The organism is Chitinolyticbacter albus (genome assembly GCF_024437655.1).
GTDB classification, from domain to species: domain Bacteria; phylum Pseudomonadota; class Gammaproteobacteria; order Burkholderiales; family Chitinibacteraceae; genus Chitinolyticbacter; species Chitinolyticbacter albus.
On the sequence record NZ_JANBVF010000043.1, the window covers coordinates 1 to 44,306 of the forward strand.

The 44,306-nt window shown below is 64.1% G+C and carries 42 protein-coding genes and 3 pseudogenes; 24 read left to right on the forward strand and 21 right to left on the reverse strand.

Features of this window, described 5'->3' with window-relative positions:
* A pseudogene (locus tag NLI84_RS17090) lies at positions 1 to 314 on the forward strand (methyl-accepting chemotaxis protein); the annotation flags it as partial.
* Positions 315 to 367: 53 nt separating this feature from the next.
* Here the strand turns inward: NLI84_RS17090 and ftsY are convergent.
* On the reverse strand, positions 368 to 1,420 hold the full coding sequence (ftsY, locus tag NLI84_RS17095) for a signal recognition particle-docking protein FtsY (protein ID WP_255991989.1): 1,053 nt from the start codon (positions 1,418 to 1,420) through the stop codon (positions 368 to 370).
* A 192-nt stretch (positions 1,421 to 1,612) separates the two neighbouring features.
* Here ftsY and rsmD point away from each other — a divergent pair, with 192 nt between their 5' ends.
* The 3 genes from rsmD to NLI84_RS17110 all read left to right on the forward strand — a co-directional run bounded on the left by rsmD (position 1,613) and on the right by NLI84_RS17110 (position 3,596).
* Positions 1,613 to 2,170, forward strand: coding sequence for a 16S rRNA (guanine(966)-N(2))-methyltransferase RsmD (gene rsmD / locus NLI84_RS17100; protein WP_255991990.1), 558 nt, complete (start codon positions 1,613 to 1,615; stop codon positions 2,168 to 2,170).
* Between the two features lie 99 nt (positions 2,171 to 2,269).
* Positions 2,270 to 2,521, forward strand: coding sequence for a YfhL family 4Fe-4S dicluster ferredoxin (locus NLI84_RS17105; RefSeq protein WP_255991991.1), 252 nt, complete (start codon positions 2,270 to 2,272; stop codon positions 2,519 to 2,521).
* A 34-nt stretch (positions 2,522 to 2,555) separates the two neighbouring features.
* Positions 2,556 to 3,596 carry a hypothetical protein gene (locus NLI84_RS17110; protein ID WP_255991992.1) on the forward strand — a complete coding sequence of 347 codons (1,041 nt, stop codon included), beginning with the start codon at positions 2,556 to 2,558 and terminating at the stop codon, positions 3,594 to 3,596.
* Here the strand turns inward: NLI84_RS17110 and NLI84_RS17115 are convergent, their stop codons facing one another.
* Positions 3,597 to 3,917, reverse strand: a complete 321-nt coding sequence (locus NLI84_RS17115; protein WP_255991993.1) for a hypothetical protein — start codon at positions 3,915 to 3,917, stop codon at positions 3,597 to 3,599.
* Between the two features lie 64 nt (positions 3,918 to 3,981).
* Positions 3,982 to 5,304: a deoxyguanosinetriphosphate triphosphohydrolase gene (locus tag NLI84_RS17120; protein ID WP_255991994.1), complete on the reverse strand. Its 1,323-nt coding sequence runs from the start codon at positions 5,302 to 5,304 to the stop codon at positions 3,982 to 3,984.
* Positions 5,305 to 5,546: 242 nt separating this feature from the next.
* On the opposite strand from NLI84_RS17120, the gene NLI84_RS17125 reads away from it, so the two are divergent.
* From NLI84_RS17125 to NLI84_RS17145, 5 genes are all read left to right on the forward strand, one after another.
* On the forward strand, positions 5,547 to 6,635 hold the full coding sequence (locus NLI84_RS17125) for an ABC transporter ATP-binding protein (RefSeq protein ID WP_255991995.1): 1,089 nt from the start codon (positions 5,547 to 5,549) through the stop codon (positions 6,633 to 6,635).
* A 10-nt stretch (positions 6,636 to 6,645) separates the two neighbouring features.
* Positions 6,646 to 7,566 (forward strand): ABC transporter permease, encoded by a 921-nt coding sequence (locus NLI84_RS17130; RefSeq protein WP_255991996.1) that lies wholly within the window; start codon positions 6,646 to 6,648, stop codon positions 7,564 to 7,566.
* Entirely contained in the window at positions 7,563 to 8,345 is a 783-nt protein-coding gene (locus tag NLI84_RS17135; protein ID WP_255991997.1) for an ABC transporter permease, read from the forward strand. Before NLI84_RS17130 ends, NLI84_RS17135 begins: the two co-directional genes overlap by 4 nt.
* A gap of 106 nt (positions 8,346 to 8,451) precedes the next feature.
* Complete coding sequence (locus NLI84_RS17140) at positions 8,452 to 9,510, forward strand: polyamine ABC transporter substrate-binding protein (protein ID WP_255991998.1); 1,059 nt, start codon at positions 8,452 to 8,454, stop codon at positions 9,508 to 9,510.
* A 189-nt stretch (positions 9,511 to 9,699) separates the two neighbouring features.
* A complete protein-coding gene (locus NLI84_RS17145) occupies positions 9,700 to 10,797 on the forward strand; it encodes a VanZ family protein (RefSeq protein ID WP_255991999.1) in 1,098 nt (365 codons plus the stop codon).
* 3 nt (positions 10,798 to 10,800) lie between these two features.
* Here the strand turns inward: NLI84_RS17145 and NLI84_RS17150 are convergent, their stop codons facing one another.
* Positions 10,801 to 11,400, reverse strand: a complete 600-nt coding sequence (locus tag NLI84_RS17150; protein ID WP_255992000.1) for a 6-pyruvoyl trahydropterin synthase family protein — start codon at positions 11,398 to 11,400, stop codon at positions 10,801 to 10,803.
* 662 nt (positions 11,401 to 12,062) lie between these two features.
* Between NLI84_RS17150 and NLI84_RS17155 the strand changes: the two genes are divergently transcribed.
* The 6 genes from NLI84_RS17155 (at position 12,063) to NLI84_RS17180 (ending at position 19,892) form a co-directional block, all read left to right on the forward strand.
* Positions 12,063 to 14,795 (forward strand): chitinase C-terminal domain-containing protein, encoded by a 2,733-nt coding sequence (locus NLI84_RS17155; protein WP_255992001.1) that lies wholly within the window; start codon positions 12,063 to 12,065, stop codon positions 14,793 to 14,795.
* Between the two features lie 93 nt (positions 14,796 to 14,888).
* Positions 14,889 to 15,254: a GtrA family protein gene (locus NLI84_RS17160; protein WP_255992002.1), complete on the forward strand. Its 366-nt coding sequence runs from the start codon at positions 14,889 to 14,891 to the stop codon at positions 15,252 to 15,254.
* A complete protein-coding gene (locus NLI84_RS17165) occupies positions 15,251 to 16,198 on the forward strand; it encodes a glycosyltransferase family 2 protein (protein WP_255992004.1) in 948 nt (315 codons plus the stop codon). Before NLI84_RS17160 ends, NLI84_RS17165 begins: the two co-directional genes overlap by 4 nt.
* A gap of 5 nt (positions 16,199 to 16,203) precedes the next feature.
* On the forward strand, positions 16,204 to 18,207 hold the full coding sequence (locus NLI84_RS17170) for a DUF2298 domain-containing protein (protein ID WP_255992005.1): 2,004 nt from the start codon (positions 16,204 to 16,206) through the stop codon (positions 18,205 to 18,207).
* A 90-nt stretch (positions 18,208 to 18,297) separates the two neighbouring features.
* Positions 18,298 to 18,798, forward strand: coding sequence for a carbohydrate-binding protein (locus NLI84_RS17175; protein ID WP_255992006.1), 501 nt, complete (start codon positions 18,298 to 18,300; stop codon positions 18,796 to 18,798).
* A 125-nt stretch (positions 18,799 to 18,923) separates the two neighbouring features.
* Entirely contained in the window at positions 18,924 to 19,892 is a 969-nt protein-coding gene (locus tag NLI84_RS17180) for a carbohydrate-binding protein (protein ID WP_255992007.1), read from the forward strand.
* Between the two features lie 32 nt (positions 19,893 to 19,924).
* Here NLI84_RS17180 and NLI84_RS17185 read toward each other — a convergent pair whose 3' ends face one another.
* The gene (locus NLI84_RS17185; protein WP_255992008.1) at positions 19,925 to 21,577 is read right to left on the reverse strand and encodes a methyl-accepting chemotaxis protein; all 1,653 of its coding nucleotides are present in this window, start codon (positions 21,575 to 21,577) and stop codon (positions 19,925 to 19,927) included.
* Between the two features lie 134 nt (positions 21,578 to 21,711).
* Positions 21,712 to 24,534, reverse strand: coding sequence for a valine--tRNA ligase (locus NLI84_RS17190; protein WP_255992010.1), 2,823 nt, complete (start codon positions 24,532 to 24,534; stop codon positions 21,712 to 21,714).
* A gap of 210 nt (positions 24,535 to 24,744) precedes the next feature.
* Here NLI84_RS17190 and NLI84_RS17195 point away from each other — a divergent pair, with 210 nt between their 5' ends.
* The 3 genes from NLI84_RS17195 to NLI84_RS17205 are packed head-to-tail and all read left to right on the forward strand — an operon-like array spanning position 24,745 to position 25,792.
* On the forward strand, positions 24,745 to 25,056 hold the full coding sequence (locus NLI84_RS17195) for an ElaB/YgaM/YqjD family protein (protein ID WP_255992011.1): 312 nt from the start codon (positions 24,745 to 24,747) through the stop codon (positions 25,054 to 25,056).
* A gap of 47 nt (positions 25,057 to 25,103) precedes the next feature.
* Entirely contained in the window at positions 25,104 to 25,472 is a 369-nt protein-coding gene (locus tag NLI84_RS17200) for a phage holin family protein (protein WP_255992012.1), read from the forward strand.
* Positions 25,469 to 25,792, forward strand: a complete 324-nt coding sequence (locus NLI84_RS17205; RefSeq protein WP_255992013.1) for a hypothetical protein — start codon at positions 25,469 to 25,471, stop codon at positions 25,790 to 25,792. The genes NLI84_RS17200 and NLI84_RS17205 overlap by 4 nt, the downstream gene beginning before the upstream one ends.
* Positions 25,793 to 25,878: 86 nt before the next feature.
* Here NLI84_RS17205 and NLI84_RS17210 read toward each other — a convergent pair whose 3' ends face one another.
* The 4 genes from NLI84_RS17210 to NLI84_RS17225 are packed head-to-tail and all read right to left on the reverse strand — an operon-like array spanning position 25,879 to position 29,841.
* On the reverse strand, positions 25,879 to 27,510 hold the full coding sequence (locus NLI84_RS17210; RefSeq protein ID WP_255992014.1) for a DUF4573 domain-containing protein: 1,632 nt from the start codon (positions 27,508 to 27,510) through the stop codon (positions 25,879 to 25,881).
* Positions 27,507 to 27,956, reverse strand: coding sequence for a DNA polymerase III subunit chi (locus NLI84_RS17215; protein WP_255992015.1), 450 nt, complete (start codon positions 27,954 to 27,956; stop codon positions 27,507 to 27,509). The genes NLI84_RS17210 and NLI84_RS17215 overlap by 4 nt, the downstream gene beginning before the upstream one ends.
* Entirely contained in the window at positions 27,953 to 28,348 is a 396-nt protein-coding gene (locus NLI84_RS17220) for a hypothetical protein (RefSeq protein WP_255992016.1), read from the reverse strand. Before NLI84_RS17220 ends, NLI84_RS17215 begins: the two co-directional genes overlap by 4 nt.
* Complete coding sequence (locus NLI84_RS17225; RefSeq protein ID WP_255992017.1) at positions 28,348 to 29,841, reverse strand: leucyl aminopeptidase; 1,494 nt, start codon at positions 29,839 to 29,841, stop codon at positions 28,348 to 28,350. Before NLI84_RS17225 ends, NLI84_RS17220 begins: the two co-directional genes overlap by 1 nt.
* 135 nt (positions 29,842 to 29,976) lie before the next feature.
* Here NLI84_RS17225 and lptF point away from each other — a divergent pair, with 135 nt between their 5' ends.
* From lptF to galE, 3 genes are read left to right on the forward strand one after another with little or no spacing between them, the layout of a single operon-like run.
* Complete coding sequence (gene lptF / locus NLI84_RS17230; protein ID WP_255992018.1) at positions 29,977 to 31,038, forward strand: LPS export ABC transporter permease LptF; 1,062 nt, start codon at positions 29,977 to 29,979, stop codon at positions 31,036 to 31,038.
* Positions 30,999 to 32,114 (forward strand): LPS export ABC transporter permease LptG, encoded by a 1,116-nt coding sequence (gene lptG, locus NLI84_RS17235; protein ID WP_255992019.1) that lies wholly within the window; start codon positions 30,999 to 31,001, stop codon positions 32,112 to 32,114. The genes lptF and lptG overlap by 40 nt, the downstream gene beginning before the upstream one ends.
* A 26-nt stretch (positions 32,115 to 32,140) precedes the next feature.
* Positions 32,141 to 33,154, forward strand: coding sequence for a UDP-glucose 4-epimerase GalE (gene galE, locus NLI84_RS17240; RefSeq protein WP_255992020.1), 1,014 nt, complete (start codon positions 32,141 to 32,143; stop codon positions 33,152 to 33,154).
* 49 nt (positions 33,155 to 33,203) lie between these two features.
* Here the strand turns inward: galE and NLI84_RS17245 are convergent, their stop codons facing one another.
* From NLI84_RS17245 to NLI84_RS17295, 11 genes are all read right to left on the reverse strand, one after another.
* On the reverse strand, positions 33,204 to 33,833 hold the full coding sequence (locus NLI84_RS17245; RefSeq protein ID WP_255992021.1) for a type II secretion system protein: 630 nt from the start codon (positions 33,831 to 33,833) through the stop codon (positions 33,204 to 33,206).
* Between the two features lie 412 nt (positions 33,834 to 34,245).
* A complete protein-coding gene (locus NLI84_RS17250) occupies positions 34,246 to 34,974 on the reverse strand; it encodes a prepilin-type N-terminal cleavage/methylation domain-containing protein (RefSeq protein WP_255992022.1) in 729 nt (242 codons plus the stop codon).
* On the reverse strand, positions 34,971 to 35,699 hold the full coding sequence (locus NLI84_RS17255; RefSeq protein WP_255992023.1) for a hypothetical protein: 729 nt from the start codon (positions 35,697 to 35,699) through the stop codon (positions 34,971 to 34,973). The genes NLI84_RS17250 and NLI84_RS17255 overlap by 4 nt, the downstream gene beginning before the upstream one ends.
* On the reverse strand, positions 35,696 to 35,971 hold the full coding sequence (locus tag NLI84_RS17260; protein WP_255992024.1) for a hypothetical protein: 276 nt from the start codon (positions 35,969 to 35,971) through the stop codon (positions 35,696 to 35,698). Before NLI84_RS17260 ends, NLI84_RS17255 begins: the two co-directional genes overlap by 4 nt.
* A complete protein-coding gene (locus NLI84_RS17265) occupies positions 35,968 to 36,549 on the reverse strand; it encodes a hypothetical protein (RefSeq protein ID WP_255992025.1) in 582 nt (193 codons plus the stop codon). The genes NLI84_RS17260 and NLI84_RS17265 overlap by 4 nt, the downstream gene beginning before the upstream one ends.
* The gene (locus tag NLI84_RS17270) at positions 36,546 to 37,988 is read right to left on the reverse strand and encodes a hypothetical protein (RefSeq protein WP_255992026.1); all 1,443 of its coding nucleotides are present in this window, start codon (positions 37,986 to 37,988) and stop codon (positions 36,546 to 36,548) included. The genes NLI84_RS17265 and NLI84_RS17270 overlap by 4 nt, the downstream gene beginning before the upstream one ends.
* Positions 37,985 to 39,181, reverse strand: a complete 1,197-nt coding sequence (locus NLI84_RS17275; RefSeq protein ID WP_255992027.1) for a type II secretion system F family protein — start codon at positions 39,179 to 39,181, stop codon at positions 37,985 to 37,987. The genes NLI84_RS17270 and NLI84_RS17275 overlap by 4 nt, the downstream gene beginning before the upstream one ends.
* Positions 39,181 to 40,881 carry a GspE/PulE family protein gene (locus tag NLI84_RS17280; RefSeq protein WP_255992028.1) on the reverse strand — a complete coding sequence of 567 codons (1,701 nt, stop codon included), beginning with the start codon at positions 40,879 to 40,881 and terminating at the stop codon, positions 39,181 to 39,183. Before NLI84_RS17280 ends, NLI84_RS17275 begins: the two co-directional genes overlap by 1 nt.
* The gene (locus NLI84_RS17285; RefSeq protein WP_255992029.1) at positions 40,878 to 41,936 is read right to left on the reverse strand and encodes a tetratricopeptide repeat protein; all 1,059 of its coding nucleotides are present in this window, start codon (positions 41,934 to 41,936) and stop codon (positions 40,878 to 40,880) included. Before NLI84_RS17285 ends, NLI84_RS17280 begins: the two co-directional genes overlap by 4 nt.
* Positions 41,933 to 42,553, reverse strand: coding sequence for a type II secretion system protein GspD (locus tag NLI84_RS17290; RefSeq protein WP_255992030.1), 621 nt, complete (start codon positions 42,551 to 42,553; stop codon positions 41,933 to 41,935). The genes NLI84_RS17285 and NLI84_RS17290 overlap by 4 nt, the downstream gene beginning before the upstream one ends.
* Positions 42,554 to 42,719: 166 nt before the next feature.
* Positions 42,720 to 43,028 (reverse strand): helix-turn-helix domain-containing protein, encoded by a 309-nt coding sequence (locus NLI84_RS17295; RefSeq protein WP_255992031.1) that lies wholly within the window; start codon positions 43,026 to 43,028, stop codon positions 42,720 to 42,722.
* A 112-nt stretch (positions 43,029 to 43,140) separates the two neighbouring features.
* Between NLI84_RS17295 and NLI84_RS17300 the strand changes: the two are divergent.
* From NLI84_RS17300 to NLI84_RS17310, 3 genes and pseudogenes are all read left to right on the forward strand, one after another.
* Positions 43,141 to 43,401: pseudogene (locus NLI84_RS17300) on the forward strand (transposase); the annotation flags it as partial.
* A gap of 110 nt (positions 43,402 to 43,511) precedes the next feature.
* Positions 43,512 to 43,958, forward strand: coding sequence for an HAD domain-containing protein (locus tag NLI84_RS17305; RefSeq protein WP_255992034.1), 447 nt, complete (start codon positions 43,512 to 43,514; stop codon positions 43,956 to 43,958).
* Positions 43,959 to 43,969: 11 nt separating this feature from the next.
* Positions 43,970 to 44,306 (forward strand): annotated as a pseudogene (locus tag NLI84_RS17310) (hypothetical protein); the annotation flags it as partial.

Sequence of the window (44,306 nt, forward strand, 5' to 3'; positions counted from 1 at the left end):
CCGATCTGGTGCAGGAGATCACGGCCGCCAGCCGCGAGCAGACCACCGGGCTCGAGCAGATCAACACCGCGGTGAGCCAGCTGGCGCAGACCACGCAGATGAACGCGTCGGCGTCGGAAGAGCTGAGCTCGACGGCCGAAGAGATGAGCGCCCAGGCGATCCAGCTGCAGGAAATGATCGGCTTCTTCCGTATTGCCGGCAGTGCGGTGGGGCGCGGCGCGCCGGCGAGTAAGGCCCGGGCGACAGGCCCGGTGCAGCGGCGGCGGCATGCCGACGATGAGCTGGTCGACGAAGGATCGTTTACCCGGTTCTGAACCGAGCACCCAACACAAAGCCGGCCTGATGGCCGGCTTGGTGCATCTGAGGCTTAGTCGAACAGCGCGTCGACGTAATCGGTGGCGGTGAACGGCCGCAAATCGTCGATGCCTTCACCCACGCCGATGAAACGGACGGGAACCGGCCGCTGCTTGGCGATGGCGGCGATCACACCACCCTTGGCCGTGCCATCGAGCTTGGTCAGCACGAGCCCGGTCAGCCCCAGCGCATCGTCAAAGGCCTTCACCTGGTTCAGTGCGTTCTGGCCGTTGTTGGCGTCCAGCACCAGCAACACTTCGTGCGGGCCGGTCTCGTCGGCCTTTTGCACCACGCGCTTCACCTTCTTGATCTCTTCCATCAGGTGCAGCTGGGTCGGCAGGCGCCCGGCCGTGTCGACGATGATCACGTCGATGCCGCGTGCCTTGGCGGCGTTCACCGCATCGAACGCGACGGCGGCGGCATCGCCCGATTCCTGCGCGATCACCTGCACGCCGTTGCGTTCGCCCCAGACCACCAGCTGTTCACGCGCCGCCGCGCGGAAAGTATCGCCGGCAGCCAGCAGCACCGATTTGCCTTGAGACTGGAAGTACTTGGCGAGCTTGCCGATGCTGGTGGTCTTGCCGGCACCGTTCACGCCGGCGACCATCAGGATGAAGGGCTTGTGGCCTTTGATGTCGAGCGGGGCTTCGAGCGGGCCGATCAGGCCGGTGAGCGATTCCTTGAGTGCGCCCTTGAGTTCGGTCGCATCCTTCAGGCCCTTGAGTGATACGCGGTCGCGCACGTCCTTCAGCAGATGGTGGGTGGCGTCGACCCCCATGTCGGCGGTGATCAATACCGTTTCGAGCTCCTCGTACAGCTCCTCGTCGATCTGGCCGCCGCCGAACAGGCTGGCGAGGTTCTTGCCTAGCGCGTTGCGGGTCTTGGCCAGGCCCGCCTTCAGGCGATCCGCCCACGACGCCCTGGGCTTGTCCTGCGGCTGGGCCGGCGCTGACGCGCTGACCTGGGCGGGTTCTGTTGCCGTGACCTGGGCTACGGGTAACGCGGCCTGCTCGGAAGCGGGCTCGACGGGCGGTGGGGTGGATTTGGATTTGAAGAAACTGAACATGTTGCGCTTGAAGCCCCGCCGGTGCCGAAGTTGGCCGGCCTGTGCGAGCAAATTGCTAGAATTCTAACTTTTGTTGCCCAGCACGCCCACCCAAGCCGCAATGTATTCACCCATCGAGCCCCATATCGCGGACATCGCGCTGCCCGCTGCCGATCACAACGCTGAGCAATCCGCTGAAAAGGGGGCTGCATCGTGAGCCAGAACGCGCGCAATCAGCTACGCATCGTCGGTGGTGAATATCGCCGCCGGGTTCTACGGTTTCCCGATAGCGAAGGGCTGCGCCCGACCCCGGATCGGGTGCGCGAGACGCTGTTCAACTGGCTGGGACAGGATCTCACCGGCAAGCGCTGCCTCGATCTGTTCGCGGGCAGTGGTGCGTTGGGCTTCGAGGCCGCCAGCCGCAATGCGCAGCGCGTGGTGATGGTCGAGAAGGCCAAGCCGGTACATGCGGCCCTCGTTGCCAACAAACAGGTGCTGGGCGCGAAGCAGATCGAGCTGGTGCACGCCGACGCGCTGGCCTGGCTCGCGCGCTCGCAAGACACATTCGACGTGGTGCTGCTCGATCCGCCGTTCGCTTCCGACCTGCTGGGCAAGGTACTGGCAGTATTGCCAGCGCATCTCGCCCAAGGGGCACTGGTGTATTGCGAGACCGCGGCATGGCCCGAACTCGCGGGCTGGGAACGGATACGTGAAGGAAAGGCGGGCCTTGTCCACTACGGCCTGCTGCGGCACCTGGTTGCACCCACCTGACCGGCGTTGTTTGCCCGGTCGGAACATGGGACAATCGCGATTCCGGCTAGTCCGCTGTTTTTGTTCGCCTTTTTATCTGCGCTACCAAGGAAGTAATCCATGTCTTTGATGATCACCGACGAATGCATCAATTGCGACGTCTGCGAACCCGAGTGCCCCAACCATGCGATCTCGCAGGGCCCGGAAATCTATGTGATCGATCCTAGCCTCTGTACCGAGTGTGTCGGCCACTTCGACGAACCGCAATGCCAGCAGGTCTGTCCGGTCGATTGCATCCCGCTTGATCCGGATCGCAAGGAGAGCAAGGAAGCGCTGATGCAGAAGTATTACGTCATTTCCGCCCAGGCCTGAGCAGAGCCCGCCCATGATGACCCGGCCGCCGCGTGTGCACGATCTTCGCTCCGAAATCGACCAGACGCTGACGGTGGCCGGCACCATGGCCAACGTGTCGCCAGGGCAGGCACTGCAACTGGCGGGCCAAGCGGAGATGCTGGCCGATTCCATCGAGTACCACGCCGGCCTTGCTCGCGCGCTCTATGCCCAGGCCGCTGCCCACAGCGCACTCAACGACATGCCCAAGGCGGCCGAGGTGGTGCGCCAGGCGCTGCACCTGGCCTACGAGCACGGCTTGTGGCCACTCTGGTTCGATACGCTCGATCTGGCCGCTGGCATCGCCTATGACCTCGAGGACTATGAGGCGGCGATCGATGCCTGGCTCAGCAGCATGGAGCGTGGCTACGAGCACGATGCCATGCTGGCGGTGCTGCGCGGCTACGTGGGGCTGTCCAAGGTGTTCTTCATGTATGGCGATGTGCCGACCAAGCGCGCCTTGCTGGAAAAGGCGCGGGCGCTGCTGCCCGCGGTCGGCGACGGCGAAGTCGCGTTCGGCCTCTATATCAACCTGGCGGCCGACGCCTGCCATCGCAGCGATTACGCGCAGGCGCTCGAAGAGCTGGCCGCAGCGGAGGCCATGTTGCCGGAGCTCGGCTATTGCCAGTACGAGCATGAGCTCTATTACTACCGGGGCCACGTGCTGCGGCGCCAGGGGCAGCTGGCGGCGGCGATGCGGCAACTGGAGCGCGGCCTTGCGCTCAATGCCAGCCGCAGCAATCTGTGGGGCACCACGGTCAACCTGATCGAACTGGGCGAAACCTGCCTCGACCTGGGGCAGTTGCACGCGGCCCAGTACTACCTCAACAGCGTGGGCGACGCGCCCAGTCTCTATCTGCGCATGCAGGTGCACGGCGCGCTGGCCCGGGTGAATGCCGCGCTGGGCCGCACCGATCGCGAATTTGGCCACTGGCAACAGCATTTCGCCCTCGCCGAGCAATTGGCCAGCTTCGGGGCGCAGCCGCAGGTGGACGAGGTGCGGCGCAAGGCGCTGGCGGAGCGGATGCGCAGCGTGGAAAAGCGGCTGCAGCCCTGATCACTCGCGATACGGTTCGACCGTGATGTCGGAGCCGCGTGGCGCCTCGGCCGCCTGCGCGACCGGGGCCGGCTGACCTTGCGGTGCGGAGGTCTCGGCAGCCGCGCCGCTCTTGGCGGCATCAACGGCCCAGCCGGCCACCGTGGTCGTGCCCGAGACCGTGGCTTTGCCCACATCCCAGGCCACGCCGGCGGCGGTGGTGGTGACATTGACGGCCGTCGCCGCAACGCTGACGGTGGCCGCGCCGACTGCCGCGACGGTGGAAACAGTGCCGCAACCCGTGATCAGGCTGCTGGCGGCGAGAAGAACGAACAATTTCAAAGGATGACTTCCAAAGAGTGGGTGCAGACGGTCAGACCACGCCGGGTGAGCGGGTTCAAGCCGTTCAGCGCCCCATGCCGCCCACCTGTTGGGCGAGGTAGGTGGCGTAGTTGTCGGTCATGCCGCCGATGAAGTCGAGCACGCGACGGTAACTCTCGTACAGCGGCCACTCGCGGCGCGGGGCATTGTATTCCATCAGGTCGAGCACGCGTTTCATGCGGAACGGCATCTCGTCGGCCACCTTGAGCTGGTAGGCCGCATTGCAGAAGGCGTCGAGCAGGATGTCGAGGCAGGTGAACGAGCCGACCTCGATCTCGATTTTGCGCCGTTCGTTGAAGATACGGTCACGTGCCAGCTGCTTGGCCTCATGGATGCCGTGGCGCATGCTCTCCGGGCAGTCGTTCAGCAGATCGCCCTGGTAGCTGCCGGCCATCAAACGCGGGTACTGGGTGAGGAAGGCCTGCGCCACGTCGCGCACGCAGCGGTCGATCGCCTTGCCGCGCAATAGCGAGATCTTGCGCCGCACCGACGGCGCAGCGGCGATTTCCAGCGCCAGCAGTTCATGCTCGCCGCCACACATCTTCATCAGCACCGGCTCGACCACTTCGAACGGCAGCATTCCGATCTCGATGCCATCCTCCAGATCGAGAATGGCGTAGCAGATATCGTCCGCCGCTTCCATCAGGTAGGAGAGCGGATGCCGCGCCCAGCGGCCGGTTTCCAATATCGGCAGGCCGAGCTCTTGCGCCACCTCGGCCAGCAGCTGCTGTTCGGACTGATAACAGCTGAATTTGCCCTTGGTGCCGGCGTGCTCGCTGGTCCACGGGTATTTCAGCGTGGTACCCAAGGTGGCGTAGGTCAGTCGCAGGCCGCCTTCGAAACGGTGGTTTTCCAGTTGGGTGATGATGCGAAAGCCCTGCGCGTTGCCCTCGTAGGTGATCAGGTCACGCCGCTCCTCGTTGCTGAGGTGCTGCATCAGGAAGGCATGCTCAGGCCGGCGAAACCAGTCGCGGATCGCGTACTCGCCGGCATGGCCAAACGGCGGGTTGCCGATGTCGTGTGCGAGGCACGCCGCCTGCACGATGGCGCCAACGTCATAGGGTGTGACGTGAGCTGGCAGCCGGTCGGCCAGTTTCTGCCCCACCAGCACGCCGAGGCTGCGGCCGACGCAGGCCACCTCGATGCTGTGCGTCAGCCGGGTGTGGACATGATCGTTCTCCGTCATCGGGTGCACCTGGGTCTTGCGGCCCATGCGCCGGAACGGCGAGCAGAACACGACCCGGTCGTGATCCTTGTGGTAGTTGCTGCGCCCGGCTTCGTCGCGGGTATCGGCTACGCGCGGCGCCCCCAGTCGGTCGGCGGCCAGAAGCCGTGTCCAGTCCATCATGATGTCGGTCTTCCGGTTTGGAATGGGTCCATGATACCGGATTGACCAGATCGCCAATTGACGCACCGGCCTGGTGCGTGCGCGCCGCTGCATCGTGTTCGCCAATCCCTTGGCGCGATTGAAGAAACGCCTGTTGCGGGGGGCGGGATTTGGCTAGAATAGCGCGCATTTTTCGGGGCGCAGCCCCGGCTCAACACGTAGCGCGACCAACCCGCGAAACCGGGGTGGCGCGGGGAGACACCATGGCGCTGCTGGAAATTCGCGACGTCGTTAAAACCTTCGGCGATTTCACCGCCGTCAATCATGTCAGCCTGTCGGTCGAGGCCGGCGAATTTTTCACGCTGCTCGGCCCCTCGGGCTGCGGCAAGACCACACTGCTGCGCATGCTGGCCGGTTTCGAGCAGCCCGATTCGGGCGAAATCCTGCTCGATGGCAAGAACATGGCCGGCGTGCCGCCGGAAAAGCGCCCGGTGCACACGGTGTTCCAGAGCTACGCGCTGTTCCCGCACATGACGGTGGCGCAGAACATCGCCTTCCCGCTGAAGATGGCCGGCGTCGCCGCCGCCGAAATCCCCAAGCGCGTCAACAAGGTGCTGGAGGACGTGCGGCTGCAGCAGTTCGCGCGCCGCTACCCGCACGAGCTCTCCGGCGGCCAGCGCCAGCGCGTGGCGATCGCCCGGGCGCTGGTGAACCGGCCGCGCCTCTTGCTGCTGGACGAGCCGCTGTCGGCGCTCGACGCCAAGCTGCGTGAACAGATGCAGATCGAGCTGATCAATCTGCAAAAGGAAGTGGGCATCACCTTCGTCTATGTGACGCACGATCAGGGCGAAGCGCTGGCGCTGTCGCACCGCATCGCGGTGATGAACTCCGGCCAGGTCGAGCAGCTCGATGCGCCCGAGACCATCTACAGCTATCCCAAGAGCCGCTTCGTCGCCGATTTCATCGGCCAGTGCAACCTGCTCGATGCGACCATCGTCGAGATCGGCAGCGAGCGCATGAAGGTCGAGATCGCCGGCGTCGGCGTCGCCGAGGCGTTGCCGGTGGCGGGCGCCCAGATCGGCGGCAAGGGCACGCTGACGCTGCGCCCGGAGAAAATCAAGCTGGGCGCGGCGCTGCCGGCTGACGATGCCAACGAAGTGCACTTCAAGGGCAAGGTGCACGATTGCCTGTACCTCGGGGATGTGACCATCTACATGGTCGAGCTCGATAACGGCATGCTGGTCGAGACCATGCTGCCCAACTCGGCCTCGGGCAAGGCCAAGTTCTTCGACGACGACGATCTGGTCGAGCTGGCCTGGCGCTACGACGCCGGCCATTTCGTGCTGGCATGAGGATGCGGTCATGAACAACCGTCTGGCCAAGTGGCTGATTTCCGGCCCGCCGCTGCTCTACCTGCTGCTGTTCTTTGCCATCCCGTCGGCGATCATGGCATTCGCTGCCTTTCGCTTCCCCGGCGACTATGGCGGCCTATTGCCGCTGGTCGAGGTGAATCCGGAAACCGGCGCGCGCGAGGTGCTGATCAACTTCGGCAACTACGCCGATTTCCTCACCTGGGAGAACTTCCAGCGCTTCTTCGAAGAGCCGATCTATATCGAGCTCTTCCTCAAGTCGTTCTGGTATGCCGGCATCACCACGGGGGTCTGTATCGTGCTGGCCTATCCGCTGGCATGGCTGATCGCGCGCAGCTCCAAGAAGACGCGCGATCTGCTGGTGCTGATGGTGATCCTGCCGTTCTGGTCCAACTTCCTGATCCGCGTCTACGCCTGGATGATCATCCTCGGGCCGCAGAGTTATTTCAGCCAGGTGCTCAACCGCGTGCTGGCGGTATTCGGCATCGAGCCGGTGTCGCTGCTGTTCTCGCAGTTCGCCGTCATCATCGGCCTTGTCTACGTGCACCTGCCGTTCATGGTGCTGCCGCTCTACGCCAACCTGGAAAAGCACGACATGGCCCTGTTGGATGCGGCGCAGGATCTGGGTGCCAACGCCTGGCAGCGCTTCTGGAAGGTGACCTGGCCGCTGTCCCTGCCCGGCGTATGGGCTGGCACCGCGCTGGTGTTCATTCCGGCGCTTGGCATGTTCGCCATCCCCGATCTCTTGGGCGGAACCAACAGCATGATGATCGGCAACCTGATCAAGCAGCAGTTCCTCGATAGCCGCGACTGGCCGTTTGGCTCGGTGCTGTCGATCATGCTGACCTTGTCGGTGTTGCTGATGGCCGCGATCGCGGCGTGGGCGGGCAGCCGGGGGAAGGCGAAGAAATGAAGAAAGTCTCGAACTGGGTCTGGGCGTGTGCGGCGTTGGTCTACGCCTTTCTCTACCTTCCGCTGATCATCGTGGTGCTGTTCTCGTTCAACGATTCCAACCTGAACGCGGAATGGGTGGGCTTCACTTTCAAGTGGTATGAAATGCTGCTCCAGGACGAGGTGATGATCGAGGCGGCGATGCATACGCTGATCATCGGCTTCATCACCTGCATCGTTGCCACCGTGCTCGGCACGCTGGCAGGCTTTGCCATGTACAAGTGGCGCTTGCGGCTGTTGCCGGCGCTGGTGCTCACGCCGATCGCGATTCCTGAGATCCTGATGGGCGTGGCGTTGCTGATCTTCTTCGTCATGCTGAACATGACGCTGGGCCTCGTGTCGATCACGCTGTCACATATCGCGTTCTGCATCGGCTTTGTCGCCATTGTGGTGCGCTCGCGCCTGCAAGGCATGGACGAATCGCTGGTCGAGGCGGCACGTGACCTGGGCGCAAGCCCGATCACCGCATTCCGTGCGATCACCTTGCCGCTGATCATGCCCGGCATCATCGCCGGCGCGCTGATGGCGTTCACGCTGTCGATCGACGACTTCGTGATCTCGTTCTTCACTGCGGGTGTCGGCTCCAACACGCTGCCGCTGGAAATCTATTCTCGGGTGAAGGTGCCGATGAAGCTCAATCCGGAGGTGAACGCGGTGTCGACGCTGTTGATGCTGCTCACGCTCTCGCTCATCCTGGTTGTTTCCAAGGTGGCGCCCAGCGCGTTGCGCGCCGGCGATTGAGTGGACGAAATTGCGTTGTATACAATCGTGGCATAATCGGGCGGATTGCGGAGCGATCCGCCTTTTCTTATGATTTTTCTTTGTTAATCCGAGGGATATCACCGACATGAAAAAGCTGCTTCTGGCGCTCTCGCTGCTGGCCGGCATGGCGCAAGCCGAAGATGTGTTACATGTATACAACTGGAACAACTACATCGCGCCAGAAACGGTGAAGCGCTTCGAGAAGGAGTGCAAATGCCGCGTGGTGCAGGATTACTACGGCGCGATGGAAGAAATGCTGGCCAAGCTAGCGGCCGGTGCCAAGGGTTACGACATCGTGGTGCCGACCGGTTTCGCGATTCCGCCGCTGGTGAAGCAGAACCTGACCCAGCCGCTCGATAAGGCCAAGGTGCCTAACCTGAAGAACGTGAACGCCGCGTTCCTGAACACCGAGTTCGACAAGGGCAACATCTACTCCGCGCCGTACTCGTTCACGACGACGCTTGTCGGCTACAACGACAAGAAGATCAAGGAGCTGGGGATCGATGCGACCAGCTGGGCCGTGATCTTCGACCCCAAGGTGCTGGCCAAGATCAAGGGCAAGGTCACCGTGCTCGACGACAGCCGCGAGCTGTTCGCCGCCGCGCTGATGTACAACGGCTACTCGGCCAACTCGACCAATCCGGCCGAATGGAAGAAGGCCGCCGAGACCATCAAGGCCGCCAAGCCCTACTGGGCCGCGTTCAATACGCAGAGCTACATCAAGGAACTCACCGTCGGCAATATCTGGGTGGCGCATGGCTACTCCAACGACATGTTCCAGGCCAACCAGGATACCAAGGCCGCCAAGCGCCCGTTCGGCATCGGCTACGGTCTGCAGAAGCAAGGCAATACGCTGTCGCTCGACAGCATGGTGGTACTGAAGAACGCACCGCGCCCGGATCTGGCGCATCGCTTCATCAACTTCATGCTCGATGGCAAGAACTCATCCGAGCTCACCAACATGATCGGTTCGGGTAATCCGAACGCGGCGGCTGCCCAGTTCGTGCAGCCGGAGATCAAGAAGATCAGCGCAGTGTTCCCGGATGCCAATTCGATGAAGGGCCTGCAGCAGCTGAAGGACCTGCAGGGCAAGCAACTGCGTGATCTGAACCGCCTCTGGACCGAGGTGAAGACCGCCAAGTAAAGCCTGTGCAGCGCGGTATGCACGCCGCGACTGCGTTGAAAAAGCCGGGCGCGTGCCCGGCTTTTTCACGTACACTCGGGCTCGCGCCGGGCTTACGGCGTGGACCCGGCAAGGTTGGGACAGCCGCGCGACCCGACCCCAGAACCGCACCCGTTCGCGCGCCTTTGGGCTTGTACGATCCCGTACCGTATGCGCAGCTTTCCACCAGTCAGCTATCTGGCCCGCGAGGCCCCACAGACGCGCATCGCCCGCTATTTCCTCGCCTGCTACCTGCTGGTGGTGCTGGTGCTAAGCTTCTACCCGTTCACCGGTTGGCATTACAACGGCGAGCCGGTGCTGGCCTTCTACAGCTACCCGCTGCCGTACTACATCACCTTCTTCGATAACTTTGCCAATGTGCTGGCCTACGTGCCGGTGGGATTGGGCATCGCACTCTTGTTGCGCCGGCGTCTGCTGTCGCTGCTGCTCGGCGTGCTGGGCGGTATCGCGCTGTCGGCGCTGGTCGAATTCGTCCAGCAGTTCCTGCCCGATCGGGTGGCGTCGAACATGGATATCCTGGCCAACGGCACGGGCGCGCTCATTGGCGTCGTGCTGGCGCAATTCGTCGCGAGCCGGCGCTGGCAGCGACGCTGGCTGGTGTTCCGTCACAGCTACCTGGTCGTTGGCCGGCGCGGCGAATGGGGTCTCGTTTGGCTGGGGCTGTGGTTCATCTCGCAATGCGATCCATCGGTGCCGCTGTTTGGCGTAGTGGTCGAACCGGTCGCGCTGCCGCAGCCCTTTATCTCGCCGATCGCCAACGCGCGGCTGTTCCTCGATCTGCTCGAGGGCTGCGGTGTGCTGCTGCACGTGTTCGGGCTGGGGATGTTCGTCTCGGTGCTGGTGCGCCACCAGCGCCATGTGCCGCGGGTGATGGTGGTGACCCTGGTCGCTGGCATTGTGCTCAAGCTGGTATTTGCCGGCATGTTGCTCAAGCCGGACCAGTTCTTTGCCTGGATCAACCTCAATGTGGTGATCGGCGCCGGCCTCGCCTGGTTGTTGCTGGCGCTATGCGCGCACCTGCGGCGGCGGCTACGGGCACTGTTTGGCGCGTGGGCGCTGATCGCAGTCCTGATCGTCGCCTGGTTGTGGCCGCTGGCGCCGCAGTTGTCGGCGTCGCTGGAAATGTTTCGCTGGCGCTACGGCCACTTGCAGCATTTCAGCGGCATGGCGGCGATGGTGGGGGACATCTGGCCGTATGGCGCCATCGCGCTGATGCTGGCGCTGGTGGTGCGCCACGCCGAGGACTGAGGCTCAGGCGTCGATCTGGCGCTCGACGGCCGGATTGATGAAGCGCTGGCCGGCGATCAGCTTGTCCATCATCGCCGGGTCCGCCCACTCTGCCTTCACCTGCTCCGAGAATACGATGTCGGCAAGCGCAATCGGTCCCATGCGCGGGTTATAGGCGTCGTCGCGAAAGGCCTGGGCGTAGCCGGTATCGGTTTCGTGGGCAATGACCGAATGCAGTCGCACGTCGTTGCTCTCACCGTTCTGCATATCGGTCTGCGAAAGCAGTGCGTCGATCACCACGAAGAACAGCCGCGCGAACTGCTCGGCCGAGGGCGACACCGGCAACGCGATCCAGCGCGCCGAGTATTGCTGGCACAGCCGGATGTACTCGGCATCGTCCTTGTCCCAATAGCAGATCGCATGGTCGAACGCATCGATCGCATCCTTGATCGTTCCCTTCATCAGGCCGAAGTCGTAAACCATCTGCCCATGATCGAGCGCATGGGCTTCCAGCAGCACCTCGACCCTGTAGCTGTGGCCGTGGATGGAGCGGCGGCAGCGATCGCTGGAACAGTTGCGCACGATGTGCGCGTTTTCGAACTTGTAGAGCTTGCGGATCAGCATGGCAATTCCCGAGTGGATCGCTCGGGTTTTAACAGAACCCCGGCGACGCTTCAAGCTGGCAATGACGGCAATTCGGCAGCCTGTTAATACCAGTTGCACGCAAACGTGCGGTCACCGGCAGTATCAAGTTCAAACATAATAAATTACTTACATGATATTTATATGAAAGAATTTTGAAATTAAATTGAACGGTGACGTTGGTGAAGGCTTCCTCGGATAGACGCTGTGACTATCCGATTGTCGTAGATAAGTGGCAGAAAATTAGCAGATGACTACACACGAATGCACTAAAAAGCTACATCAGGCTCGACTAATGATGTGTGGCAATATTAGTTTTAATATTAAATAATTTTAAAAAACAGTTAGTTATATATTGTTTGCTGCACTGCAAAAATGACCCTTAAGGTGTTTCCTGTAGTGCATGAGTGGTCTTTGTGGTGCGCGGAAGGTAAGACCACTAGGCGCGCTTACTGGAGGGTGTTGACAAGGGGGGGCGGCTACCCGGTAATCGGAGGCATCGCCCCGGGATTTGCCAGACCGAACTTGGGGTGCGAGGGTGATTCAGCCGTTTTCTTACTAAAAGATGACGCCTTCGGGTGCTGACCAGGCTTATTTTGGCGGTGCCGATAATGCCAATTTCAACAGGATGGAGACCCCTGACTATGTCGACTACTCGACTGTCGCTCGCGCTGCTCCCTGCCGCCCTGATCGCTTCGTATGCGTACGCAGCGTTCCCGGCCTGGCAGGAGGGCAGCACGTATGCCGCTGGCACCCAGGTCAGCTACAACGGCCACGACTATCAATCGCTGGTAACCCATACCGCCTACGTCGGCGCGAACTGGAACCCCGCCGCCACCCCGACGCTGTGGAAGGATCTGGGCGTTTCGACCGGCACCGCCACTCCGACGCCGACCCCGGTCGCGGCGACCCCGACTCCGGTTGTGGCTACCCCCACCCCGGTCATTGCCACCCCCACCCCGGTCGCGGCTACGCCGACGCCGGTCGTGGGCCAATACCCCGAGTGGAGCGCCAGCGCCGTCTACACCGGCGGTCAGCGCGTGATCTACCAAGGCTCGGTATACCAGGCCCAGTGGTGGACGCAGGGCGACAACCCGACTCAATCCGGTGATTGGGGCGTGTGGCGCAAGGTCACCACCGGCGGCCCGACCCCGGTGACGAATACCCCGACGCCGGTGACCAATACGCCGACTCCGGTAACGAATACTCCGACGCCGGTGACCAACACCCCGACACCGGTAACGCCGACCCCGACTCGCGTCACGAATACCCCGACGCCAGTGACACCGACTCCGGTTACACCGAGCCCGACCCCGGTCACCCCGACCGTGACGCCGACGCCGGTTACCCCAACGCCGACCCCGATCCCGGGCCAGGACTGCCGTCCGGATGGCCTCGTCTCCGAAGTCTCGGGCGTGCCGTACTGCACCGTGTACGACGGCGAAGGTCGCGAGAAGCTCGCCAACGGTCTGAAGCGCCGCATCATCGGCTACTTCACCTCGTGGCGTACCGGTACCAACGGCCTGTCGCGTTATATCGCTTCGGATATCCCGTGGGCCGACATTTCGCATATCAACTACGCGTTTGCGCACGTCGATGGCAGCAACAAGGTGTCGATCGGCAATCCGACCGCCGCCGGCAATGCCGCCACCAACATGGAATGGCCGGGCGTCGCGGGTGCCGAAATGGATCCGACCCTGCCGTACAAGGGCCACTTCAACCTGCTGAACAAGTACAAGAAGCAGTACCCGAACCTGCGCACCCTGATCTCGGTCGGCGGCTGGGCGGAAACCGGTGGCTACTTCGCGGACAACGGTGATCGCGTGGCATCGGGTGGCTTCTACACCATGACCACCAACGCCGATGGTTCGGTCAACACCGCCGGCATCAACACCTTCGCCGATTCGGCCGTTGACTTCATCCGCAAGTACAACTTCGACGGCGTGGATATCGACTACGAATATCCGACCACCATGGACAAGGCCGGCAACCCGCTCGACTGGTCGGTTTCCAGCCCGCGTCTGAAGGGTCTGCAAGCCAGCTACCGCGAACTGATGCGCGTGCTGCGTCTGAAGCTCGACAACGCGTCGAAGGCCGATGGCAAGTACTACATGCTGACCATCGCCTCGCCGTCGTCCGCTTACCTGCTGCGCGGTATGGAGGCTTACCAGAGCGCCAAGTACCTCGACTACGTGAACATCATGTCGTATGACCTGCATGGCGCGTGGAACGAGTTCGTGGGCCCGAACGCCGCCCTGTTCGATGATGGCAAGGATGCTGAACTGGCCAAGTGGTCGGTATACGGCGCTGCGCAATACGGCGGCATCGGCTACCTGAACACCGATTGGGCGTTCCGCTACTTCCGCGGCATGCTGCCGGCCGGTCGCATCAACGCCGGTATGCCGTTCTACACCCGTGGCCACAAGGATGTGCAAGGTGGTACCAACGGTCTGTGGGGCACTTCGCCGAAGTCGGCCAACTGCGGTCCTGGCCTGACCGAGTGTGGTGTGGGTGCGGTCGGTATCGACAACATCTGGCACGATCTGGATCAGAACGGCAAGGAAATGGGCGCCGGTTCCAACCCGATGTGGCACGCCAAGAACCTGGAAAAGGGTATCGCGGGTAGCTACCTCGCCCAGTACGGCCTGTCGGCTGCTGACCTCGTCGGCACCTACGTCCGCAACTACGACGCGACCCTGGTTGCCCCGTGGCTGTGGAACGCCCAGAAGAAGGTCTTCATCTCGACCGAGGACGAGCAATCGATCCAGAAGAAGGCCGAGTGGGTGAATACCAATGGCGTCGGTGGTGCGATGTTCTGGGAAATGGCCGGTGACTACGACTGGAACGCCAGCAAGGGCGAGTACCAGGCTGGTTCGACGCTGACCCGCCTGTTGGCCTCCAACTTCCGCGCCGCTACGCCGTATGGCAACAAGCGTGCGAAGAAGGCGATGCCGGGTGAGACCGTGGACATCCAGTTCGACCTGACCAACTTCAAGCTGGGCGATCAGAACTATCCGATCAACCCGTACCTGAAGATCACCAACAAGTCGAACGTGACCATCCCTGGCGGTACCAAGGTGCAGTTCCAGTATGGCGTGTCGGCCCCGGGTACCATGGCTGACCAGTCGGGCGCAGGTCTGCAGACCATCGCTTCCGAGCATACTGGCAACAACATCGGTGGCTTCAAGGGTGACTTCCACACCGCCGAGTTCGCGCTGCCGTCGTGGCAGTCGCTGGCTCCGGGTGCATCGATCGATGTCACGCTGAACTACTACCTGCCGGTCGCCATGCCGACGAACTTCATCGTTACCGTCAATGGCAAGCAGTACAGCATCAAGCAGGAATATCCGAACCTGCCGGCTGCTACCCTGCAATAAGCGCAGTCTGTAGTATCCAGACGGGCAAACCTTCGGGTTTGCCCGTTTTTTTATAGGGAGAGCCGATTCCGCATCGGCCGCAGGGGGCATGCAGTGCAGTCGCAGTTCATCCGTTATCTGCTGGTCGGCGGCGCATCGTTCGCGCTGGAGTACGCGCTGTACTGGCTGCTGTACTGGCTGGGCCTGCCTTATCTATGGGCCAACAGCACGGCCTATCTCACCGTGTTCGTCGTCAATTTCCTGGTGAATCGCAGCTGGACTTTCGGCTCGTCCGGCCACTTGGGCCGGCAGGCGTTGCTGTATCTGCTGCTGGTGCTGTTCAATCTGCTGGCCAGCAATGTCGTGTTGTATGCGCTGGTCGAGTTCGCCGCCGTACCGGCCCTGGTGGGCAAGGTCGCGGTCATGGTCATGATCGTCAGCTGGAATTTCGTGCTGTATCGCAAGGTGATCTATCGATGATTTCCATTGTCATGCCCGTCTACAACGAGGGGCCGCATATCGAGGGCAGCGTGGCCACCGTGCACGCGCTGCTGCTGCAGCACGGCCTGGATGCGCAATTCGTGTTGGTCGACGACGGCTCGCGCGACGACAGCTGGGCGGCGCTCACGCGCTTGTCGCAGTCGCTGCCGGGCATCAAGGCGATCCGGCTGTCGCGCAACTTCGGCAAGGAGGCCGCCTTGTGTGCCGGGCTGGAGCACGCCGATGGCCAGGCCTGCCTCGTCATGGATTCGGACCTGCAGCACCCGCCCGAGCTGATCCCGCGGATGGTCGCGCTGTGGCGCGAGGGCTGGGACGTGGTCGAGGGCGTGAAGGCGCATCGCGGCCAGGAAGGGGGTGTCTACAAGCTAGGTGCGCGCGTGTTCTATCGCCTGTTCCACAAGCTCTCGGGTTTCGATCTCTCGGGGGCGTCTGACTTCAAGCTGATGGACCGCAAGGCGGTCGAGGCCTGGCGCAGCATGAAGGAGCGCGACACCTTCTTTCGCGGCATGTCGGCCTGGGTCGGCTTCAAGCGCCATCGCCTGCCCTTCGTCGTCGCCAGCCGCGTGCAGGGCACGACCAAGTGGTCGCCGGTGAAGCTCGGCCGGCTGTTTATCTCGGCGATCAGCGCGTTCTCGTCGCTCCCGCTGCAGATCGTCACGGTGATGGGCGGGCTCTTTTTCATCGGCGCGCTGGGTATGGCGGTGCAGACGCTGTACACCAAGCTGTCCGGCCATGCCGACGATGGCTTCACCACGGTGATTTTGCTACAGCTCATCATCGGCAGTGCGCTGATGTTCAGCCTCGGCATCATCGGCACCTATCTTGCGCGCATCTATGACGAGGTGAAGGGGCGGCCCCGTTATCTCGTCAGTGAGACCAGCGTTTCGCCCGCCGTCACACCGCCAATCTCTACACAGGAATAACCATCGTGCTGGGTCTGCTTTATCTGATCGTCGCGTTCGCGCTGGGCTGGCAACTGCTGCCACGCGTCCTGCCTTGGGTGTTGCAGGTGCCCGAACGCAGCAGCCTGTTTGGCACCGCCATTCCGTTGCCGCTGTGGGTGATCCGCTGGCCGGCGGCGTGGCTGATCGGCACGCTGCTGATGAACTGGACCACCTTCGTGTTCTGCAACTGGCTCGGCGCCATGCAGCCGTGGGCGGTGCTGGGTCTGGCGATTGTCGCCACCGCCATGCTGATGTGGTTCAACGGCATGCAGACCCCGGCGGCGTTCAAGCCGCAGGCGCGTTGGTGGCGCAAGTTGCTGGACCTGGAAGGGGGCTATCTGCTGGTGGCACTGCTGCTGGCGAGCTTCATCGCCTGGCACACACTGATGATCAAGGATGGCGTGCTGTTCATCGGCAACACCGTCTGGTCCGATTTCGGCCCGCACCTGGCGGTGATCCGCTCGTTCTCGTGGGGCGACAATTTTCCGCCGCAGTACCCGCATTTCCCCGAAGGCAATATCCGCTACCACTTCCTGTTCCAGTTCCTCGTCGCCACGCTGGAAAAGCTCGGCCTGCCGATCGACTGGGCGTTCAACCTGCCCAGCATCCTGTCGCTGGTGGCCGTGTTCTTGCTGCTCTACGCACTGGCGGTGGCGATCACCGGCTCACGCGCCGTGGGCGTGCTGACTGGGCTCTTCTTCATCTTCCGCTCGTCCTTCGCCTTCTTCACCTTCGCCCAGGAGCACCTGGGTGGTGATCTGTGGCAATCGCTGTGGAACGTGTCGCTGCACATCGGCAAGACGCAGAACGAGCATTGGGGGCTGTGGGCGCAGAACGTCTATGCCAACCAGCGCCACTTTGCGTTCTCGATCGCCATCATGCTGCTGATCCTGATGGCGCTGCTGCCGCTGATCCAGGCGGCTGCCAGCGAGCAGACCGGTGTGAAGGCGCGGCTGGTTCACTGGTGGCGCAGCGTGATCTCGTTCGGCGGCTGGTGGCCGCAGGACTGGCGCCGCGCCGTGGCGCTCGGCGTGCTGCTGGGGCTGATCGGCTTCTGGAACGGCGCGGTGGTGATCACCGCGCTCTTGATCCTGGCGGTGATGACGCTGTTCAGCCGTGGCAGGCTGGAATACGCGATCATCGCCGTGCTGGCGGTGCTGCTGGCCACGCTGCAATCGCGCTGGTTCATCGGCGCCGGCGCTTCGGCGGTATCGCCCACGTTGTTCTTCGGCTTTCTCGCCGAACACAAGACCCTGGCGGGCGTGACGTCCTTCGTGATCGAGCTGATGGGCCTCTTCGTGCCGCTGTTCATCGTCGGCTGGCTGGGCACGCTGCCGGCCGGGCGCAATACCCGCGGCCTGACACTCGCGTTCTTCGCGCCCATCGTGTTTGCGCTGACGGTGTCGCTGACCACCGATATCAACGCCAACCACAAATTCATCATGATCGCGACGCTGCTCGCCAACATCGTCGTCGCCGTGCTGATCGTAAACCTGTGGCGCAGTGGCCTCGTCACCCAGCGCATCCTCGCGGGCGTGTTCACGCTGCTGCTTACCCTCACCGGTTTCGTCGATTTGCGCACGCTGTACAACATGAACCACGGCAACGTGCTGTTCCGCATGGACGACCCGATCACCCTCTGGGTGCAGCAGCACAGCAATCCTCGCGATGTGTTCCTTACCGACTGGGCCACGCTGCACCCGGTGCAGTTTGCCGGCAGGCCGATCTACTACGGCTGGCCGTATTACGCCTGGTCCGCCGGCTACGACACCGATACGCGCGTGCAGATCATGAAGCGCATTTACGGCACACCCAATCCGTACGAAATGCGCGGCCTCGCGCAGCAGGCGGGCATCCGCTACATCGTGATCGACGACGCGGTGCGCAACAGCCGCGAGTACCAGGTCAATGAAATGCTGATCGCCCGCGTGTTCCCGCTGGTGTTTGCCCACGAGAAGGACCACACGCTGATCTTTGCCGTGCAGTGAGAGCTGGCTCACACGTCGGGCGGGGGCGGTCAACCCGGCGTGTCCTCCAAGCATTGATGGTGCACAGGAGGCAAACCAAGGAGGAGCTCCATGAAGACCATCATCACTGCACTGACACTGGCCGGTGCCTTGTTCGCTGCGCAGGCCGAAGCAACACCGCACTGGCGCGAAGGCCGCAACTATCGCGCTGGCGAGGTCGTCGAATACCACGGCCAGCAATGGCGCGTGGTGCAGAGCCACACCGCCTGGCGTGGCGCCGGCTGGACTCCTGCGGACGCGCATTCGCTGTGGGAGCCGGTGCGTCACCACCGCGATCGCCGCTACTACGATGAACGCGGCCACGATACCGGCCAGTGGCGCGGGCCCAGCGGCTACCCCGGTGATCCGGGCTATCGCGGTGACAAACCGTGGCACCGCGATCCGCACTGGCGCCCGGCTGGCTGGAATCACGATCGCGGCTACCATCGCGGCGAATGGGTGTGGCACGAAGGCTACGCCTACCAGGCGCGTCGTGACGTCGGTTCGAGCGTGGCGATCAACTGGCGCCCTGACCGTGCCCCCGACGTGTGGCTGCGCGTCAAACTGCCTTGAGCGCTTATACCGTCTATCGGTGGTGAGCGGTAGCCGAAGCGGCAACCATCTGAACTAGGATGCTAGCGCCATGCTTGTGTCATGCCGAGCATGGCGTCTACCAACTACAAGGATGGAGATCCCGCATGCACCGTGTTTTATCCCCACTGGCGGCTGCCATGGCGCTGGCCATGCTGAGCAGCAACGCTTTGGCCCTGACCCCGACGCCGATCCCACCGACCCGCGCACCGGTCACCTATGTGCCGACCGGGCCCGGCGGCTTCTATGCGAACTGCACGATCAATGTCTACTCGATATCGCTGAAGCCGCTGGACCCGTCGCTGCTGCCACCGACGCCGGTCCCGATCGCCACCCCCACACCGACGCTGACGCCGGGCGTCACGCCGACGCCGCGGCCCAGCCCGACGCCGACGCCCACCCCGTGGTTCACGCCGACCCCGAATCCGTATGTCACGCCGACTCCGGCGATACCGGTTTGGTCGGCAGAGCAGGCCTATACCACCGGCCAGATCATCAGCTACCAGGGCACGCAGTATCGCGCGCGCTGGTGGACCCAGGGCGACATACCGCAGACGGGAGGATGGGGACCATGGGAGCTGATCTCCACTGCTGGCGTGCCGTACTGGAGCGCACAGCAGACCTATGTGGCCGGGCAGGAGGCGTCGCACCAGGGCAAGATTTATCGCGCGCGCTGGTGGACCAGCGGCGAGGCGCCCGGTGCGGAGTGGGGCGTCTGGGAGTTCCTGCGTGTGGACGATCGCGTGGGCATGAGCAAGGTCGTCATCCAGGGCACGATCACCCAGGAATACTGCTGGCGCAATGACTGGCAGCAGCCGTACCACGATTATTTCTACGAAAAGCGGCATTACGACTGGCAGGTGGTCGCTGATCCGGACCAGGTCGTGGCAGGCATCGAGGTGACCGACCACAACGGGAGTCTGGTCACCCGCGTGCCTTCGGCTACGCAGTACGAGTCGAGCGCCGCCGCCGGGTACTGGATGAACCATAAGCGGACGTACACCGAAGGCGCCGGCACAACGCTATCGTTGTGCGGGGTGGGCGGCAGTTGCCGCCGTTTCACGCCTGAGCTTTGATGATCGCGTCCCGGCTTGGCGCCGGGACTCGGTCAGCTCTTGAAGCGGTCGAGCTCACCACGCAAGGCATCAGACTTGTGGCCGAGCTCGGCCGCCGCCGCATAGATATCATCGGCGTCGCGTGCGCTGACGCCGAACGATTGCTTGAGCGCATCGACCTCGTTGCCGATTTGGTTGACTGCGTTCTCGATCGCCTGGGTCTGCGCCGCGCTGGCGCCGACATGGCGCTCGGCATCCTGCATCGCACCCACGCTGTCGGCAATGGCGCCCAGTGCTTCATCGGCACTGGCCACCAGTTGCTGCGCCTGCCTTGCCGTGGCCGACATGCGGCTGCTGGTGGTCTCGATGGCGCCGACGATGCCGGTCACCGCGCGCTGTGAATTGGCAAGCGCCGTGTCGGTCTGGTTGGCGAGCTTGCGCACTTCATCGGCGACCACGGCAAAGCCGCGCCCTGCTTCGCCGGCCCGCGCCGCCTCGATCGCGGCATTGAGCGCCAGCAGATTGATCTGGTCGGAAATGCCCTTGATCGCATCCAGGATATGCGTGATCTGTTCGGCTTCGCGTGTCAGCTGCTGCAGCTCCCCGGCGATGGCTTGGCTCGCATTGGCGCTGTCGTTCACCGCGCGCACCATCTGGTCGAGCTCGCCGCGCGCACTGCTGAGCTTGGTGGCGGCAGCTGAGACGCCGCTGCGCACCGCGCCTGCCAGGTTGGCCGCCTCGGTGGCGGCATCGCGGATATGACTGACCTCGCCACCGATCTTGCCGAGCTGACGAGCGCCCTGGCCGACCTCGTTGCGCAACTCCTGCGCCAGGCCGACGAACTGCTGCGCCATGGTCGCCGTTTCGTTGGCGCTGCCGCGCGCGGTGGCGAACACCTCGCGCACCATGGCCAGCAAGCGGTTCAGCTTTTCTGCGATGCGCGCGATCTCGTCGCTGCCCTGCACCGCCACTGGCCGGGTCAGGTCGCGCGCGTCGGCCACGGCGTCGATATCGCGTGCCATCTGTTGCACCCGTACCGCCAGTCGCCGGGCCGCGACCACGGCAAGGCCGGTGCCGATGGCGAGGCAGACGGCGGCGATCAGCAGCATCTTCAGCAGCGTGCGGTGCAGTGCCTGCGTCACGTGATCGAGTGTGATGTCCACGCCGATCAAGTAGGGTGTGCCGTCAGCAGCTTTCATCGGCATGAAGATGGAGCGAAAGCGCCCGTACTTATCCTCGTACTCGGCGAAGCGGGGTTGGCCGCTGCGCCACGCATCCAGTGTGGCGGGGTCGGCGTCGTCGTAGTGTTCGAAGTACTTGATGTAGTCGCCGGCCTCGAACTCGGCGCGTGGCACGCCGTCGGAGATGTAGAACACCTTGTCGCCCTCGACCTTCAGCAGGTAGGTGTAGGCCAGCCCCACCTGCTTGGCGTAGTCGCCCAGGCGCAGCACCAGCGCCTTGTACTCGTCCGCGGCGATGGCCTGCGCGTCCTTGGCGCGGGCAGGGTAGTCGGCCGGGATGATGTAGGGCACGGCTTGGGCCGTGGCGCGCAGGCGGCCATCGATCTCGGTGCGCACGTCGCGCACCTTGTCGAAATAGCTGTTGGCCGAGAAGCCGGCGATGACGATGACCTCGACGGCGAGGATCCAGAACAGGATGCGGCGAAACAGCGAGCCACGTTGGGTGGCGAGGATGGGGGTGCTCAAGGGGGCTTCCGTGGAACGGGATCAGGCAGGTGCGGGAGTGTAGTCGACTGCTTCAAGCGCTGACCCGAGCGGGATCAAGAAATGGCCATAGCTTGCAGGCCAGGGCGCCGCATTGCACGGCGCCCTTGTCAGCTTCAGCCCAGTTTGGCGAGCTGGGCCTTCAGTTGCGCGAGCTTGCTTGAGAGCTCCGCCACCAGTGCCTTGTCCTTCTCCACCAGATGGGCCGGCGCCTTGTCGATGTAGCCCGGCTTCTCCAGCTTGGCAACCATCTTGGAGAGGCCATCCTCGGTCTTGGCAATCTCGCGCGTCAGCCGCGCGGTCTCCGCCTCGCGATCGACCTCGACCTTGAGCATCAGCCGCGTGCCGCCGGCCACGGCCACCGGCGCGTCGTCGTCCGGCAGGTTGGTAGCAATGTGCACTTCCGACAGCTTGGCCAGTGATTTCAGGTACTCGGCAAAGCGCGCCAGCTCCAGGCCGCCCTCGATATAGAGCGGCACCTTCTGCGACGGTGCCAGGCCCATCTCGGCGCGCAGGTTGCGCGCGGCGAAGGCCAGCGCCTTCAGCTCGTCGACCACGGCGGTTGCTGCGGCATCGAGCTTGCCTTCGTCGGCGAGCGGCCAGGCGGCGACCATGATGGACTCGCTGTCCTTCTTGCCGGCGAGCGGCGCCACCACTTGCCACAGCTCCTCGGTGATGAAGGGCATGATGGGGTGGGTGAGGCGCAGGATCACTTCCAGCACGCGGATCAGCGTGCGGCGGGTGGCGCGCTGCTGCGCCTCGCTGCCGGTCTGCACCGACACCTTGGCGAGCTCGATATACCAGTCGCAGTACTCGTTCCAGACGAATTCATAGATCGCCTGAGCGGCCAGATCGAAGCGGAAGGTATCGAGCGCCAGCGTGACGGCCTGCTCGGCTTCCTGCAGCCGGCTGATGATCCAGCGGTCGGCAAAGCCGTAATCCAGGTCGGCGTTCGCTTCCAGGCCGCAATCCTTGCCTTCGACATTCATCAGCACGAAGCGGGTGGCGTTCCACAGCTTGTTGCAGAAGTTGCGATAGCCCTCGCAGCGTTTCTGGTCGAAGTTGATCGAGCGGCCTAAGGACGCCAGCGAGGCGAAGGTGAAGCGCAGCGCGTCGACGCCATAGGCCGGAATGCCGTCCGGGAATTCCTTCTCGGTTTTCTTGGCCACCTGCGGTGCTTTTTCCGGGCGGCGCAGGCCGGAGGTGCGCTTTTCCAGCAGCGGCGCGAGCGCGATGCCGTCGATCAGGTCGACCGGATCGAGCACATTGCCCTCGGACTTGCTCATCTTCTTGCCTTCGCCGTCGCGCACCAGCCCATGCACGTAGACGTGCTTGAACGGCACCTGGCCGGTGAAATGCGTGGTCATCATGATCATCCGGGCCACCCAGAAGAAGATGATGTCGTAGCCGGTGACGAGCACGGAGGACGGCAGGAAGGCCTTCAGTTCGTTGGTGGCGTTGGGCCAGCCCAGGCTGGAGAACGGCACCAGCGCCGAGCTGAACCAGGTATCGAGCACGTCGTCGTCTCGGCGCAGTGCCTTGCCGCCCGATTGCGCCAGTGCCTCGGCCTCGGTGCGCGCCACGTAGCAGCGGCCTTCGTCGTCGTACCAGGCCGGGATCTGGTGGCCCCACCATAGCTGGCGCGAAATACACCAGTCCTGGATGTTGTTGAGCCAGGCGTAATAGGTGTTCACCCAATCGCCTGGGACGAACTGCACTTCGCCGTTCTGTACGACTTCCAGCGCTTTCTGCGTGATGCTCTTGCCGGTGGCTTCGTCCGGCTTGCTCATCGCGACAAACCACTGGTCGGTCAGCATCGGCTCGATCACGGTGCCGGTGCGATCGCCGCGCGGCACCATCAGCTTGTGTTTCTTGGTTTCCAGCAGCAGGCCGGTGGCTTCCAGATCGGCCAGGATGGCCTTGCGCGCGTCGCGAGTTGAAAGGCCGGCATAGGCGGCGGGCAGCGCAATCGCCTCGTGGGCTGTGCCATCGAAACCAAACACCTGCGCCTGCGGCAGGATGGTTGCGGTGAGGCTCATCACGTTGACGAGGCGCGTGTCGTGGCGCTTGCCGACCTGATAATCGTTGAAGTCATGTGCCGGCGTGATCTTGACGAAGCCGGTGCCGAATTCCTTGTCGACGTAGTCGTCGGCAATCACCGGGATGGTGCGGCCGGTCAGTGGCAGCGCCAGCTGCTTGCCCAGGAGATGCTGGTAGCGCTCGTCATCCGGGTTGATCGCGACAGCGACGTCACCCAGCAGCGTTTCCGGCCGGGTGGTGGCCACAGTGACGAACTCGTCGCTACCGACCACCGGGTACTTGATGTGCCACATGTGGCCATCTTCTTCCTCGCTGACCACTTCGAGGTCCGAGACGGCCGTGCCCAGCACCGGATCCCAGTTCACCAGGCGCTTGCCACGATAGATCAGGCCCTGCTCGAACAGGCGCACGAACACTTCGGTCACGCTGCCCGACATCTTGTCGTCCATCGTGAAGTACTCGCGGCCCCAGTCGACCGAAGCACCCATGCGGCGCATCTGGCCGGTGATGATGTCGCCCGATTGCTGCTTCCAGTCCCACACCTTGTCGATGAATGCCTTGCGGCCGAGGTCGTGGCGGTTCACGCCCTGCGCATCGAGCTGGCGCTCGACCACGATCTGCGTGGCGATGCCGGCGTGATCGGTGCCCGGCAGCCACAGCGTATTGTCGCCGCGCATGCGGTGATAACGCGTCAGCCCGTCCATGATGGTCTGGTTGAAGGCGTGGCCCATGTGCAGCGTGCCGGTCACGTTCGGCGGCGGCAGCTGGATGGCGAACGACGGGGCGCTCAGATCCATGCTGGGGCTGAAATAGTTCGCGCCTTCCCAGCGCGGGTACCAGTTCGCCTCGATGGCGGCAGGTTCAAAGCTCTTGGCGAGTTGGTCGAGTGCGGTGCTCATGGGCAGCGGGAAATCGTTGGGAAACCGCGAATTATACCGACAAGCGTCGCTGACCGGCGGCTGGCGTCCAAAGGTGCCGCACGCCGCATGGTTGGGGACTGTCGGCGGATTCCTGCCGTGAAAATGTCATTTTTCCTATGGTTTGTCTGAATCTTTGCCCAAGATAATGAAAGGCCTGCTACACCCAAGATTCCCAACCAGGAGACTGCCATGAATGAAAAGCTGAAGGCTGATCAGGATGTACTGCTCGATGACCTGCGCACCGTAATTACCGATACCGAGGGGATGTTGAAGGACGTGGCCCAGGTGGGAGGCGCCGAAGCGCAGGCCTTGCGGGAAAAAATCGCCGCCAACCTCTCGGCGGCACGCACCAAGCTCGTGGAAACCGAGAAGCTCGTCGCCGAGAAGGCGCGTATCGCCGCCAAGGCCACCGATGAATACGTGCACGAGCACCCCTGGACGTCGATCGGCGTTGCTGCCGGTGTCGGTTTCCTCCTCGGCCTCTTGGTCTCGCGTCGTTAAACCGCCAGGGCGACGGAGTTTCCGTCGCCCTTTTTCCTGGATGGATGATGAGCGAATCCAGTAACAACCCGCGTCCGCTGAATCGGCTGGCTGCCGCTGCCGTGGGCTTGCTGCATGCCCACCTCGGGATTTTCAGCATCGAACTTGAAGAGGCACGCGAGCGCTTGTTGCGCACGCTGATCCTGGGCGTACTCGGTGCCAGCCTGCTGGTGATGTGCCTCGTCGCCTTTGCCTGGGCGCTGGTGCTCTACCTGCCGCACGAATCGCGCGTCGTGATGCTGGTCGTGGTCGGCGCGATTTTCCTGGCGATAGGCGCCGGCTGCGTCTGGCTTGCGTGGCGTGGCTTTGCCCGCGGACCACAACCTTTCGCCGTCACACTGGAAGAGTTGCGGCGCGATCGGGAGAGACTGCTATGAGCCGGGCGATACGCGCGAGCCGCGAAGCGCGCAAGCAACTGCTGCGGCTGGAGGCGGAAATGCACAGGCTGGAACTCTCGGTCAGCCTTACACAGCTGCGCCATCCCTTTGTGGCGGACCAAGCCGGTAGTTGGTGGCAGCGCCTGCTGCACAATCCCGGCGCCTGGCTCGGGGTGGCGAGCAGCTTCTTCGGCGGCGGCAAGTTCGCGCAGACGAGCCGATTGCTTCCCATGCTGCTCGGCGCATGGAAAGCGGCGCGCATCGTGCGCCAGTTCCTGCAACGTCGTCGCGCCCGCGCAGCCGCAGCGGACACGAATTGATAGGTTAGACGCCAAGCAGCCCGCCATGGAGCGGGCTGCTTGGCATCGTGGCCCAGCGCGGGCCGTGCAACACGTGACGACAGGCTCTAGTCGACCAGTCCTTGGCGGCGCAATTCGTTCTTGACGAGCTCGGCCACCCGCGGCGCAAACCGCGCTTCCAGATCGTGACTGATCTGCGTTGCCAGCGTGGTCGCCGCTTCGGCGTAGAGCGCGCTCATCAGCGTCTTGAAGTGCTGGCGTGACAATCGATCCACTTCCATCGCGATATCGACCGCGAGATGCGCGGCCACGCCCGCAGTCAGTTCGGCAATGGCAGCTTCGTCCAGCTTGGGCGGGGGTGGAGGAAGGGTCGGCTCCGGGAAGGAGTCGACGACCGCTGCGGACACATCGCTCGGCTCGGCGATCGCTACGGGTTCAACGGCCTCGATGACGATAGGGGCAGCGTTGGCCATGGCCGGTTGCTGCACCAGCTCGGTTTCGACATGCGGGTCCAGATGCAGCTCGATATGCGGATCGGCTGCGAGCGCAATATGCAGCTCGTCAGCTTCGGGCGATTGCTCGCTGGCACGGCGGTTGAAATCGGCCAAGGTGCTGGACAGCTCATCCGGTTCCGCGACAATGCTGACGGCTTCGACGGCTTCGACGGCTTCGACGGCTTCGACGGCTTCCACGGCTTCGACGGCTTCCACGGCTTCGACGGCTTCCACGGCTTCGACGGCTTCCACGGCTTCGACGGCTTCCACGGCTTCGACGGCTTCCACGGCTTCGACGGCTTCCACGGCTTCGACGGCTTCCACGGCTTCGACGGCTTCCACGGCTTCGACGGCTTCCACGGCTTCGACGGCTTCCACGGCTTCGACGGCTTCCACGGCTTCGACGGCTTCCACGGCTTCGACGGCTTCCACGGCTTCGACGGCTTCCACGGCTTCGACGGCTTCCACGGCTTCGACGGCTTCCACGGCTTCGACGGCTTCCACGGCTTCGACGGCTTCCACGGCTTCGACGGCTTCCACGGCTTCGACGGCTTCCACGGCTTCGACGGCTTCGACGGCTTCGACGGCTTCGACGGCTTCGACGGCCTGCGCTGGCTCGGCCGGTTCCAGCTCCAGATCCAGCCGTCGTGGCGGCGGTGCGACGTCGTCAAAGCGCAGGGTGGCGGCGGGTGCCGGTTGCGGCTGTTCAGCCCGTTGCGCCGAGCCAGGCGCCGGCAGCTGAAAGCCTTCCTCCTCCTCTTCCCAGCGCAGCGCGGCAGGCGCGGCGCCACTGGCCATGACCACTTCGCTGGCACCAAAGGGCTGCACTTCGGTTGCCAGCGCATCGAGGTCGAGCAGCGGCAGATCGAGGAACGCCTCGGCGGCGGCGGGCTTGTCCTCGCGCAGCACTGGCGTAGGCGCGGGCACAGCCAGTTGCGCGGTGGGTGGCGGGCGGTGGAACTCCCGCGGGTCGAACAGCAGTTCTTCGTGATGGGCGTTTGCCACCTGCACATCGCGCTCGTGCGGTGCGCGCGCGATCTCGCCCACGGGGAGGTCGTCGTTCACGGGCTCGATGAGGATGGGAATGTCGTCGTCCTCCAGCGCTTCGGTCAGCACCGGGATGTCGTCCAGTTCCTCGGTCAGCACGGGGATGTCGTCGTCTCCCGCACGCGTGCCGCCACGGTGGCGCGCCATCAGGGCGTCCATCTTGTTGAATAGCGGGCTGACGCTGTCGTCTTCGCTCATGGCGTGGTGCTCCGCTGGGCCGCCAGTTCCAGCATGTCGATGGCGGTGGGGGTGATGCCGAGTGCCTGATAAGCGCGCCAGCGTTCTCGCGCCCGGTTGCGATGGTTGTCGTCGCGATCGACGATCTCGAAGATCCGTCCCTGGCGCAGCGCTTCCGGTGGCGGGGCGTCGGTCCAATTGAACAGCGCCGCGCGCGGCGCCATCAAGCCATCACGATGGTCGACGATGATGGGGGTGCGGGCGGCGAGCGCGTCATCGGCGGCGCAATGCGGCAGGAAGCCGGTCTGTGGCACCTCCCACAGCAAGCGATCGACGGCGCTGCTGTCGTTGGCGTCGGCGGTGTACACATTGACCGTCAGCCCTTGCGCAAGGGCCTTGCCGACAAGCTGGCATAGCGCCTGCTCGCGGTGGGTCACGTTGAAATAGAAGGTGACCGATCCCGTCATTCGGGCAAGGCCTTGAGCTGGGTCAGCCGCTCGTCGAATTCACGCACGTTGTCGGCGCGCTGCTGGCGTAGGTCGGAGACGTCACAGCCGCCGGCTTCGGCGATCAATGGCTGCAGGCCCTTCAGCAGCTCCGGGTAGGTATTGCTGGTGAAGGTGCGTGCTTCGGCCTGCTGCTCGGGCCAGCGGGCGAGGGCATCCAGCGCCCGGCCGGTTTCCGGTTTGCTGCTGCGCTGTTCGCAGATTTCGGAAAAGCTGTCAGCAAGCAGCGCGGTCGCCACCAACCGGCCGACGGTTTCACGATCCGGCGGTGCGGCATGGCTGGCGCTCGCCAGCGCCAGGCCGAGCAACAGCGCGGTGGCGTGACGAGCCGTCCTGCGGCGTGGCGTGGCCATTACTTCTTGTCCTTCCTGCCGAGCTGCGCGGCGCGGCTGCTCAGGAAATCGACCAGCAAGGGCACGGGCCGGCCGGTCGCGCCCTTGGCGGCACCGCTCTTCCAGGCGGTACCGGCGATGTCGAGGTGGGCCCAGCGGTAATCCTTGGTGAAGCGCGACAGGAAGCACGCGGCGGTGACCGAGCCTGCGGGCCGTCCGCCGATATTGCCCATGTCGGCGAAGTTCGATTTCAACTGTTCCTGGTAGTCGTCCCACAGCGGCAGGCGCCAGGCCTTGTCGCCGGTGCCGTCGGCCGAGGCCAGCAGCTCATCGGCCAGCGCGTCGTCGTTGGCATAGAGGCCAGTGGCGACATGACCAAGCGCGATGATGCAGGCGCCGGTCAGCGTGGCGATGTCGATCACGGTTTCTGGCTCGAAGCGCGCGGCGTAGGTCAGCGCATCGCACAGGATCAGCCGGCCCTCGGCGTCGGTGTTGAGCACCTCGATGGTCAACCCGGCCATGCTCTTGACGATGTCACCCGGCTTGTTGGCGTTGCCGGCTGGCATGTTCTCGCAAGTGGGAATGATGCCGACGATGTTGAGCGGCAGAGCCAGCTGGGCGGCGGTTTGCAGCGTGCCGAGCACGGTGGCTGCGCCGCACATGTCATATTTCATTTCATCCATGCCTTCACCGGGCTTGAGCGAGATGCCGCCCGAATCGAAGGTGATGCCCTTGCCGACGAGGACCACGGGCTTGGCGCCCTTCTTGCCGCCCTTGTACTCGAGCACGACCAGCTTGGGCGCCTCGGTCGAGCCCTTGGCCACCGACAGGAAGGAGCCCATGCCCAATGCCTCGAGCTCGGGGGTATCGAGCACCTGTACCTTGAGCTTGTGCGCCTTGCCCAGCTTCACCGCCTCATTGGCGAGGAAGGTCGGCGTGCAGACATTGCCCGGCAGGTTGCCGAGCTGGCGGGTCAGGTTCATGCCCTCACCGATGGCCCGGCCGCGGGCGACACCGGCTTCGAGCGCGGGGATATCGGCCTTCTTGCCGGTGGAAAAATTCACACGGGCCAGCGCGGCGCGGGGATCGGGTGAGGATTTGAAGTCGTCGAAACGATAGCTTTCGAAGACGAGGGCCTGCGCGAGCGCGGCGACGAAGGCATCGGGGGGAACGCCCTTGGGCAGGGCGGCCACGACATCGGCGCTGGCGCCCTTGGCGGCGAGCAGTGCGCGTGCGGCGGCGGTGGCGGCCTGGCGCAATGCGGCCAAGTCCGGTGTTTCGCCCAATTGCACGACCACGATGCGCAGCAGACGGCCGCCTTGCGCGAGAAGGCCCGTGGCCACGGAACCGGCCTTGGCGGCAAGCTCGCCCGCCGCCAGCAACGCGCCGAGGCCTCCCGCCAGACTGGCATCGAGCCTGGAATAGGCCGCCGGTAACGTGGTGCCGCTCACGGTGAGTACCAGGCTGTCTCCAGTGGCTTTTTCGGGTGCGATGCTATTTATGCTAAATTCCACGGCGAATCTCCTGATGCTGAGCGGCGTCATCGTTGGTGTGGCGAGGCTGGATCGGAGCGCCGCAACGGCACGCCGGACGAGGACTTACAAGGTCCGCCCGATTATTTCCCAGCCCCCCGCGCAAGTCAAAAACGCATGCTCTTTCGTAAAAGCCTGATCCACGAGCTGTCCTGGGTAGCGATCGCGGTGTTCACCGTGATGCTGCTCCTGGTCATGACGACGCAGATCGTGCGGTTTCTCGGCCAGGCGGCGATCGGCGCCCTGGCGTCCGGTGCCGTCTGGGCGATGATGGGGTTCACCTCGATCCGCTATCTACCCATCCTATTCTCGCTGATGCTGTTCGCCGCCGTGCTGTCGGTGATGATGCGGTTGTGGCGCGACAACGAAATGGTGATCTGGTTTGCCAGCGGCCGATCGATCAAGAGCTTTATCCCGCCCATCCTTGAATTCGCCATTCCCATCGTGGTCCTGATCGCCGTGCTGGCGCTGTTCGTCTCGCCCTGGGCGATGAAGAAGGGCGACGAGTTCCGGCGGGAATCGATGTCGCGCCAGGAGGTCACCCAGGTGGCGCCCGGCGTATTTCGCGAATCGCGCGGCTCCGATCGGGTGTACTTCGTTGAGAACTTTGGCGACAACGCGGCGGGCAGCAATGTGTTCGTGCAGCTCAAGCGCGACAACAAGATCTCCGTCATCCTCGCCAAACGCGGCGGGCTGACCCTGGGTCCGGAAGGCGAGCGCTGGCTGTGGCTGGGCGATGGCCGTACCTATTCCAGCGTGCCCGGCACCCAGGAATACGAGGTGCTCAATTTCAAGAAAGCCAACCTGCTGGTCGAATCCAACGAGCGCACCGTGACCAGCACCTCCACCCGGGCCACGCAAAGCCAGGATTTATGGGGTAGCGACGAGTTGGAGCATCACGCCGAGCTCGCCTGGCGTATCGCGCTGCCTATCTCCGCGCTGATCCTCACGCTGGCGGCGCTGCCACTGGCGTTCTTCAATCCTCGGGGTGGACGGGCATTCAACCTGCTGTTCGCTGCCTTCCTCTACTTTTTCTATTACAACTGCATCAACCTGTTCCAGGTCTGGATCGCGACCGGCAAGATCCCGGTGTGGCTGGGCATGTGGCCGCTGCACGGCGCGGCGATCGCGCTCACCGTGTGGCTGTACCGCTGGCGTGGCCGGGTGAGGGCACGCTGATGAGTCTCTTGTCGCGCTATTTCTTCAAGGAGCTCACCGTCTTCGTGGTGTTCACGCTGGCGGGGCTGTTGGGGCTCTACACCTTCTTCGACCTGATCGCTGAACTGGCTGAGCTCGGCAAGGGCGGCTATCGCCTGCTCGACGCGGTGCTGTTCGTGCTGATGCGCGCGCCGGGCAATGCGTATGAATTGATGCCGATCGCGGTGCTGATCGGTGCCATTTTCGCGCTGGCGAGCCTATCCGGCCATTCCGAGCTCACCGTGATGCGGGCAGCGGGGGTGTCCGTACGCCGGCTGCTGGCTTGGCTGCTGCTCACCGGCGCCGTCTATGCGACGCTGACGGTGGCGCTGGGCGAGTTCGTCGTGCCGCAGGCCGAGCGCTGGGCGAACCAGCATCGTTTGTCCGCGACCAAGAAGATGCTGGTCGGCGAGTTCCGCTCCGGCGTCTGGGTCAAGGACGATAGGCAGATCGTCAATATCGGCGAGATGCTGCCCGACCTGACCATACTCGGCGTGCGGATCTATGAATTCGGCGACAAGCTCGAGCTGAGCCGCATCATCGAAAGCCAGACCGGCCGCCATGAAAACGGCCGCTGGCGCCTCGATACCGTGCGTGAAACACGGTTCGGCAAGGATCTGCAGGCGATCAATATGGTCACGCCGGCCACCCTCGAGTGGCGCACGGCGATCACGCCGGAAATGCTGGCGGTGCTGCTGGTGTCGCCCGATCAGATGTCGGCGCGCGCGCTTTACAGCTATATCGACCACCTGGAGCGCAACAAGCAGGAAACCGGCCGCTACCAGCTCGCGCTGTGGGGCAAGCTGTTCTACCCGCTGGCTTGTCTGTCGATGATGGTGATCGCGTTGCCATTCGCACAGGGGCAACGTCGCTCGGCGAATGTGGGCACGCAGCTCTTCATCGGTATTCTCGCCGGCCTGGCGTTCCACTTCCTCAATCGCGTCGTGGTGTTCCTCGGCCAGCTCAACCAATGGCCAGCGCCGCTAGTCGTGTCGATTCCGACGCTGCTGTTCATGGCGCTTGCCCTCGTGCTGCTTTGGCGGCAAGAACGTCGCTGAGTCCATTCCTGATCCTGGAGCGCGCAGTGCATATCCTGCTTACCGGCGGTGCCGGCTACATCGGCTCGCATACCTACGTCGAACTCGTCGCAGCCGGCTTCACACCGGTGATCTTTGACAACTACAGCAACGCCAAGCCCGAGGTGCTGGGCCGCCTCGAGCAGATCACCGGCAAGCCGGTGGCCTTCGTTCAAGGCGACATTCGCGACTGCGCCGCGCTCGACGCGCTGTTCCGCGAATACGCCTTTGCTGCCGTGGTGCACTTTGCCGGGCTCAAGGCCGTGGGCGAGTCGGTGGCCAAGCCCGTCGAGTACTACGACAACAACTTCGTCGGCACCGTGCGCCTCCTGGAGGCAATGGGCCAGGTGGGTGTGAAGCGGTTGGTGTTCTCGTCGTCGGCCACCGTCTACGGCGATCCGGCGTCGGTGCCGATCCGCGAGGATTTTCCGCTGTCGGCGACCAATCCCTACGGCCGCTCCAAGCTGATGATTGAGGACATGTTGCGCGATCTGTATCGCAGCGACGCCGGATGGGATATCGCCATTCTGCGTTACTTCAATCCGGCTGGCGCGCATCAAAGTGGGCTGATCGGCGAGGACCCACAAGGCATCCCGAACAATCTGCTGCCCTATGTGAGCCAGGTGGCCGTCGGCAAGCGCGTCGAGCTCTCGGTGTTCGGCGGCGATTACCCGACGCCCGACGGCACTGGCGTGCGCGACTACATCCACGTGGTCGATCTGGCGCGCGGCCACGTGAAGGCGCTGGAAAAACTCGCGATGCGCCCAGGCTGCTTCGCCGTCAATCTGGGCACTGGCCAGGGCTATTCGGTACTCGACATGGTCAAGGCCTTCGAGGTCGCCAGCGGGCGACCGGTACCGTATCGCATCGCTGAGCGCCGTGCTGGCGATGTGGCGAGCTGCTACGCCGATCCGGCCAAAGCGGCCCAGGTGCTGGGCTGGCAAGCCGAGCTCGATCTTGCTGCCATGTGCCGCGACAGCTGGCGCTGGCAGAGTGGCAATCCGGACGGTTACGACGACTGAAGAAACCCGGCGGCGCGTTGCCGCCGGTGATTCCCTCGCGGTGGGCGCTTCACGGCAGTAGGCGGACGCTCAGCGCTTGCAGGCCGACCTTTTGGCTCCAGCAGTCGTCGCCGGCCTGGTATTGATCGGTGCCGGAGCCAAGCGCGGCATTGCTGCGGATATGGCCAGTGGTGGGATTGCCGTCGTCGTACTGGGTATCCATGGCACACACGTAGCGCAGGTCGACATTGTTGCCGGCCACGCCGCCGATGGTGAGGTAGAGCGCGGTGGGCTGCGTATTGCTCGCCGAGCTTCCCAGCGCCACCGTCCAGTCGCCGCCAAAGGGGCTGCGTGCGTCGGAGGCGGACAGGATGTGGGTGTTGACGAGCAGCGGCATAAGGGTGGCGGCTTCAACGGCGGTGTAGCTGCCATTGGGTGCGGCGGTGCAATTGGCCGGTGCGGTGTCGGTCACCGGCACCGCGGCCACGCAGCCGTCTCCGGGGTAGCGGCCGTAGCGCTCGAAATAGATATTCATGCTGGCCAGCACCTTGTTGGAGCTGGCCTGAGCGCTCTTGATCTTGGCGCCATCGATCAGATCCTTGCCCTTGAAGGCGAGGCCGAGGATCAGGCCGATGATGACAAGGACGGTGGCAAGCTCCACCAGTGTGAAGCCAAGCTGGCCTGGGTGGCGGGAAGACATAAACCATCCTTTTCGACTCACATCGTCAGTTGTGTTTGTAGCTGCTGAGGGTTCCCGATTCCCCGACTTCGGGGGAAATCCGGGAAACGCGAGCCGAGTGCGTGCGCCAGCAGACGGGCCCGAATTCATCTTAGTGTCGTGATGCGCGCTGAAATTGAAAGCGTATTCAGTAAATTCATGACAAACGGATTGCCTTTGGCCTCAAGGTGGCTAACAAACCCGGCGCAACGGTTCCGGCAAGCCGTGTGAGCCTCCCGGAAAAGAGAGGCATCGGGCGGGCTTATCTTCGGTCGCCGGCCGTACCAGGTACGCAAGTGGGCACGACTCGCCGAGGATTTCATGCGCTGCTCCAGGGCCTGTTTATGCCGGCTTACAGCCCCGAATGCTGTTGCGAAAAGCGTGTGCACAGGTGCTAAGGATGCCGTCCTGATCTGAGCATCCATTCGTGTAAACGGTAGGTCGACAGCCAGCGGAACTGGTCGTCAAAACTGCCTTCGATCTCGCTGCCGGCGACGAAATCGTCGTCACCGTCGGTATTTTCCGCTTGCTCGCCGGCTGCCGCAGCCATGGTGCTGCCGTCGCGCGCATGGCCGCCCAAGCCATCAGCGCCGTAAGAGCCCAGCACCGCGACGGCGTCGGTGGTCATATTCGTTCCGCCGCCGGACTCCGCGACGGTGTAGGCGCCCGCGCTGCACCAGGTGAAGCTGACTCCGGTACCCGGCACCGGTGTGGGCGAGGCGCAGCTGGCTGTCGGCGCCGGCGTGGCGCCATCGCTATCGGCAAATCCGGGGCTCACCGCGTAGAGCCAGCGTCGGCCCCAGGCGTCGGTTTCGGGCACGCCCAGCAGCAACCAAGGCAGCGTGCCGTGTTCCCGGCTGCAATCTTCGTCGCCGGCGCCGCTGCCCACCCGTGCAGGGTCAGCAGGGCAGGGCAATCGCCCGCGCTGCAGTGCGTAGCCGAGCAATGCCGATTCGGCGGCATCGAGGCGGGTACGCGTTTCGCGTAGCCTTTCCGCCTGCCACTGCGCGCGCAAGGGGCCGAGCACGCCCGCAAGCAGCACGCCCAGCACCAAGAGGACCACGGCCATTTCCACCAGTGAGAAGCCGATGGCGGAGCGCGATGGCGCGCAGGGGTTGTTCATGGCGCAGGCATCGTGCAGGGACGGCTGGTGCCAGGTAGCCGCAATTCCTGCCAGGTGATGGCGAGCACCTGGTCGTTGACATCGGCGCCATCGCCAACCGGGCCGAGCACGAAGGGGCCAGTGGCAGCGGCGTTATTCACCGCATGGCCGCTCACGATGCTGGCATCGAGGTAGGCGGCGGCATCGAGCGGATTGCTACGGTCCTGGCCGGTGCGCACGGCACCAGGGGCCATGACCAGTGCGATGATGCAGCGCGCCGGCGCGGCATCGACGCGTCCACCCGCCGCGTCGCGCACGGTGAGCGTGAGGCAGGGGGCGGGCGGATCGTCGTCGTTGTCGCCGTATTCGTTGCGTATGGCATACCACAGCAGCTCGCCGCTGGCGTCGCGTAGCGGGGGCAAGGCGATCGTGCGCCAGGGCAGCCGACCCAGGCGTGGTGCGCCAGCCACGTTTTGCGCGCCGCTGCCAGCCGTACCCGGCGCATCGGTGTCGGGACGCGGCAATTCTCCGGCGACGACATTGCCGAGGATGGCGCCCGGTTGCGTGCAATGCAGTGTGGCCCAGGACAGCAGGGCGCGCTTGGCGGTAGCGAGCACGTCGGCATTGTGGGCACGGGCGCTGGCGGTCAGCCGGGCGCGCCAAGGCACGCCCAGCCATAGCGTGGCGAAGGTGAGCACCAGGATGAGTAGCAGCGCCAACAGCGCGGCACCGGTCAGTCGTTTCATGGTGGGTGCTCTTGCCATTGCTCTCCGACCCGCGTGCCCTGGGGGATGGATCGCGTGCCGGCCGGCTCGCCGTCGATAAAGCGGATCACCTGGCCGTTGCGGCGCAGCTCGCCATCGAAACGATGGCTGCGGGCAGGCGGTGCAGTCACAGTCGCCAGCGTCTTGCCGTTGTCGATCTCGCGCCGGGCCGGGGCGTCGAAGAACAAACGGCCCCAGTCGTCGGCATTCGCGCAAGGGGCGCAGACCAGCAGCAGCATGGCCAGGTGCCTCATGGCCTTGCCTCGCTGACCGGCGCGATGCTCAGCCAGTAGAGCGTGCAACGCACATCGAGGTCGGAGTGATCGCGGTCGCTCTGTCGCGCCCTCAGCGCAAGCTCGCAATCGTGCTCGACCGCGTAGCCGGGCAAGGTCTTGATCCGAGCCAGCGTGGCCTCGAACGCGGCTTCGTGCGCAGCGGTGAACTCCAGCGTCATGGCCGTGGCGTAGAGTTGCTGGCCGGCCACCGGCGTTGCGCCGGGAAACGGCTGACGGGGTGCGATGCGGTAACGCAGCGCTGCCTGTTGCAGACGCTCGATCCAGTCCGGCCGAGTGGCGGTATCCATCAGTCCGCGTCGGAGTAGCTCGGCATAACGCGCGCGGTAGGTCGTCCAAGTGTCGTAGGCTAAGGCGAGGCGAATCGCTTGCGAGTGGTAGGCCAGCAACTGCTCGCGCGCCGTGGCGTGCTTAACGCGGGCTTGGCGCAACTGCTCGTGGGCAAGCGCCGTGACCAGCAGCGCGAGCAGCAGCCCCGTGGCCAGCATCGCCAGTTCGCGCCAGAACAGATGCAGGTCCTGCCGGTTGGGCGTCATCATGGCGATGCCTGGGTTGCAAGATTGAACCGCAGCGCGAAGCCGGTCGCTTCATCGCTATTCTCGCCTGCCAGCGCGGCGGCTTCATCGAGTGCACCGGGTCGGTTTTGCGCGACGATGGTGGCCTGCATGTGTGCGGCAAGGCGTTGCTGGAGCACATCAAGTTCGCTGGCGGCAGCCCGGTAGGGCGGCACGACCCGTCCGGCGAGCTCAATGGCGGGTGGCGGTAGCGCATCGGCGGCTTCGGCCGGATCGATACGCCAGTGCACGCGCTCCAGCGCCAGATGGGAGAGCCCGTCGAGCTGCCGGCTGATCGCCTTCAGTTGCGGTACCAGGGCGGGCCAGTGGTTGAGATAGCGCTGGTCGAATTCGCGTACCGTGGCCATCCGCTCGGCCTGGGCCAGGTGGGGCCCTAGCGCGTGGCGCAGGCGGATGGCTTCGGCGTGTTGTGTTGCCGCGTCGCGCACACGCTGTTGCCGTGCGGCCGCGAGGCCGGCCGTTTCGAAATGCGCGTACGCGGCGTAGCCCAGTGCGGTGACGACGAGGCCCAGGGTGGCGAGGTTGCCCAAGCGCAACAGCCGTTGCAGCCGGTAGCGGTGGAGCTGGCTTTGATTGCCGTAGTGGCTGGCGAGGTTGGATGCCGCGAGCTGCGCGGCGAGCGCGGGGAGCAGCTCATGCTGCCCTGCCGTGAGCTGCCCGGGGTGCAATGTATCAGTGCGATAGCCGCCCTCGTCGTACAGCAGCGCTTGCAACGCACTGGCAGTGGCTGCGCCGTGCTCGCGGGCGAGCAGCGTGAGCTGCAAGGTGTCGTCGCGCGTGAGCTGCCTCTCGGCGATCAGGTGCTGGCGTGCCTGCCGCACTTCGCCGACGAGTCGAGTGGCCCACGCCTCTGGCGCCAGCTCGGTGTAGTCCCGGCCGTGGTCGCACAGGCGGGAGAAGCGCAGTTCGCCATTTAACTGAAAGCATTGGCGCAGGCCGCCGCCCGGGGCTGCGAACATCAGCAGCCGTGGTCCGGCAAGGCGGGGAGAGAGCTGCGCGACTAGTTGGGCGGTGGAGTAGATGCCGGTCACAATGGTGTGGCACCGGCCCAGCGCGGCCAGTAAAGCGTCGACGCTGCCGTGTTGTGGCAGCGCACACAGCAGCGTGGCGCGGCCGTCGGCGAGCGGTTGGGCGCGGCGGTATGGCGTATGGCGCCATTGCTCGGCCAGTCGCAGGCGGCTGCGGGCGAGTTGATGACGCCGCCGCAACCGATTGTGGCTATCGAGGACGAAGCCTTCGTCCGCCAGGTCGACCAGGACCACGCAACGCCTCGCGACATCGTCGCAGCGCAAGGCGTCGGGCGCAGTGAGCGCGAGCTGGCCCAAGCGATGCAGCGCGCCATGCTGCCAGCGCCAGTGGCTGATCGCGCCCGCCTCGACCAGAAACAGATCCAGCGCGCTCATCGCAGCTTGCCCAGCGTGTCGAAGATGGGCCCAAGCAAGGCCGACATCACCCAGAACAGCAAGGCGCCCAGCAGCACGGTCAGCGCTGGTTCGATCAGGGTCTGCAGCCGTGCCACCGATACACGCACGTCGCGGTGGTAGAAATAGGTGACGTTGGCCAGCGCGGTGTCGAGCGCACCCGATTGTTCGCCCACGCGCAGCATGCGCAGCACCAGGGGTGGGAACAGTGCTTCTCGCTCGAAGCTCGCGGCCACACCCTGACCATCGCGGATCTGGACCTGGATGCGATCGAGCGCGGCGGCGACGACGCGGTTCTGTACGACGTCGCGCGTGATCTGCAGTGCCTGCAGGATGGGCACACCGGCGGCGTACAACATGGCAAAACACTGGGCAAAGCGCGCCAGCACGATGCGATGGACGATGGGTCCGAAGAGCGGCATGCGCAGCCGTACACGGTCGGCGAAATCAGCTAGCCCCGCGTGGCGGCGTGCCATTGCGGGCACGGCGATCACCAAAAGGACCAGCGCCGCGAGCAGCGCCCATCCGTAATGCGTCACGAACTGCGACGTGGAGATCAGCAGCTGCGTGGAGAAAGGCAGCGCCTGGCCGGCGCCCTCGAGGAAGTCGACCATCTGCGGTACCAGATGCACCATCAGAAAGGCAATCACGCCCACGACCAGCACGCAGACAAAGGCGGGGTACGACACCAGCTTCTTGGTCTCGCTGGCAATCTCGTCCTGCCATTTCAGCGCCTCGGTCAGGTTGGCGAGCACAACCGGCAACTGGCCGCTCTCTTCGCCGGCCCGCACAAGGCTCACATAGACCGGATCGAACAACGCCGGATGCTGCGCCAGCGCTTCGGAAAAGCGCTTGCCGCCCTCCACGTCCTCCATGATGCGCACGATGGCCTGATGCAGCGCGGGCGAAGCCACCGCGTCACGTAGGTCGGCAAGACCACTGAGTAGCGGTACTCCGGCGCGACCCAGTTGTTCCAGGTGAAAGGTGAAGGCGATCAGGTCGCGCCGGCTCACGCGGCGCCAGCGGGTCCAGATGTTGTCTTGCAATGCGCGGCTGGCGATCAGCGACAGGCCCCGTGTACGCAGCCGGCGTTCCAGGTCGGCGGCGGTGGTGGCCTCCTCCACGCCGCGACGGATGCGCCCCTCGCTGTCCGCGGCTTGCCAGCGGTAATGCATCAGGGCCCCCGCTCGCTCAGATCGATTACGCGGGCGATCTCGTCCAGCGTGGTGATGCCGGCAACGACGAGCCGGCACGCATCGTCGATGAGCGCCGTAAAACCGCGCTCGCCGGCTGCAGCGAGCAGTGCATCGCGCGATGCGGCGGTTGCGACCAGCGCATCGAGCCCGGCATCGAGCCGCAGGATCTCGATCACCGAGGTACGGCCGTGGTAGCCCTGCTGCTCGCAGGCGGGGCAGCCACACGCACGGTACAGCGTGGGCGCCGGGGCATCCGTGGCGAACCCGAGCAACTGCCGCTCCCGCACGCCGGCCCGATAGGGGGTGCGGCACTGAACGCAGAGTAGCCGCACCAGTCGTTGCGCGACGATGCCGATGATGTTGCCGGCCATCACGTCGGCGCGCACACCGATGTCGGCCAGGCGCGGCAGCGCGCCGATCGCCGAGCTGGTATGCAGCGTGGCGTAGACCTGATGGCCGGTCATGGCCGCGCGAAATGCCATGTCGGCGGTTTCCTTGTCGCGGATCTCGCCGATCAGGATCACGTCCGGATCCTGGCGCAGCAGCGAGCGAATGCCGCTGGCGAAGTCCATCTTGACCACCTCGTTCAGCGAGGTCTGGCGGATCATGGGTATCGGGTACTCGACCGGATCCTCCAGCGTCATGATGTTGACCTGCTCGCTGTTGAGCTCGGCGAGAATGGAGTACAGCGTGGTGGTCTTGCCCGAACCGGTCGGGCCGGTGATCAGGATCAATCCTTCGGGGCGCGCCAGCATGCGGCGCAGCGTGGCCAGGTTGGGTGGCGTGAGCCCCAGCGCGGCGATGGGCAACAGGCCTTTCTTGCGATCGAGGATGCGCAGCACCAGGTTTTCGCCCCAGATCGTCGGTTGCGCCGCGACGCGGAAGTCGATGTTGCGCCCGGCCAGCACGCGCGAGATGCGGCCATCCTGCGGCGCGCGCGTCTCGGCGATGTTCATGTTGGCCATCACCTTGACCCGTACCACCATGGCGGGCCAGTAGCGCTTGTGTAGCACGCACACCTGACGCAGCACGCCGTCGATGCGGTAGCGGATGCGCACGAACCCGGCCTCCGGCTCCAGGTGGATGTCGGAGGCGCTGCGCGCAACGGCATCGGCCAACAACGCATCGATCAGTCGAACCACCGGCTGGCTGTATTCGTGGTTGCTGGTCAACGACTCGGCATCGACCTCGCCGGTTTCGATCTCGTTGAGGATGCCGTCGATCGACAGCGTATAGCCGTAGCATTGGTCGATCGCGGCCAGCAGGTCCGATTCGCTGGCGAGGCGCGTCACCAGCTGGCAGGCCATGGGCAACTGCTGGCGCACCTGATCGAGTGCAACCAGATTGCTGGGGCTGGCCATTGCCAGCGTCAGGCTCGCGCTCGCTTCATCCCAGGCAATGGGCAGCAGCAGCTGGCGGCGCGCCAGCGCCTGTGGCACCAGCGCCAGCGCGCGCGGATCGGCGATCAACTGCCCGAGTTCGATGCTGGTCTGGTCCAGGTTTTCTGACAGCGCATCGCGCAGCACGCTCTCGGAAACGAAGCCCAGCGACAGCAGCAATTTGCCCAGCGGCGCGTTGCTACGCTGCTGTTCCATCAGCGCGATGCGCAACTGGTCGTGGCCGAGATAGCCGCGCGCAACCAGCAGCTCGCCGAGCGGGCGCTTGTCCGGCGCGCTCACGGCGCGGCTCCGGCAAGCTCGGTGAGCCGCGCCTTCACCGTTGCGGCATCGAAGCGGCCGCTGCGCTGCCCGGCCAGTTCCAGCGCGCGGCGGTAATAAACGGTAGCGGGGCCGCTCTGCCCCAGCATGTCCAGGCTGACGGCAAGGTTGTAGACGTAATCGGGCTCGTCCGGATCGCGGCTACAGGCCTCAAAGTAGTACGCCTGGGCCTCACGCCAGCGACCGGCTGCAGCAAGCCGGTTGGCCAGCGCATAGGCGTGTGGCGCAGCGTGCTGCGCGCGCTGGCGCTGGGTGGCCTCGTCGACATCACTCTCGCCCTGCAACTGCGCCAGCGCGGCAATGGCATAGGCATTGCCGGGCTGCAGCGCCAACACCCGGCGATACAAGGAGGTGGCTGCGGTCGCGTCGCCGCGATCCTGCATCACTGCCGCCAGCCCGTTGAGGGCGTCTAGATTTCGTGCATCACGTGCCAGCGCTTGCCGGTATAGCGCTTCGGCCTCGGCGCTTCTGCCGTCCCGTTGCGCTTGCCAGGCTGCGAGCAAGGGCGCGGGGGCCGTAGCTGAAGCTTGGCCCCGGCTGATCGTCACAGCGGCCTCTGGCGCGATTCCGCCGGTCAGCAGCGACTGGCCCGGCTGCAGCCGAGGCGGGTTGTCTGGATGTGGCAAGGCCGGTTGTGGTAGGGGCGGGATGACGGTGGGCGTGGATACGGTGGCGGGCTGCGCTGTCGGCGCGGTGGCGGGTCTTTGCGTGGGCACCCTGGTTGGCTGCGGAATCGCTGCAAGCCGCGGTGGCATGGGCTGAAATGGCGTGGGCGAAAGCTGTAGCGTGATCCCGACACCCGCCAGCAGGCCGAGCAGCCCCGTCAGCAACAGGCCTAACCGGTTGCTGCGCCCCGATCGCGGTGTGAGTGGATGGGGGGTGTTAGACAGGGCGGGCTTGCCTGGGGCCGGCGCGGCCAAGGGCGAGGTCGCTGCTTCCGTCGCCGATTCGCCGGGCTTGGCGTCGCCTGGCGCTGCGAGCGGCTCCAGTCTCAGATTGTCGAGCGCGCGGCTCACTGGGCGCTCCCGCCCGTGGGGACGCTGCCGCCGTTGAATGCCGAGAGCGATTGATCGTCCTGCGCATCGAAGAAGTCCTCGCCTGGCAGCAGCTTGGCATAGTGATTGAGATCACCCCGTTGGATATCGGCCACCTCGACGATGCGCGGGCGCAGGAACACCACCAGTTCGATCTTGGACACCTTGTCGTCGCGATAGCTGAACAGATCGCCCACCAGCGGCAGCCGCGACACACCGGGCAGACCGGCGCGATGGGCATCGAGCGTGTCCTGGATCAGCCCGCCGAGCACGGCGACCTCGCCGCTGGCGATGCGCAAGGTGGAGTCGAACTCGCGCACCTGCAGCACCGGCACCAGGCTCTTCACTGGAACATTGGCATTGGCGGCGACGATGGCGACGGCGGGGTCCTCGACGTAGCCGCTGATATTGGTGATGGTGGGGCGCACATTGAGCAGGATCTGACCGCTGCCCGATATCTGCGGCACCACTTGCAGCACCAGCCCCACCGGCACCGTGTGCAAGGTGCTGTCGTACGTGCGGTTGGTGATCTCGCCGTCGGTGTTACGATCCTCCTCGATGTCGATCGTGAAGTAGACCTGCTCCTCGACCACTTTCATCAAGGACTATATGGAGCAAAAACAAACATATTTGCTCTTGAGGCAGTAGCAGCAGTGGTTTTTTATTGTTAACAGTAATAAATCGGCCAGCCTTCGTGCTGGCTGATTTCATTGAGATTCAAGGTCAGCGTGAGCTTTGCGCTGGCTGTACTGACCAGCCACAGCATCAGTTGAGAGATTCAGTTGAGGTGCCTTTGGCGAAACGCGCTATCTCGATTGAGACAAACTCAAGCAATTTTGCGATCTCGGCTGGGGCGGCCTGCGGCTCGACGTACGCGAAAACGAGCAGCGTGAGGGGGTGGCAGCCGATCGTTTCAGCGAGTTCTTCGATCTTCTCAAGTGTGGGCGACTTCAGTTCTCGCTCAAGGGCCGAGACATAGGTTCGGCTGCTTGTGCCACCGAAGGCTTCCTGGGTCAGGCCTGCGGCTTTCCGTACGCGATGTAGCCCACGTCCAAAGCGACTTTTGGGTGACATGTTCTCTGCTCTTAAAAGGCAGAAGAACACACCAGCGAACACTATAGGGCTACAATCTATAGTGTTCATTTTCGGCGGAGCGTGCCTCTCCGCAGCCTAACTAGGAGTCGGAATGAAGATTCCAGACGAGCAGAAGTGGCAAATCGTTCAACAGATCGAAGCTCGGGAAATAACTGCCCAGCAGGCAGCAGCCCAACTCGGCATTTCTAGGAATACCGTCTACCGGTGGCTAGACCAGTGGCGTTTGAAGCAAAGCCACTCCTCTGTGACCACCAAAGACATACTGCTGGCAGAGAACAGGCGGCTGAAGGCGGAATTGCTTCGGGTCACCGAAGAACGGGATATTCTCAAGAAAGCGGCACTGCTCTTCGCGCAGTAAAGCGCGTCGCGCAAGCGGAGTGAACCGCCCCGACTTCCGTGGAGGCTGGTTAGTCGATGGCTAGTCTTCCATACGATCTCGCTACTGGGGACACCACAGTGTTTGTGTTGTTTCTCGACTTTGATGGTGTGCTACATCCGATGTCTCCGTCCTCCTTCAATATGCTGCCTTTCGAGCTATTGCCACGGTTCGAGGCGGTGCTGCGCGACTATCCTTCCGTGAAGGTGGTGATCAGCAGTTCATGGCGCGAAATCATGCCCTGGGAGGAGTTGCTCGGGCTGTTTTCTGAAGATCTTCGGGACCGGCTGTTGGGCGCCACGCCTGTACTCGCTGCCTCCACCCCGTACCTAAGACAAGCTGAAATCGAGCTCTGGGTGCAGCAACACGCCACTGTCTCGGTGCCGTGGATCGCGATCGACGACATCCCAACGTTATTCGATCCAGCAAGTGAGAACGTGCTCTACTGCGATTCAGAGCGCGGGTTTGATGAAGCTGTAGAGCGGCAGCTTCGGCAGCGGTTGAACCGAGCTTTCGGCCGCTTGGACCGATAACAGGCGACACGATGAACGCTTGGCACTTCCCGCGACGACAGCTGGCCGAGCAACATCTCGCCGCCATGGTGGACGCTGGCATTACGCGTTTGGCGTTTCGGGGCCCGCAGGGGATTGGGAAGACCGAATATCTCACCCAGGACTTGCTGCCGGCCGCTGCGGAAAGAGGTTTGGCAACGTTGGCGTTTTCCTGTTCGGAGCATCCAGACCATCCTCACCAAGCGCTCATCGCGGCATTGGGGGCGGCACTTCTGGGCCAGAGCCACTCCCTCACTGGTGAGCTAGTCGAAATAGCGGGGCTGGGTGTGGCTGGCGCCGAACTGGACAGGGCTGTAAACGCTGAGCCTG

Excerpts from the sequence above, each read along its gene's own strand:
- ftsY (WP_255991989.1), bottom strand. The coding sequence starts at position 1,420 with ATGTTCAGTTTCTTCAAATCCAAATCCACCCCACCGCCCGTCGAGCCC.
- NLI84_RS17105 (WP_255991991.1), top strand. The coding sequence starts at position 2,270 with ATGTCTTTGATGATCACCGACGAATGCATCAATTGCGACGTCTGCGAA.
- NLI84_RS17120 (WP_255991994.1), bottom strand. The coding sequence starts at position 5,304 with ATGATGGACTGGACACGGCTTCTGGCCGCCGACCGACTGGGGGCGCCG.
- NLI84_RS17125 (WP_255991995.1), top strand. The coding sequence starts at position 5,547 with ATGGCGCTGCTGGAAATTCGCGACGTCGTTAAAACCTTCGGCGATTTC.
- NLI84_RS17130 (WP_255991996.1), top strand. The coding sequence starts at position 6,646 with ATGAACAACCGTCTGGCCAAGTGGCTGATTTCCGGCCCGCCGCTGCTC.
- NLI84_RS17135 (WP_255991997.1), top strand. The coding sequence starts at position 7,563 with ATGAAGAAAGTCTCGAACTGGGTCTGGGCGTGTGCGGCGTTGGTCTAC.
- NLI84_RS17140 (WP_255991998.1), top strand. The coding sequence starts at position 8,452 with ATGAAAAAGCTGCTTCTGGCGCTCTCGCTGCTGGCCGGCATGGCGCAA.
- NLI84_RS17145 (WP_255991999.1), top strand. The coding sequence starts at position 9,700 with ATGCGCAGCTTTCCACCAGTCAGCTATCTGGCCCGCGAGGCCCCACAG.
- NLI84_RS17150 (WP_255992000.1), bottom strand. The coding sequence starts at position 11,400 with ATGCTGATCCGCAAGCTCTACAAGTTCGAAAACGCGCACATCGTGCGC.
- NLI84_RS17155 (WP_255992001.1), top strand. The coding sequence starts at position 12,063 with ATGTCGACTACTCGACTGTCGCTCGCGCTGCTCCCTGCCGCCCTGATC.
- NLI84_RS17165 (WP_255992004.1), top strand. The coding sequence starts at position 15,251 with ATGATTTCCATTGTCATGCCCGTCTACAACGAGGGGCCGCATATCGAG.
- NLI84_RS17175 (WP_255992006.1), top strand. The coding sequence starts at position 18,298 with ATGAAGACCATCATCACTGCACTGACACTGGCCGGTGCCTTGTTCGCT.
- NLI84_RS17180 (WP_255992007.1), top strand. The coding sequence starts at position 18,924 with ATGCACCGTGTTTTATCCCCACTGGCGGCTGCCATGGCGCTGGCCATG.
- NLI84_RS17190 (WP_255992010.1), bottom strand. The coding sequence starts at position 24,534 with ATGAGCACCGCACTCGACCAACTCGCCAAGAGCTTTGAACCTGCCGCC.
- NLI84_RS17195 (WP_255992011.1), top strand. The coding sequence starts at position 24,745 with ATGAATGAAAAGCTGAAGGCTGATCAGGATGTACTGCTCGATGACCTG.
- NLI84_RS17200 (WP_255992012.1), top strand. The coding sequence starts at position 25,104 with ATGAGCGAATCCAGTAACAACCCGCGTCCGCTGAATCGGCTGGCTGCC.
- NLI84_RS17205 (WP_255992013.1), top strand. The coding sequence starts at position 25,469 with ATGAGCCGGGCGATACGCGCGAGCCGCGAAGCGCGCAAGCAACTGCTG.
- NLI84_RS17210 (WP_255992014.1), bottom strand. The coding sequence starts at position 27,510 with ATGAGCGAAGACGACAGCGTCAGCCCGCTATTCAACAAGATGGACGCC.
- NLI84_RS17215 (WP_255992015.1), bottom strand. The coding sequence starts at position 27,956 with ATGACGGGATCGGTCACCTTCTATTTCAACGTGACCCACCGCGAGCAG.
- NLI84_RS17220 (WP_255992016.1), bottom strand. The coding sequence starts at position 28,348 with ATGGCCACGCCACGCCGCAGGACGGCTCGTCACGCCACCGCGCTGTTG.
- lptF (WP_255992018.1), top strand. The coding sequence starts at position 29,977 with ATGCTCTTTCGTAAAAGCCTGATCCACGAGCTGTCCTGGGTAGCGATC.
- NLI84_RS17245 (WP_255992021.1), bottom strand. The coding sequence starts at position 33,833 with ATGTCTTCCCGCCACCCAGGCCAGCTTGGCTTCACACTGGTGGAGCTT.
- NLI84_RS17250 (WP_255992022.1), bottom strand. The coding sequence starts at position 34,974 with ATGAACAACCCCTGCGCGCCATCGCGCTCCGCCATCGGCTTCTCACTG.
- NLI84_RS17255 (WP_255992023.1), bottom strand. The coding sequence starts at position 35,699 with ATGAAACGACTGACCGGTGCCGCGCTGTTGGCGCTGCTACTCATCCTG.
- NLI84_RS17260 (WP_255992024.1), bottom strand. The coding sequence starts at position 35,971 with ATGAGGCACCTGGCCATGCTGCTGCTGGTCTGCGCCCCTTGCGCGAAT.
- NLI84_RS17265 (WP_255992025.1), bottom strand. The coding sequence starts at position 36,549 with ATGATGACGCCCAACCGGCAGGACCTGCATCTGTTCTGGCGCGAACTG.
- NLI84_RS17270 (WP_255992026.1), bottom strand. The coding sequence starts at position 37,988 with ATGAGCGCGCTGGATCTGTTTCTGGTCGAGGCGGGCGCGATCAGCCAC.
- NLI84_RS17275 (WP_255992027.1), bottom strand. The coding sequence starts at position 39,181 with ATGCATTACCGCTGGCAAGCCGCGGACAGCGAGGGGCGCATCCGTCGC.
- NLI84_RS17290 (WP_255992030.1), bottom strand. The coding sequence starts at position 42,553 with ATGAAAGTGGTCGAGGAGCAGGTCTACTTCACGATCGACATCGAGGAG.
- NLI84_RS17295 (WP_255992031.1), bottom strand. The coding sequence starts at position 43,028 with ATGTCACCCAAAAGTCGCTTTGGACGTGGGCTACATCGCGTACGGAAA.